Raw genomic sequence first — 57,671 nt, 5'->3', positions numbered from 1 at the left:
TATTCCACCGCAACATAAAGGGGGCAGAACCAAAGCAACGCCGCAAGCAGAGGACGGACAGCGAGCGGGCGCCAGAGCGAACAAATTGGCATGAAAAGAGGGCGGCATAGACCTTCTGGTCATGCCGCCCTCTTTGAATGACAAGTTGTCGCTCTGGCGCCCGCGCAGCGTCGACTGGTCCGCCGTTCGGTAGAACGGCGGAACCGCCTAACCGCCCAGGTAAGCCTTGCGGACGTTGTCGTCGTGCAGGAGCTCTTGGCCCGTGCCGGTCATGGTGATCTTGCCGGTCTCGAGCACGTAGCCGCGTGTGGCGATCGAGAGCGCCATCTGCGCGTTTTGCTCGACCAGAAGCACCGTGGTGCCGGCCTTGTGCAGGTCCTCGACAATCTGGAAGATCTGCTCGATCAAAATCGGCGCCAAACCCATGGAAGGCTCATCGAGCATGAGCAGCTTGGGGTTACTCATAAGGGCACGGCCCATAACGAGCATCTGCTGCTCGCCTCCCGAAAGGGTACCGGCGACTTGGCGACGGCGCTCCTTAAGGCGAGGGAACTGCTCGTAGACGCGCTCAAGGCCCGGAGCAACCGTGGACTTGGGCTGCGTGTAGGCGCCCATCTCCAGGTTCTCCTCGACCGTCATCTGCAAAAAGGCGCGACGGCCCTCAGGCACCTGGGCCAGGCCCTTGCCCACCAGCTTGTCGGCAGGCGTGTGGGTAATATCCTCGCCCATAAACTTGATGGAGCCGGTCTTGGAACGCAGCAGGCCCGAGACGGTTTTAAGCGTTGTAGACTTGCCGGCACCGTTCGCGCCGATCAAGGCCACGATCTCGCCCTCGTTGACGTTAAAGGAGATGTCCTTGATGGCGTGGATGGCGCCGTACCAGACGTTGATGTTGTAGACGGAAAGCATCGGCTCTGCCATTTAGTTCTCCCCCTTATCCTGCTTGCCCAGATACGCCTCGATAACGGCTTCGTTGTTCTGGATTTCCTCGGCCGTGCCCTTGGCGATGACCTTACCGAAGTTAAGCACGCAGATGCCCTCGCAGATGTTCATGACGAGCGACATGTCGTGCTCGATCAGCATGATGGCAATGCCAAAGGTGTCGCGGATCTTTACGATGTTCGCCATGAGCTCCGCGGTCTCGGACGGATTCATGCCGGCGGCAGGCTCGTCGAGCAGCAACAGCTTGGGGTTGGTGGCAAGCGCGCGGACAATCTCCAGGCGACGCTGGGCGCCGTAAGGCAGCGATCCGGCCTGCTCGTTTGCCAGATGCTCCATATCAAAGATGGACAGCAGCTCCATGGCGCGCTCGTGGGCGGCCTTCTCGTGCTTCCAATACGTCGGCAGGCGCAGCACGCCCTCAAAACCGGAGTAGCGCTCCTGGTTGTGCAGACCGACCTTTACGTTATCTTCCACCGTCATGGTGTTAAACAGGCGAATGTTTTGGAAGGTACGGGCAATGCCCATACGGTTGACCTGATAGACGGACTTGCCCGAGGTGTCCTCGCCGTCGAGCAGGATGGTGCCGTGTGTGGGCTGGTACACCTTGGTAAGCAGGTTGAAAACCGTGGTCTTACCGGCGCCGTTGGGGCCGATCAGACCGGCGATTTCGGTCTTGCCGATGGTCAGGCTAAAGTCGTCGACCGCCTTGAGGCCGCCAAACTCAATGCCCAGGTGGATGCACTCGAGCGCCGGGCGCTGGCCCAGGTCGCGATCGGGAACAATGGCGCCAGAAGGATACGGGACCATCTTGCCCTTGTTGAACTCAAACTTACTGGGCATCGGCTGCCACCTCCTTCTTGGGAACAAGGCGATCCTTGACGCGACCGAAAAACGCCTTGAGCTGCGGGTTGTTGGTAAAGATCATGACCAGGATCAGCACGATGGCGTAGATGAGCATGCGGTAGTCCGAGAACTGACGGAGCAGCTCGGGGAGCACCGTGAGCAGCGCGGCCGCAATGACGGAGCCGCGCATGTTGCCCAGGCCGCCCAGGACCACGAACACCAGGATGAGGATGGACGTGTTGAAGTCGAACTTGGTGGCGGAGAGCTGCGAGAAGTTACCGCCGAAGAGAGCTCCGGCAGCACCGGCGAGGGCAGCGGAAACCACGAAGGCGATCATGCGGTACTCGGTGACGGAGATGCCTACGGACTCGGCTGCAATCTTGTTATCGCGCACGGCCATGATGGCACGGCCGGTACGGCTGCGAACCAGGTTGAGCACAATCACGAGTGCGACCATGACCAGGATGGCACCGGCGAGGAAGGTCGAGTACGTCGACACGCCCGAGGCGCCCTGGGCGCCCTTGATGATGGCGGTGCCGTCCTCGAGCAGGTGCAGGTCGTCGATCGTAGAGTTGCCCGTGATGTTAAAGATCACGTGCAGGCCGCGCGAGTCGACACCCACGATAAGGCAAGTGACGATCTCTTTGATGATCTCGCCAAAGGCCAGCGTCACGATAGCCAGGTAATCGCCGCTCAGGCGAAGGACCGGGATGCCGATCAAGAAGCCCAGGATAGCGGCAGCGATGGCGCCGACCACGATGCTGATGACAAGACGTATTGGATCGGAGGGGACGGCGCTCTCGAGGGCAACCGCGGTAACGATGCCCGTATAGGCGCCGACGCTCATAAAGCCCGCGTGGCCCAGCGACAAGTCGCCCGCGATGCCGACAACGAGGTTGAGCGAGATGGCCATAACGATGTAGGCCGTAATGGGGACCAACTGGCCGGCGATCATGCGCGGGATCATATGGTTGGACTGCATAAAGAACACGATGGCGAATGCCACGATGCACATGGCATACGTAACAAAGTCGTGACGCGTCTGCTTTTCTTTAAGAAACTTCATAACGCTCACCTACACCTTCTCGGGGACGTACTTGCCCAAGAGGCCAGCAGGCTTGACGAGCAGGACGATGATCAAAACACCAAAGACGATGGAGTTGGCAAGGCTCGTGGAAATATAAGCCTGTGCCATCGCCTCGATGATACCGATGAGAATGCCACCGACAAAGGCGCCGGGGATGGAGCCGATGCCACCGAAGACAGCGGCATCGAAGGCCTTGATGCCAGGCATGGCACCCGTCGTGGGCTGCAGCACCGGCGAGTAGGAGCACAGCAGCACGCCGGCGATGGCGGCAAGGGCGGAGCCGATGGCAAACGTCATCGAAATGGTGCGGTTGACGTTGATGCCCATGAGCTGAGCGGCGGCCTTGTCCTCGGACACGGCGCGCATGGCTTTGCCCATCTTGGTCTTACCTGTAAAGAACATCAGACCGGCCATGATAACCAGGCAGGCGACGATGGTGACGAGCGAGACGGCGCTTACGTTGAACTTGGCCAAGAACTCCGGCACCTGGAAGGTGACGAGCGAAGTGAAGTTCTTGGGCGTGGCGCCCCACAGAAGCTGCGCGGCGTTCTGCAGGAAGTAAGACACGCCGATGGCCGTGATCAGAACGGCCAGAGGGCCCGCCTGGCGCAGCGGCTTGTATGCCAGACCCTCGATGAGAACACCGAGAACCGTGCAGACCACACAAGAGAGAACTACAGATGCCCAGCCCGGGAGGCCGAGATACGACGTGGCACAGAACGAGACATAGGCACCGACCATGATGACGTCGCCGTGAGCGAAGTTGAGCATCTTGGCGATACCGTAGACCATGGTGTAGCCCAACGCGATGATGGCGTAGACGCTGCCCATGGACAGGCCGTTGACCAGGTATTGGATAAAGACCGTCATGTTCCACATCCCCCTTTCGAATAGGTTTCCAGTTGATGTATGAAACAGGGACGTTACATCGTCCCTAGATACCAAGCAAGCAGGGAAGGCCAAAACCTCCCCTGCTTGGGATCAAAACCGCTCTATGTAAGGCGGCCTATTAGGCCTGTACGTACTTGCCGTCGGTAATGACGTACGCCGTCGGGTCCTTCTGGACCTGACCCTTGTCGTTCCAGGAGAGCTTGCCAGTCAGGCCGTCAACGGTAATGTTGCGCATGGCCTCGGGAAGCTTCTCGGCAACCTCGGTGGGGTCGGCGTCGACGCCCAGGCCGGCCTCCTTGAGAGCCTCGACCACAGCATGCACGCCGTCGTAGGCGTCGGCGGCAAACTGGTCGGGGGTATCGCCGTACTTATCCTTGTAAGCGTTGACGAAGTCGGCGTTCTTCTCGTCGTCGGCGGAGAACGGGGTCATGAGCAGCAGACCCTCGGCCAGAGAGGTGTCGAAGCCCTCAACGCCCAGGATGCCGTCCATGCCGTCGCAGCCCATCATCTTGACGTCGTAGCCCATGTCCTTGGCGTTCTTGAGCAGGACGGACGCCGGCGTGTAGTAGATCGGCGCAAAGATCATGGTGGCGCCGGCCTGCTTGGCCTTGGTCAGCTGGTTGGTAAAGCTCGTGGCGGAGTCGTCCTTAAAGGTCTCCTCGTCGACAATCTCAAGCTTAGACTTAGCGGCCTGGGCCTTAAAGGAATCTGCGATGCCCGAAGAATAGGCGTCGCCGGAGTTATAGAACAGCACGAACTTCTCGTTCGCATACTTCTCTGCCAGGAACTTGGCAGCGTTGACACCTTGGTTGGGGTCGGTAAAGCAAACCTGGAAGACGCAATCCTTGCCCTTGGTAACGTCCTCGGAGGACGCGGACGGGGTGATCATGAACGTCTCGGGGTCGTTGCCGCACTCGGCGGCAACGGCGACCGACGCACCCGTGGTGGTCGGACCGACGAGGGCCTGCATGCCCCAGTCGAGCAGGGTGTTGAAGGCGTTGACGGCCTTCTCGCCGTCAGCCTGGTCGTCCTCGGCCTTGCTGACAAGCGGCAGCTCCTTAGTCGAGAAATCCTTGCAGCCAAGCTCGACAGCCTGTGTAACGGACTTGCCGTAGGACGCGTTGGCGCCGGTCAGCGGGCCGATGGTGCCGATCTTAAACGAAGCGTCGCCCGACGCGGAACCGCTGTCGCCGCCGTTGGAGGAGCAGCCAGCTAGAATGGACATCGCCCCCAGACCTGCTGCGCTCGCGATAACGCTCCTGCGATTCATAACAGGGTTCAATGACTTACCGGTGAGGCTCGACATGCGGCTCTCCTCTCAAATCTCGTCGGGTTTCGGTTACCCGACAGGCCATCCTGCGCCGTGTTCGGCGTTCGCAAAATAGTAGACGCTTTAGTTAGGAAAAGTGGCGATTATTTCAACTTTTCTTTTGTTTTGTCCATTTATCCATATTCATGCGTATTTCTGTGGGTTTATGCAGTTTAGACACTTTATTGTGTGAAAGTATTGTTTCCGTTCTGTTACAAGCGCCCCTGCCCTGATTTAAACAGCTTCACCGGTCGCGTTTTGTGCGCACCTAGGCGGCGATGTACTTGCCGTCCTGAATCACATAGGCCGTAGCGGGCTTTTCGACCTGGCCCTCGTCGTTCCACGTCAGCTCGCCCGTCAGGCCCTCGATCTTGATCTTGCGCATGGCGCGGGCAAGATCGCCGGCAATGTCGGCACCGTCGGCCGTAATGTCGATGTCTGCCTTATCGATTGCCTCGACAATCGCGTGGACGCAGTCATAGGCGTCGGCGGCAAACTGGTTGGGCGTCTCGTTGTAGGCGTCCTTATATGCCTTGACGAAGTCGGCATTCTTCTCATCGTCAGCAGAGAACGGGGTCATGAGCAGCACGCCCTCGGCAAGAGAGGTATCGAAGCCCTCAACGGAGAGCAGGCCGTCCATGCCATCGGTACCCATGAGCGTCATGTCGTAGCCCATGTCCTTGGCGTTCTTGAGCAGGACGGACGCCGGCGTGTAGTAGATCGGCGCAAAGATGAGCGTAGCGCCGGCCTCCTTGGCCTTGGTCAGCTGGTTGGTAAAGCTCGTGGCGGAATCGTCCTTAAAGGTCTCGGTATCGACGATGTCGAGCTTGGATGCCTTGGCCTGCTCGGCAAAGGCATCGGCAACGCCCGAGCTATACGTATCGCCGGAGTTGTAGAACAGGGCAATCTTGGCATCTGCGTACTTCTCGGCCAAAAACTTGGCAGCGCTGGCGCCCATGGTGGGGTCGGTAAAACAAACCTGGAAGACGGTGGTCTTATCCTTGGTAACGTCGAGCGACGAGGCCGAAGGCGTAACCATGAGCATATCGTCGGCAATCTCGCCTGAGACGGCGACGGCGGCACCAGTCGTGACGGGGCCGACGAGCGCCTGCATGCCCCAATCGCACAGGGTATTGAAGGCGTTGATAGCCTTCTCGCCGTCGGCGACGTCATCCTCGGACTTAATCGAGAGCTTGAGGTCCTTGGTCGAGAAATCCTTGGCGGCAAGCTTGGCGCCCTTCTCGGCCGAGACGCCATAGGTTGCCGCGGCGCCGGTCAGAGGGCCGATGACACCAATCTTGAAGGTCTTGCCGTCATCGGCGGAGCCGCCGTCCGAGCCACCCGACGAGCAACCAGCGAGTGCGGCGGTGTTGCCGAGCGCTGCAGCGCCGGCGAGAAAGTTCCTACGGCTGAGTGTGCTGTTGATGTTGAACATGGTGTCCCCCTTTTTTCGCTGGCCGCAGTGCGGCCGTCTTGCGGTACGGGGCAAACCTTATGGCGCAAACGTTGACAGTTTGTTACGGAGTTCCGTTTGTAGCGAGCATGTTTCCAATGTTTCCGCAGCGTTTCGAGGGTAGCGTTTTGTGCAGCTCCCGCTGCCTGACAAGCACGCGCCCGCACTTCACGCTAGAATGCACTCAACCTTTAAGCGGTTAATCCATCCATAAGATGCACGAAGGAGCTATCTATGAGCGAACCCCTGCGCACCGTGAACGTCGGTCTGATCGGTCTGGGAACCGTCGGCGGCGGCGTGGCCCGTCTGATCAAGAGCCACCACGATGAGTACCTGGCAGCCTACGGCATCGACCTTAAGCTGACCCGCGCCTGCGCGCTTGCTTGGGAGCAGGCCGAGGCGGCAGGCATTGAGCGCGAGGCCTTTACGAGTGACTGGCATGACGTCGTCACCGACCCTGCCGTCGATATCGTCGTCGAGCTCATCGGCGGCGAGCATCCCGCAACCGAGATCTTCACCACCGCCTTCGAGAACGGCAAGCACGTCGTCTCTGCCAACAAGGCCCTGCTGGGCCGTCATGTCGAGACGCTCGCCGAGAAGGCGCGCGCGTGCGGCGTGCAGATTAAGTGCGAGGCCAGCTGCGGCGGTGGCATCCCCATTGTGAGCACGCTTGAGCACGACCTGGTGGGCAACAAGATCCTGACCATCGCCGGCATCCTCAACGGCACCACCAACTACATCCTGTCGCGCATGGACGCCGAGGGCGCCGATTACGCCGATGTGCTTGCCGACGCGCAGGCCAAGGGCTATGCCGAGGCCGACCCGTCCGCCGACGTCGACGGTTTCGATGCCGCCAGCAAGACGGCGATCCTCGCCTCCATCGGCTTTGGCACCCGCGTGACCACCGACGACGTATACCAGCAGGGCATCCGCACCATCGGTGCCGAGGACATCGCCCAGGCCCGCGAGCTCGGCTACACCATCAAGCTGTTGGGCATCGCCCGCAACACCGACGCCGGCGTCGACGTCCGCGTGCACCCCACGCTCATCCCGGCAGACCATATGCTCGCCAAGGTCAACGGCGCCATGAACGCTGTCTACGTGGTAGGCGACGCCGTGGGCGAGACCATGTTCTACGGCGCGGGCGCAGGCTCCTTCCCCACCGCGAGTGCCGTCGTGGGCGATATCCTGTCGCTCTCCGAGCAGATCAGCCGCGGCGTGGCTCCGCTGCCCGAGATTGAGCCCTATGGCCACAACCTCGCCTTTAAGCCCATGGACGAGCTCCAGACCAAGTACTATGTGCGCCTGAAGGTCGCCGACCGCGTGGGCGCCCTGTCCGAGACGGTCGATATCTTTGCCAAGCACAACATCTCGATCTCGCTCATCAACCAGGTCGAGGACGGCAAGTCGGGCGTCAGCGATGCCTGCTCGGTCATCTTCCTGACGCACCGCGCGCTCGAGAAGGACGTCCAGGCTGCCGCCGCCGAGCTTGCCAGCGTCGACTGCGTGGCCGAGGTCGCCAACGTCCTGCGCATCGAGGACGTCGAGGCTTGGACCGAAGGCGTCATGGCGAACTAACCCAACGCTCGCCAAGCAATACGCGCTTTGAGGGCTCCCGTCCGATGTGGGACGGGAGCCCTTTTGTCTCCTGCCCTAAGCACAACGGCAGAGCACGTTTGCGCGAGCCGCTCATCGGTAACGCGGGTTACCGTTCACCGATATGCAAACGCGGCCGATTCCGGCTACCGCTACGCTGTGCTGCGTACGTCCACCCCCGAAGAATGGAGGCACCATGTTGCTCAAGGGCAAGAAAGCAATCATCACCGGAGGCACGCGCGGAATCGGCTATGCCATCGCCTGCCGTTTTATCGAGGAAGGCGCCGCCGTCACGGTCTTTGGCTCGCGCCAGGAGACTGCCGACGCAGCCGTTGAGAAGCTGGCAGCCGCCTATCCCGAGGCCAAGGTTTGGGGCCGCTCCTGCGACCTCACCTCGCTCGAGGCCGTAACTGAGGCCTTTACCCAGGCTGCCGCCGATATGGGCGGCTTGGACACGGTCGTCAACAATGCCGGCATCTCCCAGCGCTCGCCCCTTTTGGATTACACGGCCGAGGAGTTTGCAAAGGTCATGGACCTCAATGTCGTCGCCGTCTTTAATGGTCACCAGGCTGCTGCCAAAATCATGACCGAGGCCGGCCACGGCGGCACCATCACCACCACGAGCTCAATGGTCGCCAAGTATGGCCAGCCCTCCGGCGTCGGCTATCCCACGTCCAAGTTCGCCGTCAACGGCATGGTCCAGTCGCTCTCGCGCGAGCTCGCCCCCATGGGCATTCGCGTCAATGCCGTCGCACCCGGCGTGACCAAGACCGATATGGTCGCCAACCTGCCCGAAGAGGTCATCAAGCCCATCATCGCCACCATTCCGCTGGGTCGCATGGGCGAGCCCGAGGATGTCGCCAACGCCTTTGTTTTCCTGGCGAGCGACATGTCCTCCTATGTCACGGGCGCCGTACTCCCCGTCGACGGAGCCGCCCGCTCCTAGGGGGCCACAAGCCTCAGCTCCCAGCCTCAACATTGCTCAACTAAAAGGCGCGCTTCCTGCATCAACTGCAGGCGGCGCGCCTTTGTTCTGTTTGTATGGGAAACTGCGTCCCGGTATTTCAGCTCAGAACGGGGCGAAACTTCCCTCAGGGCCTTTTTCGGAAACTATGTCCCATTCTGGGCGCGGATTCTGGGACACGCTTTCCGCAACGGGCCTCTCGCGGAAAGCACGTCCCACTCTGGACGCCAATTCCGGGACGCATTTTCCGCGGCGGCGTTGGCTACCTGCCGTCGTCGTCCTGGGCCTCTTCGTGTGCGTAAAGCTCCAGCATGCGGCGGCGGTATTCGCGCACGGCGAGCTTGGCGCGCTCCAGGCGGCGGCGCTCACGCGGGGTGAGCTTGCCGGGGTCGATCTCGTCGCCGTAAGTCTTTTCGGCCAGTAAATGGGCGGCGTCCACGATACGGGCATCGATGTGCCCGCTTGCCGCCTCGGCCGAGAGGCGGTCGGCAATGGAATCAAGGGTAGGTATGCCGTCGAGCGTGCGACCGTGACCATGCGAGGTCAGCAGCTCGTGCTCGCGTGCGAGCAGGCTCGCCAAATCGTGATGGGCGCGCAGGATGTCGAGCGCATCGGATGGATGCTCGGCAACTTCTGCCACGGCGGCGACCGGCGCAGCATCCACCACGCGGTAGAAGAGCTGCGCGAGCAGCGGCATCAAGAACACCGTGATGGCGCCGGCGGCAACCATAACCGACGCGATGTCTTGCGACAACGCGCCCGCGTTGACGGCAACGCTTGTCACGGCAACGATGATCGGCAGGGCCGTGGTGCAGTACAGGGCCACGGTAATGCGGCCATACGCCGACACATCGCGCGTCGCAGGACAAATGCTCATAGAAATAAGAATGGGCACGGCACGAATAATCAGCAACGCCACGATAAAGCCCGCAAGCAAGCCCGGGCGCGACACCACGGCCGTCAGGTCGATCTTTGCGCCCGATACGGTAAAGAACACCGGAATCAAAAAGCCGTAGGCCAGGCCATCGAGCTTGGTCTCGAGCGTATGGTTGCCCTCGGGGATGATATAGCGCAGGACAAAGCCGGCGGCAAAAGAACCCAACACGATGTCGAGATCAAAGACAGCTGAGAACGCCACGAGCGTGACCAGGATGAGCACCGTCAGGCGCACGAAGGTCTGCGACGTGGTATCGGCGCGCTCCTCAACAAACGCAAAGAAGCGGCTGCCGACGCGCTTGGAGCGGCTCGGGACCACGGCCAGCAACACGCAAACCACCGCAAACAAGCCAAGGATTACGAGCGTTTGGATGCCAGTGCGGGCAGACAGCAGCACCGACATGGCGAGCACAGGGCCGAGCTCGCCCCAGGTGCCATACGCGAGAATCGAGTCGCCCACGCGTGTGCCGGTGAGCGAGCGCTCACGCATAATGGGCACGAGCGTGCCGAGCGCCGTAGAAGTGAGGGCAAGCGTCACGGCGATACCGTCGAAATGACTGACCGAGAACCACGGGGTAAAGCGCACGGCAAGCCAGGCGATACCAAACGTGACGACCCACGTCGCCAAGCCGTAGCGCCCCTCGACGCCCGTGATGCTCTTGGGGTCGATCTCAAAGCCGGCAAGCAGGAACAAGAAGGCCAGACCGAGCTCGGACACAAGCGAGACCTCGGCATCTACATGGATGACGCCGAGCATATGGGGTCCCAGCACCGCACCGAGCACGAGCAAAAAGACCGTCTCGGGAACGGGTTTTCCAGGAATCGCCGAGGCGATAAAAGGACTCGCAAAGGCCACGAGTGCGATGATGGCGAGCGAAACGAATGCCATGTGATGCCTTTCTCTTGATTGCGCATCACTGTAGCACCCTCGCCGTCCTCAACGCGCCACGAGCTGTCGTATCATAGTGAGGTTTACAAACATGTGGCTCAAGGCGACCGCGAGGCTTGCCCCGTAAACCGACCGCTGCCGCATACCGTACCGTACGCCCAACCGATCAGGAAGGCAGGAACCAATGGTCTCTCGTATCTACGTGGAGAAGAAACCCGGGTTCGACGTCGAGGCTCAGCAGCTCAAGGGCGAGCTGACCGAAATTCTCGGCATCAAGGGCATCGAGGCCCTGAGGATTATCAACCGCTACGACGTCGAGGGCATCGACGAGGAGCTTTTCCGCTCCTGCGTGCCGACCGTCTTTAGCGAGCCCCAGGTCGATGTGACCTACGACGAGCTCCCCGCAAGCGATGGCGCCGTCTTTGCCGTCGAATTCCTGCCTGGCCAGTTTGACCAGCGCGCCGACTCCGCCAGCGAGTGCGTGCAGCTCATCAGCCAGGGCGAGCGCCCCGCCGTGCGCTCCGCCAAGGTCTATATGATCTCGGGCGCTCTGGACGAGGCCGCCATCGATGCCATCAAGCACTACGTGGTGAACCCCGTCGAGGCGCGCATCGCCTCGCTCGACCTGCCCGAGACGCTGTACATAGAGACCCCCGAGCCCCAGCCCGTCGAGGTGCTCGACGGTTTCCGTGAGCTCGACGAGGCCGGCCTTGCCGCCTTTATTTCCGAGCGCGGTCTCGCCATGGACGAAGCGGACATCGCCTTCTGCCAGCAGTACTTCCGCGATGAGGACCGCGACCCCACCATCACCGAGATCCGTGTGATCGACACCTACTGGTCCGACCACTGCCGCCACACCACCTTCGGCACCGTCCTGGACGACGTGACGATCGACGACGCCGTGGTGCAGCAGGCCTTCGACCGCTACATGGAGATGCGCCACGAACTCGGCCGCGACGCTAAGCCCGTCTGCCTCATGGACATGGGCACCATCGGCGCCAAGTACCTCAAGAAGACCGGCGTCATGACCGATGTCGACGAATCCGAGGAGATCAACGCCTGCACCGTCAAGGTAAAGGTCGATGTCGATGGCGAGGACCAGGACTGGCTGTTCCTCTTTAAGAACGAGACCCACAACCACCCGACCGAGATTGAGCCCTTCGGCGGTGCCGCCACCTGCGTGGGCGGCGCCATCCGCGACCCGCTCTCGGGCCGCAGCTACGTGTACCAGGCCATGCGTGTCACCGGCGCCGGCGACCCCACCGTCCCCGTGTCCGAGACGCTCGAGGGCAAGCTGCCGCAGCGCAAGCTCGTAACCACCGCTGCCGCCGGCTACTCCAGCTACGGCAACCAGATCGGCCTTGCCACCGGCCAGGTCAACGAGCTCTATCACCCCGGCTACGTGGCCAAGCGCATGGAGGTCGGCGCCGTCGTGGGCGCTACCCCGGCAAACCACGTGCGCCGCGAGTGCCCCGCCCCCACCGACAAGATCATCCTGCTGGGTGGCCGCACCGGCCGTGACGGCATCGGCGGTGCCACCGGCTCCTCCAAGACCCAGAACACCGAGTCCATCGAGACCTCGGGTGCCGAGGTCCAGAAGGGCAACGCCCCGGTCGAGCGCAAGCTGCAGCGACTGTTCCGCCGCGGTGATGCCTGCCGTCTGATCAAGCGCTGCAACGACTTTGGCGCCGGCGGTGTCTCGGTCGCCGTGGGCGAGCTTGCCGACGGCCTGTATGTCGACCTTGATACCGTGACCAAGAAGTACGACGGCCTGGACGGCACCGAGCTCGCCATTTCCGAGTCCCAGGAGCGCATGGCCTGCGCCGTCGCCGACGGTGACGTCGAGGAGTTCATGGGTTACGCCGCCGAGGAGAACCTCGAGGCGACCGTTATCGCCGAGGTTACCGCCGAGCCGCGCATGCGCATGGCCTGGAACGGCGTCGCCATCGTCGACCTGTCCCGTGAGTTCCTCAACTCCAACGGTGCACCCAAGCACCAGGTCGCCCACGTCTGCGCCCGTAGCGTGTGGCAGCCCAGCTGGGCCGGCACCACGCTTGCCGAGCGCATGACCTCGCTTGTCACCGACCTCAACGTCGCCTCCAACAAGGGCCTTTCCGAGCGCTTTGACTCCACCATCGGTGCCGCGACCGTGCTCATGCCCTTTGGCGGCAAGACGCAGCTCACCCCCAGCTCGGCCATGGTCGCCAAGTTCCCCGTGGACGGCGAGACCACCACGGCGAGCGCTATGGCATGGGGCTTCAACCCCTACCTGATGGAGGCCGACCAGTTTGCGGGCGCCTACCTGTCCGTAGTCGAGTCCATCGCCAAGCTCGTTGCCGCCGGCTTTGAGCACAAGCGCGCCTACCTCTCCTTCCAGGAGTACTTCGAGCGCCTGCGCACCGAGGCCGAGCGTTGGGGCAAGCCCATGGCAGCCGTCCTGGGTGCCCTTATGGCCCAGGTCGATCTGGGTGCCGGCGCCATCGGCGGCAAGGACTCCATGAGCGGCTCCTTTGAGGACGAGGCCGGCGAGCTCAACGTTCCGCCGACCCTCATCAGCTTCGCCGTGGCCGTGGGCAAGGCCACCCGCGCCGTCTCGCCCGAGTTCAAGGGCCTGACGCACCGCGTCGTCCGCATCGCCCCCGCCACCTACGGCGAGGACTACCGCCCCGACGCTCAGCAGCTGCTCGCCGTGTTTGACGCCGTCGAGGCGCTCACTGCTACCGGCGACGCCCTGGCCGTCTCCACGCCCGGCTACGGCTGCGGCGCTGAGAGCCTCTTTAAGATGTGCGTCGGTAACCAGATCGGCATCGAGCTTGCCGAGGACGTGGACGTGGAGAGCCTCTTCACCCCGCTCTACGGCAGCTTTATCGTCGAGCTCGCCGATGACGCCGAGCTGCCCGAGGTCGCCAACGGCGTTGTCGTCGAGCCCCTGGGTACCACCGTCGAGGGCTATGTCATCGACACCGGCTCCGAGGTCATCGAGCTCTCCGAGCTCCAAGAGGCCTGGGAGAGCGGCATCGAGGGTGTCTTTGCCTACCGCAGCACCGGCGAGCAGCCCGAGGTCGAGACCATCGACTATCGCACCAAGGATATCCACGTGTACGGCGGCGCCAAGATTGCCCGCCCGCGCGTGATTATCCCGGTGTTCCCCGGCAACAACTGCGAGTACGACAGCGCCCGCGCCTTCCGCGCCGCCGGCGCCGAGGCCGACACCTTCGTGATCAACAACCTCACGCCCGAGGCTGTTGCCGAAAGCACCCACGAGCTTGCCCGCCGCATCCGTGCAAGCCAGATCGTCATGATCCCCGGCGGCTTCTCGGGCGGTGACGAGCCCGACGGCTCCGCCAAGTTCATCACGGCGTTCTTCCGCGCTCCCGAGGTCACCGAGGCAGTCCGCGACCTGCTCAAGGCCCGCGACGGCCTGATGCTGGGCATCTGCAACGGCTTCCAGGCCCTGGTCAAGCTCGGCCTGGTGCCCTACGGCGATATCGTCGACGCCACGCCCGATGCGCCCACGCTGACGTTCAACACCATCGGTCGCCATCAGAGCCGCCTGGTGCGCACCCGCATCTCGTCCAACCTGTCCCCGTGGCTGTCGCAGTGCAGCCTCGACGACCCCTACACCGTCGCCATCAGCCACGGCGAGGGCCGCTTTGTCGCCAATGACGAGGCGCTCGCCCAGCTGATCGCCAACGGCCAGGTCGCTACGCAGTACGTGGGCGAGGACGGCAAGCCGAGCATGGACCTTTCCATCAACCCCAACGGCTCCGCACTTGCCATCGAGGGCATCACGAGCCCCGACGGCCGCGTCCTGGGCAAGATGGGCCATGCCGAGCGTCGCGGCGACAACCTGTACCGCAACGTGCCCGAGCATGTCCCCGGCGACAAGTTCATGCCGATCTTTGAGAGCGGCGTAGCCTACTTCGCTTAAAGCTTTCCCATCGGGTACAATCCCCTCGGGTAACAACACCCGCCACCGACACATCCGGTGGCGGGTTCTTTTTTGCTTCGCGCATGTAGGAAGGACATCATGGAAAGCCGCAAGCCGTATCTCGCCACCCTGCCCGGACTCATCCTGGGCTGTCTCGTTTGCTGCGCGCTCTGGGGCTCCGCCTTCCCCTGCATCAAGATCGGCTACGCGCTCTTTGGCATTCCCGCGCACGACAGCGCCTCGCAGCTGCTCTTCGCGGGTCTGCGCTTCACCCTTGCCGGCATGCTGGTCGTTGTTGGCATGAGCGTGGCCCAGCGCCGTCTGCTCGTCCCACAGGCACGCGATATCAAGCCCATCTTTGTCTTGTCACTCTTCCAGACGATCGGGCAGTACTTCTTTTTCTACCTGGGACTCTCGCGCGCCAGCGCCATGTCGAGCTCCATCATCGAGGCCAGCGCCAACTTCCTAGCCATCCTCTTTGCCGCCCTGGCGTTTCGCACCGAAAAGCTCGATGCGGCCAAGGTACTAGGCTGTGTGCTGGGCTTTGCCGGCGTCGCGCTCGTCAACCTTTCGGGCGCGAACGGTACCTTTGGCTTTACGCTCGACGGCGAGGGCTTTATCCTGGCCTCCACCATCGCGGGTGCCCTTTCGACCTGCCTCATTGGCATCTTCTCGCGCGAGCATGACGGCGTCTTGCTTGCCGGGTGGCAGTTCTTGGTCGGCGGCCTGGTCCTTACCGTCATCGGGTTTTGATGGGCGGCACGCTCTCCCCCACCGCGATCATCCCCGCCATCGCGCTCATTATCTATATGGCACTCATCTCCGCCGTCGCGTACTCGCTATGGTCGCGCCTGCTTGCCGTCAACCCCGTCAGCCGCGTCTCGGTCTTTGGGTTTATGAACCCCGTCTTTGGTGTGCTGCTGAGCGCGCTGCTGCTCGGCGAGGGCGCCGGCACGAGCCCCGTTACCGTCATCGTTGCCCTGCTGTTGGTCTGCGGCGGCATCATCATCGTCAACAGGCCTAAAAAGGCCTAGCGAGCTCACCTTTTTAGGAATGGCGTTCGCACACTTTAGTTTAATGGAGTACATCGGTAAGCTGAGGGCCGCCACGCACGCAAGCGTGCGCCCCTTTTTCTAGCGTATCTGGACGCCGGCTTTCTTTTTCTCGGCCTTGACGCGGTAGAGCTCCGTATCGGCAGCGCGAAGTAAGTCTTGCCAGGTATCGACACCATCACCGACCCGCGCATAGCCGATGGACATCCGCAACAGATACGGCACCTCGGCACGAGCGAGCTCGTCGTTAATCGCCAAACACAGGTCTATGATGTCCTGTTCCGCTGCTGCCTTCTGGAGCACCACGAACTCATCGCCGCCATAACGCGCGATAAAGCCACCAGACGCCGAGCAGACCTCTTTGAGCGTAGCAGATATGACCTGGAGGGCATGATCGCCCTCAACATGTCCATGCCGGTCGTTAATCTGCTTAAAGCCGTCAGCGTCCATCATAAGCAGATACATACCATCGCCCTGGTCAGTACCCGAGAACAGCGACAGCATATAGGTCTCAAAACGGTTGCGATTGTTAAGGCCAGTCAACGGGTCGGTCGAGATCAGCTGCTCCTGGCAGATGATATAGAGCAGCTGGATGCTCAGCGTTATACCGACGCAAAGGCCCGGTACCGAAAACAAAACCTGGAAGGTACCGCCCACCAGAGCGGGAATCGCAAAAAAGGCTAGGGTGTGATAAATGGCCTTCTTTTGCAGGCTTTCGACTTTTTGAGCCTGAATAAAGGCATGCAAGGACGTATATATAACGTAGCAGTAGCTCACGATGGGCTGGATCATATAAGCAAAGCCGCGACGATATACGCCCTGTGCATCGATATAGAACATAGCGTGCGTCCAGTAGCTGGTAAATGCCAGCACGACCACCAATGCGGTTGGCAACGTTAAAAGTACCACCCTGTAGGGCGTGGTCAGGAGCCGTGAGCCCTGCATCGTCTCGGAATAGAAAAACCAAATGAGGCACGCGATGGCGAACAGCGAAAACGAGACCGCGTTGGAAATCCAGTTGGCCGTGATGCCTACAGGAGTGTTCACGCCGTCCGAGAGCGTCCAGATCATATCGAAGAAAATGTAGGCAGCAGACGTGTAGCCCAGCATGCTAAACAAAAGCTGCTGGGTGCTCGAGAACAGGGAGCGACGGCTTCGTACGGCAAGCCCGATAAGAATAATCATGCACAGCAGGAATATCTCGATCTTGAGTGCCTTAATCACTAGACGCCCTCCCTTCAATATCCAAGTGGCCAGAATCGCCCGAGTCGCGCCTAGGCGCCAAACACCCCTTTCTCCGCAGGGGTAAAGGGAATCATAGCAGAGCGCCCGAACGTCACTGCAGAACAGCCACCGTTCGGGCGCCCATACGGCGCGAATTGCACACGCCGGCTTGATTGACTCGCGTCGACGATTACTCGCCGTCAATGTCGGTCGCGACGGCCTCCTCAATAGCCTCGACGCCTTCGACCGACAGATCCTCTTTGCCGTGGCAGAACTTCTTATCGACCCAGCCAGTCAGAATCGGGGCCATGATTGCCGTGATGATGACGGCAGTGGCGATCTGCGCATACGCGGTGGGCGCAAGCTCGGCATAGCGCGGAGCGACCTCGGCGAGGGCGACCGGCGTGGTCATGGCCGTGCCGGCAATGGTGGAGCAGGCAACGGCCGCCTTGCCGTTGCCGCCACACAGGCGCTCGAAGGCAAAGGTAATGGGACCGACGATAAAGAGCGTGATGAGGCCCAGCAAGATGCCGGAAATACCGCCGGTGATAAAGCTCGACAGGCTCATGGACGCACCGAGCTGAAATCCGATGACGGCAATCGCGGGATTGGCACCGGGAACCAGCAGGTTCTTGATAAACGGGAACAGGTTGCCCAAAACCATGCCAATAACGAGTGGCAAGATGGAGCCGATAATGGTGCCAATGGGAATGTTGGCGAGGCCGGAAACACCGAGGATGATCATCGTGACGGCAGGGCCGGCCGTAAAGAACAGGATACCGACGGCGCCCTGCTCGGACTCATCGCCGAACTCGCCCATGATGCCCGTATAGAGCGCCATGTTGCAAAACGTGATGCCGCCGATGATAGACACGGAGCTCAGACCCAGGAAGTTGTCGTTAAAGAAATATGCCACGCCCAGGCCGAGAGCCGCTGCGACGACCAGCTTGGGGATCAGCACGACGATGCCGGTCTTGATGGCGCCCGGCGTGGACTTAAAGCTGATGCCGGCGCCCACAAACAGCAGGATCGCGGCGACGATGGTATTGGACCCACCGCGGCAGGCAGCCGTAAAGAAGCCGCCGATCTCAAAAACCTGCGGGCAGAAAGTGTTGAGCAAAAGACCGACGATCATGGGATAGATCATGATGTCGCCCGGGATGCGCGGGACCTTGAATTTCTTTTGCTCGTTGGCGGTTGCTTCCTGTGCCATGAAACCCCCATTTCCGCTGACGGGGTACAAAAGCCCACGTCACGCTTTGCTACAGTAAAGTTTGACCATGGTACCAGAAGAAATAGACCAGCTCGGTGAAAAATTCTACAAGTTGGGATGGAACGAGATTCGGCGCCCGCGACGCCAGCCCTATATAAGGCTCAAGACAATATAGAGTACGATGCCCGAGACGCAGCACCACAGCATCGATTTTGTCTTGACCGCCACGACCACGACGCCGGCGGCCGCAATCCAGGGAACCAAGGCAGGCCAGAGTCCCGCGTCGAACGCGCTGGGACTCACCAAGTCGTTGGCGACCAGCGCGGCAAAGGCAGCGGGCGGGATATAGCCCAGGGCCTCGGTAATGCGGGGCGACAGGGTCCGCCCGCGCAAGGCGAACGCCGGCGCGGTGCGAAAGAACGCGATAGCAGCCCACGACGACAGCCACAGAACCAAGAACTCGTTAACGGGCATCGCGGGCACCTCTTCCGTCAAATACAGCATCGCACGCCAGCGCAATGGCAATACCGGCCACGACGCTTGCCGGCACGGCAATATTCGCGAGGCCCAAGAACTTGCATACGGCGACGAACACCGCGCCCGAAACCGCCGCGACAACGTTGCCGCGCGACAGCCGCTGCGAAAAGAGCAGGCAGATAAAGAGCGAGGTGCAGACAAAGGCTGCAATGGCGGTGGGAACATCGACAACGGCGCCGACGATGGCGCCCATCGTACACGAAACGCCCCATGTTGCGATGAGGATCACGTTGAGCACAAAGGACTCGCGCGGGCCCCAATCCTCCCCTTCAACCAACTTGGCAAGCGAGATGCCATATGCCTCCTCGGTAAGTGTCGCGGCAACAGCCAGCGTCTGACGCTTCGAGGCACCCGTCAGATGCGGCGCGATCGATGCCGAGTAAAGCGCAAAACGCGAGGAGATGGCGGCAACGCTCGCGATAATCGAAGGTGTCGGTACGCCCGCCAGCCAAAGATTGCAGATCATAAACTGACCGCTGCCCGTCACAAACGTGCTGCTCAGGGCAAAGACCATCCAGGGCTCCATTCCCGTCTGCCCCATGATCATTCCGCACGGCGCGCCTATTGCAACATAGGTAAGCATCACTGGCCAGACGGTTCTAACGATTTTGAGCACCATACGCTTCTCATCCTTACAAGGTCTCCGAGCCGCATGTAGCGACACGGCAGAATCATCATCCGACAGCAACCGAGTTCACCTACAATTGCCACCGGATCGAAAGACACAACTTTTTAGGAAGTCATTATGACAGCTATCGATCGAGACCGGGCGCGCGCGGCCTTCAAAAGCTACACCGATGCCTACGACGCCACCAACCCACGCATCGCGCTCAAAATCGAGCATACGTACCACGTGGCCGAGGCATGCGATGCCGTAGCGCGCGAGCAGGGCTGGTCGTCAGAAGATATTGACCTGGCATGGCTTTGCGGCCTGCTACACGATATGGGCCGCTTTGAGCAGCTGCGACGCTGGGACACCTTTAAGGACGCCGAGAGCATGAGCCATGCGGCGCTGGGCATCGAGGTCCTCTTTGGCGAGAATCCCGCCGATGCACCCGCCGTAACGAGCATCCGCGACTTTATCGATGACCCGGCAGAAGATGAGCTCATCCGAGCGAGCATTGCCTATCACAGCGATTTCCGTCTACCCGCGCAGCTCGACGTGCGCACGCGAAGCTTCTGCGATATCGTGCGCGATGGTGACAAGATCGACATTATGCGCACCATCGCCAACAGCACCGTCGACACCATCCTCAAGGTGGACGAGAAGACGTTTCTCGGCAGCCGTTTCTCGTCGCCGACACTCGCCGCCTTTGACGAGCACCGCTGCGTCGCACGCGATGAACGCAACGAGCCCGCAGACTACCTGGTGGGACTCATCTGCTTTATGTTTGAGCTCGTCTATCCGGCAAGCCGTGCGCTGGCGCGCGAGCAGGGCGATATCTACCGACTGCTCGACGCACCCTTTGGCATTGTGCGCCCCTTTACCGATCCCGCCACGCAGGCGACCTGGGAGCGCCTAAAGGACGAGATGCGCGACTGGCTGGCGCGCGCCTAGCGCTCAAGCTGGGCCAGCAGCTCCTCGACGACCTCGACGGCGTCCCCAACAACCTTGTACTGGGCAGCACCAAAAATGGGGGCATCCGGGTCCTCGTTGATGGCGATAATGCACTCCGCCCCACCGATGCCGGCAAGATGCTGGATGGCGCCCGAAACACCGATACTCACGAGAAGCTTGGGCGAAACCGATACGCCGGTCTGGCCAATCTGATGGCGATACTCCAACCAGCCGGCCTCCACGACAGGTCGCGTGCAGCCAAGCTCGGCTCCCAGAGCCTCGGCGAGCCTTCGCATCAGCGGCAGGTTTTTCTTGGAACCAATGCCGCGACCCACCACGACCAGGCGCTCGGCATCGGCGATCGAGGCCTGCTGCCCCCACTCCTCGGCGGGAATCGAGATCTCGACACGGGCCTTAGCATCATCCGCAAGCGATATCTGGGTGATCGTGCCGGAGCGGCCGTAGTCAAAGTCGGGTGCCTTAAAGATGCCGGGACGAACCGTTGCCATCTGGGGACGATGATTGGGGCAGACGATGGTGGCCATCAGGTTGCCGCCAAACGCCGGACGCGTCTGTTGCAGCAGTCCCGTCTCCGTATCCATCGAAAGTACGGTGCAGTCAGCCGTAAGGCCCGTCTGCAAGCGCACGGCAACGCCGGGTGCCAGTTCGCGGCCAAAAGCGGTCGCACCGTATAGGATGGCCTCGGGTTTGCGTTCGGCTACCAAATCGCAGATCAAGCGGGCGTAGACCTCCGCATCGTTCTGACGCAAACGCTTGTCGCGACAGGCCAGGACTTCGTCGGCGCCTGCGCAAACCAGATGCTCCAGGTCACCGAGAGAACCCTCGGGGGCCATACCGACCAGTGCCACCAGACGGCAGCCGCGAGCATCGGCAAGCTCGCGGCCTTTGCCCATAAGCTCATAGGCAACGGGAGTCACCGTATCGTGCTCGTCGGTCTGCGCGAACACCCAAATGTCTCGATATGCATCAAGGTCCACCGCACCAGCGGCCTCGTCACGCTCGATCGAGATAGCGTTGACGGGGCAGGCGTCGACGCACCCGCCGCATAGGATGCAGCCGTCGGTTACGCGTGCGCAACGGTTGGGCCGCTCGCCTTCCACTACGATACCGCCCGAGGCGCAGGCGCGAACGCAGCGACCGCAGCCGATACAGGCTTCGCTATCGATAATCAGTCCGCTCATCTACGCCATCCCCTCGATAATCTTGGCAAGTTTTGCCGCCTGCTCGGACGCCGTTCCGTCAACGGCCTCGCACGTTTGGTCACGGTCGGGCACAAACGAGCGCACGACCTGCGTCGGCGACCCGGCAAGACCGCAGCGCGCGGGGTCGGCGTCTACGTCGGCAGCGTTGACCACGCGCACGTCCGCCTCCTCGGCCGCACGAATACCGGCAATACTCGGCATGCGCAGCTGGCCAATCTCCTTGGCAGTCGTCATCGCGCACGGCATCTCCAGGTACACCGTCTCCTCGCCGGCATCGCAGCCGTGAACAAGCGCCAGCGAGCCGCACGTCGTAAAGCCCGCGCTTTGCACGCAGCTCACGTCGGTCACGCAGGGAATCTCAAAGGCACCGGCAAGCTCGGGACCAATCTGAGCCGTATCGCCATCCACCGCCATCTTGCCGCAGATGAGCAGGTCGAAGTCCTCGTCGAGCGCCTCGATGCCGCACTTGAGGGCATAGGTGGTTGCCAGGGTATCGGCACCTGCAAAGGCGCGATCGGTTAGCAGCAGCGCGTCGTCGGCGCCTCGAGCGATGCAGTCGCGCAGCAGCGACTCGGTCGCGGGGATGCCCATCGACACCACCGTCACGCGCACATCCATGCCAAAGCCGATAAAGTCGTCCTTCAGCGCCAGCGCGCATTCCAAAGCGCTCGCATCAAAGGGATTAATGACCGCCTGCTTGCCATCGCGCACGATGGTATTGGTCTTGGGGTCCATCTTGACCTCGGTGCTGCCCGGCACGGCCTTGACGCACACCACCATATGGAAATCGCTCATCTTCACGCGCCCCCTTTCTGGACGAGCTCATCCAAGAGCTTCTCCGAGAACAGGTTGCCGCGACCCAGCTGCCCGTCGGGATCGAGCTGGAGCTTGAGCCGCGCCGACTCGACCATGGCCTCGTGACCGTACATTGTCTCTAAGAAGCCCGCTTTGATCTTGCCGACGCCGTGCTCGGCAGAAACGGCACCGCCCATAGCCGTTACCTCCGCAGCCCACTGGGCAAACAGCTCGCCACCGCGACGGTAGTCCTGCGCATCGCGCGGCAGGATGTTCACATGCAGATGGTTGTTACCGATGTGCCCCCAGGCAGCAGATTCAAGCCCGCTTTCGACCAGTGTGCGGCGATAGAGGGCCACGACATCGGCAAGGCGTGCATTGGGCACCGACATGTCCGAACCCAGTTTGGTGATGGTGGGATCCGTGCGGCGGCGCTCGTCGATAAGCATATTGACGCTCTCGGGGACCGCATGGCGGAAGAACCGCTGGCACTCGCGATCGACCTCGGTGCGCGCGACCCATGTCGCATCGTCGCTGCCGCCCGCAAACTCGAGCACCCATCCCAGGTGGTACAGTTCCTCGGTCGCCTGGGCCTCGTCATCGCAGTCGAGCTCCACGTAGACACAGACCTTCGCCTCTTTGTCGAGCGCCGGCAGCGAGGCAAACGCCGTCGACTGCTCGCGCTGGCGACGTAGAATATCCAGGGCGCCCGCATCGAAATATTCGATGGCAGCCGCGTGGGACAGGACGGGGCGCACGGAATCAGTAAAGGACACGGCCTTGTCTTCGCTATCGAAAAAGCAGCTCACACCCCAAACGACCGCAGGCGCCGTCTGCAGGGCAATCTCGAGCTCGGTGATAACGCCGAGCGTGCCGCAAGCACCGATAAAGAGGTCGATGGCGTCCATTTCGTCCGCAACGAAATAGCCTGAGGCATTTTTTGTCTTGGGCATGGTGTAGTCAGGAAGATCGAGCTCGAGTGCACGGCCCGCTGCCGTCACGAGCGACAGGTGGCGGCCCTGGGCAAAAGCCTCGCCGCGCTGAAGCTCAAGCAAATCGCCATCAGCCAGCGCGACGTGGAGTCCCGTGATATGCGGGCGCATGGGGCCGTAAGCGTAGCTGCGGGCGCCGGAGGCGTTGCATGCCGCCATGCCGCCCAGACAGGCAGACGCCTCGGTGGGATCGGTGGGAAAGAACTGCTCGGGGGCCTCTTGGAACTCCTCGTAGGCCTCAAACGATGCCTGGTCCCAACCAGCAGTCGGCAGCACCTTCTTGCTCAGCTGCTTGCGCAGCTCCGAGAGCACAACGCCCGGCTCCACGCGCAGCAGAAATTGGCCTTGTTCATCGCGGCGAAGGCCCAAGTAGCGATTCATACGGGAAGTATTGAGGATATGCCCGCCGTGGGGCACGGCACCGGCGGCAAGGCCGGTTCGGGCGCCCTGAACCGTTACCGGGACACGCTCGGCATGGAGCTTTTCCAAAATGGCACGGACCTCGTCTTCCGTTGTCGGAAACGAGATGCTCGAGGCCTCGCCCGATGCGCGAGACTCATCGCGACCATACTCTTCGAACTCGTCGGTGAAGGGTTTGATGGTTGCAGACACGCGAACTCCCCCTTTAGCTAACTACAGTGTTTGCAGGGAGATGTTACCGCATCGTTTCGTCGACGTGTTCGAGACCGTCTCCATAATTGGCGATTTTTACGTTCGTGCAATTCGGCGAGCGGCTTGATTTCCTCGGCAGACGATGCTTTTGACACATATGGCCCGCCGTCGCCGACCGCGCGATTGTCACTCGAAAAAAGTTGGAGTATTTTTTGCCGCCTTTTACCTGCGGAGACACCAATCCGTCAAGCATTTGGTCAGAAATTGGTCAAGTAGCGGCTGATACGGTCGGCATCGACAGCCAAAACCGATAGAAGTTTTGGCCCAGAAGCAGGGAGGTTCCCATGGCATATTACTGGCCCCAGTACGGCATCGCCATCGAAGTCGACGACGATCCCCATCTCCTGCCTTTCGACGAAGAGGCATTCCCCGATACGACGGTCTACCACGTTACCACCGATGTGATCTGCGACCCCGAGTCGTTCTCGGCGCTCGCCCACCACATCGCGCATATCCACGACATCGAGCTCCCTCCCGACTTCGACGAGCTCGTCTACTCGCGCCGTCTGATGCTTCACATGCTCTTTGGAGCGGACCCGTCAACCTTTGCGCGCATCTATACCGCCAAGGATGCCGCATGAGCGCGAAGAGGCCACCCCACTTTGCAGGCCTGGGGCGTCGCAAGAAGCTCATCGCTGCCTGTCTGGCCATCGTCTGTGCCCTTGTCGCCGTAGGACTATACGCTTGGCAGTCGCAGCCCGTACCCGAGGCGGGCGCTTCGGTCACGACGGCCGAGGGCAAAACGCGTCAGGAAATCCAAGATGAGCTCGACGCCATCGTCCGCGACAACATGATGACGATTTCGGTCGCGCCGGTCGCTCAGCTGCAGGAGGACGGCAAGCTGCGCGTCAACGTGCAAAACGTCCAAGACAATAAATTTCCCCAGCGATTCCGCGTCATCCAAAACGACGAGACCATGTACGAATCCGGTGTGGTCGAGACCGGCAAGACAATCGAGACGTGCCCCGCCGGCGACATCAAAGAAGGCGAGGCGTACATCGAGATCCAAGCACTCGATGCCAAGACCCTCGACAGCCACGGCAATCCGACACGTGTCAAGGTACGGGTTGAGCAAGCCGAGAACTAGCCTTCCGGCCGACGCGGCACCGCATGCAATTCACCAGCATTCGTCCAATCATCGCGGGGACGGCCCGCGGCGAATAGAAAGGAACGACCATGGACATCACCAGGAACATGAACGGAGTCAGAGCGCTCGTCGTGGGCACAGGGCTCGCGCTCGCGCTCGCAATGGGCGCCGCCCCGACGCCAGCTATGGCAGCCGGGCGCGTTGGAACCACGAAGGTAATGGTCAGGACCGAGATCGACAACGTTGAGTTCAAAGTTCCGACGGTTATTCCCTTCGTCGCCAAGGCCGACGGCACGCTTCAGGGCCCCTCAGAAGACGCGACCACCATCGACAATCATTCGGCCTACGGCATCCATGTCACCAACGTGAAGATCGACGCCATGAACACCTGGACCATTGCCGCCGACGCCAAGGCCGGAACCGCGCAGAACTCCATCGACTTTAAGGTCGGCCCCGACGGCGCGCTCCAGAACGCCAGCGCCGCAATGCAGGGGACGGGCCTCGATCTTTCCAAGAATGCAGCCTTCGACATGGGCTACCAGGGCATTGCCGGCGGCACGGACAAAATCAAGCTCAAGACAAGCGGAAACGTCGCCCGCGTCACGCGCGACATCTTCCGCGTAACCGGCGAAGGCGATCAGGTTGCGACGATCACCTGGACGGTCGAGCCCGGTGCGCACACGGTATAAGGCCGTCGCCCTGGCCGCCGCCGTCAGCATCCTAGCGTTTGGGCCAGCCATGGCCTTTGCCCAGCAAGAACAGGCGCAGGCCGCCACGCAAGTGACGGTCGACCTCTCGGAGCTCGACCGCGGCGACCGCGAGGAACCGTTGGCGCAGACAGGCGACAGACGATGGCTCTTGGCAGCAGGCGCCACAGCAGCAGGCGCAGGAACCGCCGGCCTCGGTCTGCACATCAAACGCAGCCAGAAACAAAACATGGACAGGCCGCACTAAATTAGCTAAGGAGACCCCATGGCATCGAAGAACCTTTTGCCCGTCGTCGCACTCTGCGGCGCGCTCGCAACCGGAACGCCTGTCGCCGCTTGGGCGACTCCCGTCATGGCAGACTCCTTATCAGCAGCCCTAATCTCCGCACCAAATCCGTCGAGCGCCATTGCGTGCAAGCGTTTTTCGATCGCACAGGCCGCAATCTCAACCTCGGGATGCCTTCGTCGTAATACGGACGGCTCGATAGTCGTGGATATCAATCGTTCGAACAAGGCAAACGGCTCCCAGGCGGGGTGCGCCGTCTGCACGTGGCGCTCGGTTGTGCTCGATGCAGATGGCGATCCATGCAATTTAGAGCTGCGCATCGACATCGCTTCGGTCGATGACTCGGCGAACGGAGCGAAGGTCGTCTTCGACGGTGCGTTTTTCGAGAAAGGAGGCGGTATATGTCTGGGCTGCGCCGCCGCGAATGCAGACGACACGCAGCCCACCCTCTCATTCACGGCATCGTTGCAGCTGACCAAAGCCGGCACCGATGCCGTCGCGGCGGGAGAAGCGTCCCTGCTGTTCTACGCCGTCAGCACCAAAGACACAGACGCTCATTTCGAGAAGTCAGACGGATCACTCAGCCTTACACGAGGGATAGAGGCAGGCCCTATTGAAATCGATGCCCACGCGCAAAGCAGGCAACGCATTCTTGCCGACCCGGCGCTTCTCGAAATGGAGTGGAACGGATCCGGAGCCATCGGAATTCTCCCCTCCGCGCTTGACGCCAAGACGCTCCCCTCAAACGACGAACCCATCAACGCAACCACACAAGAAGAGAGCGCGGACAAAGAAGCAGGTGCGGGCGACACGCCGTCGCCGACAAACAGCGTCCCAGCTTCTTTCGAAGCACCGAATGAGCCCGCTACCGATCCAAGCGATCCCGAGCTCGCGGACAGTCTGAGGTTTGCTGATCCTCAAGAGATCGATGAAGGCAACTGCTGCGTGCTTGCCGCGCTCGACCACACGGAGGTCATCGACGCTGCGAACATCGAAGTTGCCGCCGCCAATCAGCCCGTCCGCAAGTCGGCCATCATCGCATTTCCCGAATCCATCGAAGTCGTCTTTTTGCCATCGGGCGAGGTCGTGGCCCCAACACTGCTCACCCTGTTGGGCGCCAAGAATACTCGAAACGAAATTAAAAAGGTCACGGTTGTCGACCCTGCAACCACCGCTAAACTGCGTCTATACGCCGTTGCTCCAGACGGAGGCAAGACCCTGGAATTCGATGGCGACACACTCCTAGCCTGGCGACGTCTGGACATTATGCAAGACGTCTCGTATCAGATCGAACTCGAAGGGTTTGATCGTGCCCGTGATGCCAATATCATCGCTGCGGCTATTGAATCCCCACAGCGGCTTATGACACTGCGCTTTGACTACTATCCCTATGTCCCGACAACCACCTGAGACTTAAATGCTGCGCATCATTCCTAATACCACTTATATAACGTATTAGATGAGTCGCGATGTGCCTCGCATTTCGTTCTGCTACGATTGCCACGTTGGCATCAATACAGGAGGGCTCATGCCGGGCTTGGGAACAATCATCAACGTTGTGCTTTTAGTTGCGGGCGGTCTTTTGGGATTAGCGGGCGGCCGCTTCATTACACCGCGCATCCAAGACACGCTCATGAAAGCATCGGGGCTGTGCGTCCTGTTTATCGGCCTGGGCGGCACCATGCAAAAGATGCTCGTCATCGATGGAAAGGCGCTGTCGACCACCGGTACCACCATGCTCATCGTCTCATTTGCGCTCGGTTCGCTCATCGGCGAGGCCGTCAACTTGGAAGCCGCCATCGAGAACCTTGGCGAATGGCTCAAGCGCAAGACTGGCAGTGAGGGCGATAACGAGTTCACCAACGCTTTTGTCTCGACATCGCTGACCGTCTGCATCGGTGCCATGGCTATCGTGGGATCAATCCAAGACGGTCTGCTCGGCGACTGGTCCACACTCGCCCTCAAGGGTGCGCTAGACTGCATCATCGTCTGCACCATGACGGCCTCGCTTGGCCGCGGCTGCATCTTCTCCGCCCTGCCCGTCGCCGTGTTCCAGGGGACGATCACACTGTTTGCCGGCGCACTCTCCCCCATCATGACCACGGCAGCCCTCGACAGCCTTTCGCTCGTAGGCTCCATGCTCATCTTCTGCGTCGGCGTCAACCTCATCCGTCCTCAGACCTTCCGCACGGCCAATATGCTCCCCTCCGTCGTCATCGCCGTCATCTACGCCCTCCTGTTCTAAATCTATCTACGCAGCAGTATCTCGAACACCTGTTTGATGCTGTGCTATGATATGAGGTCACCGAAGCTGCGTTAGGAGAGGAGAAGCGGTGGCCGACCAGGACATCAAGATGCTCATCGAGCGCATTATGGCCGAGGCCCGGACCCATCAGTCCGCCCGCTTCTCTAACGAAATCTACGCAGACGAGCCGATTCTCAAAACCGGCCGACAGATGCAGAATTTCCTCCCCGACCAGTACCGCAAAATGCGCGAGATATCGCGCTGGCAGGATGACCCCAAGGGCGGCGCGGGTCGTTGGCTTTCGGAAGCCGAGCTTTTCTACCGCCAAGGCCTGCTGATGGCCGACTTTGAGGACGACTGCCCCTACAACGGCACCTTTAAGTCGTACTTTCCCACCTACAATGCCATGAGCGATCGACAGTTGCGCGGCTACTTTACCTGGCGTACCCAAGTGCGCCGCGGAACCGTCGAGGAAACGTCTACGTCCTTTGCCTTTCTGTATCTCTATGAGCTGATTTGCGGCATTGGCGTAGATAATCCGCTCGATGGTTTTAACAAGATCAAGGCCTTTTGGGATGTCTATCGCGCCTTCGAGCCCGGCATCGACCGGTTTGCGCGCGTGTGGCTGCAGGATTACGCCGTGTTCCACGGGCTCGACCCCAAGCTGCTTCGCGACTCTAAAACCGTCATGTTCGATAACGCCCTTATCGAGCTGCGGCGCGCGGCACGAGACCTTGTACCAGCACCGGCACCGTCCGGCCAGACCCCTAAGCGTCGCAAAATCTCCGAGCCCACGCTCCCCCTTCCGCCCGATGAGGTGCGCGAGGAACGACTCATGGCCGCCATCAACGCCCTCTCCACGTACAACCTAAGTAACTCGCGGCTCGACCGCAGCCACCACTGCGATCTGCGCCACGTGGCATGCGCCGTGTATGTCCGTATGGCGCGCTACTATGACACGCACCGAAAGACCGGCATCGTGGCGAGTTTATTTGGGGAGGAGACGGCCATGCCCTACACCATGTTTGCCTCGGCCGTATTCTTTGCGCCCGAGCGCCACGAGGACTGCGAATACCGCCTGAATCCTATCCATATCTACCGTTGCCAAAACGGCTTTTGGGAATGCATGCGTATCCACGGCAGCAGGCAAAAGAGCAGCAAGCTCGGTGAAATGATGCGCGCCTGCGACCAACGCCTACGCCTGGCGCTGGACCCCGCCCATCCCCTTAAGGAAGAAAAGGTCCCCAAATATCTGGCCAAGATTATCGATGACGAGATTGTGGCATGGCTTTCGTGGGACGCCGCACACCAGCCCGTCAAGATCGATATCGATCTGAGTCAGCTGGGGCACATTCGGAACGCCGCTGCGCAAACGCGCGAAGCGCTTTTGATCGATGAGGAACGCGAGGACGGCACGCTTGCGGATGCCGAGGTGACAGTTGCCGAACGACGGGAAGCCAAGCCCGTGGCCGGCACGATCGCCGAACCAGTCGCGACGACCATGCAGCAGGACGAGGCTAGCGAGCCGACCATCTCCACCGAGCAGTTTGGCGTCGTGGCCCCGCTCCTCGCACCAGCACCCACGTCCGCTGACACCGCGTCCGCACTCGATCCCGCCGCAGACGCCTATCTTCGAGCACTACTCGAGCAAAACGCAGTGCAGACGGCATCGGCGGTGGCGCAGTCGGGCAAGAGTGAGGACATGCTTGTCGATACCATCAACGAGGCGCTCTTTGACCTGATGGGAGACACCGTTATCGAATTCGGCGCGGCAGGGCCGCAGATTATCGAGGACTACGAAGCAGACGTGAGAGGATACCTAAACCATGAGTGATACCGCATCCGCAGCACCCCGCGTGCCCAAGCGCGTCGCTGCCGTCATTCTCAACTCGCTCAAGGGCGGCGTGGTCCCGCGCATCGGCCTTCCTTACATCACCGTAGGGCGCGAGGTCGAGATCCGCGCCCTGCTCACCGACCTGAGTCTCATCGCCGACGGTGGCGCGAGCTTCCGCTTTCTGGTCGGTCGTTACGGCGCCGGCAAGAGCTTTTTGCTCCAGACCATCCGCACGCACGCCATGGGCGAGGGATTCGTCGTCGCTGATGCCGACCTGTCGCCCGAGCGCCGCCTGCAGGGCGGTCAGGGACAGGGCCTTGCCACCTACCGCGAGCTCATCCGCAATATATCGACCAAGACGCGCCCCGAGGGCGGTGCGCTCAACCTTATCCTGGATCGCTGGGTCGCCTCGTGTGCCGATGCCGACGAGCCTGCCGTCAATGCCCAACTGGCGCCGCTCGAGGAAATGGTCCACGGCTTTGACTTCACCCGCATGCTCCGCCGCTACCGCGCGGCCGTATCCGAGGGCGACGAAGAAGCTATGAGCCGCGTGACCAAATGGATCCGCGGCGAATACCGCACCAAGAGCGAGGCTCGCGCCGAACTGGGGTCCTCAACCATCATCAGCGACGATGACTGGTACGACTACGTCAAACTCATTGCGCGCTTTTTGGTCTGCAGCGGCTACAAGGGCATGCTGGTGCTCATCGACGAGCTCGTGAATCTGTATAAGATTCCCAACGCCATCACACGCCAATACAACTACGAGAAGATCCTGACCATGTACAACGACACGCTCCAGGGCAAGGCGCAGTACCTGGGCATGATCATGGGCGGCACGCCAACCTCCATCGAAGACCGCCGCCGTGGCGTGTTCTCCTACGAGGCCCTGCGCAGCCGACTCGCTCAAGGCCGCTTTGCACGCGAGGATCTTAAGGACATGCTCGCGCCCATCATCCGCCTGCAGCCACTCACCTACGAGGAGTTGCTGGTGCTGATCGAAAAACTCATGCAGATCCATGCTGGCTACTTTGGCTGGACGCCCACGCTTACCGAGAACGACTTGGTAGACTTCCTCAAGATCGAGTTCGGTCGTGTGGGAGCAGACACGCATCTGACGCCGCGTGAGGTCATCCGTGACTTTATCGAGCTGCTCGATATCCTGTGCCAGAATCCCGATGCAAACGTGGCTGAGTTGCTGCAAAGCGTCGGCGGCGTCACGCTGGCGCCGCCAGCTGCAACAGGCGACACCGGCACCGCAGACGGCAACCGCAACTTCGCCGAATTCACCATCTAACCTGCCAAAAAGGGACAGGTTTATTTTGGCAGGTTTTATCTGGGCGAACGTTGAAGCAGTAATGCAGCAAGCCACTGCTCGCCGCGTTGAGAGATTCGCTTTTGAAAGGAGGCCTCATGAACGCCTTTGACCGCTACGCCCCGTTTATCCAAGACTTCATCTACTCCCACGATTGGGAGAGCCTGCGCTCCATTCAGGTTGCGGCGGCAGATGCCATCTTTAACACACAAGACAATGTACTCCTGACGGCATCCACAGCTTCCGGCAAAACCGAAGCAGCCTTCTTTCCCATCCTGACCGAGTTTTGGGAGAACCCGCCCGCAAGCGTGGGCGCCCTCTACATTGGCCCCCTCAAGGCGCTCATCAACGACCAATTCGTCCGCCTCAATGACCTGTGCGAAGAAGCCGACATCCCCGTCTGGCACTGGCATGGCGACGTCTCGCAATCGCACAAGGCCAAACTCATCAAAAAGCCGAGCGGCATCTTGCAGATTACACCCGAGTCGCTCGAGGCGCTCTTGATCCATAAGCACATGGCGATCCCGCGCATGTTCTGCGACCTGCGCTACGTGGTTATCGACGAGGTCCATTCGCTCATGCGCGGCGACCGTGGCGGGCAAACGCTCTGCCTTATCGAGCGACTCTCGCGCATGGCCGGCGTGCAGCCTCGCCGCATTGGCCTTTCGGCCACCATCGGCGACCCCGAGCGCACGGGTGCCTTTCTCTCGCAGGGAACGGGACGCGACTGCGTTATCCCCCGTTTTGAGGAACCGCGTCGCGTGTGGCGCATCTCCATGGAGCACTTCTACAACTCGGGTCCCCAGGCACAGCAGCGGGGATTCGAGAGCACGGGTCCTCAAGAGGCCGAAGTGCTTGCGTGCGAGCGCATCGAGGCGGCGGCATCCGCGGCACTGCCCGCCGGCGCCCAAGACATGCGTCACAGCGGACAACTCACACAAGAGGAGCGCCGTCAACGTCGCGAGCAGGCGCGGGGCAAGGCCGCTCCCAAAGACCGTCGCACTTCCTCGGCCCCCGAGGGCGAAGTCGACATCCCACGAGCGGCCGAGCAGGCGCTTCTCAACCCCACCGACACGGCACCCGACAACGCCGACCCCGGTATGGGCTACATCTTTGAGCATACGCGCGGCCGCAAGTGCCTGGTCTTTGCCAACTCGCGCGAGGAGGCAGAGGCCGTGTGCTCCATGCTGCGCAGCTACTGCGAAAGTCGACACGAGCCCGACCGCTTTCTCATCCACCACGGCAACCTTTCGGCATCGCTGCGCGAGACGGCCGAGGAGCTCATGCGCGACGAGGAGCAGGCGCAGACAACCGTCACCACCTCTACGCTGGAGCTCGGTATCGATATCGGCCGCCTGGAGCGCGCCTTCCAGATTGACGCGCCGTTTACCGTCAGCTCCTTTTTGCAGCGTATGGGCCGCACAGGCCGTCGCGACCTTCCGCCCGAGATGTGGTTTGTCATGCGCGAGGAAGAACCCGAGCCGCGCACGATGATGCCCGAGACCATTCCTTGGAAGCTCCTGCAGGGCATCGCGCTTGTACAACTCTATCGCGAGGAAAAGTGGGTCGAACCGCCCGAGCTCGATCGACTCCCCTACAGTCTGCTCTATCACCAGACCATGTCGACCCTCGCCAGCACCGGAGAGCTCACGCCGGCCGAACTTGCCCAGCGCGTGCTCACACTGAGCTATTTCCATCGCATCTCGGCCGATGACTATCGCGTGCTGCTGCGTCACCTCATTAAGATCGACCATATCCAGGTCACCGAGGGCGGCGGGCTCATCGTGGGTCTCGCGGGCGAGCGCATCATCAACAACTTTAAGTTCTATGCCGTGTTCCAGGAAAACGAGGAGTTCACTGTTCGCAGCGAGTCGGCCGAGTTGGGCACGATCGTCAATCCCCCACCGCCCGGTGAGCGCATCGCCATTGCAGGCCATTGCTGGATTGTCGAGGAAGTGGACTGGAAGCGTCATACCGTCTTTGCCACGCAGGTCAAGGGCCGTGTGCCGGCCTACTTTGGCGACTGCCCCGGTGACATCAATACACACGTACTCGAGCGCATGCGCAAGGCGCTCAACGAGCATGCGGCATATCCGTATCTCATGGGCAACGCACGGGCACGTCTTGCACAGGCTCGTCATACCGCCGAGATTTCGGGTGCGGGAACTAAGCCGCTCATCAACCTGGGTGGCGACACCTGGGTGCTCTTCCCCTGGTTGGGCAGCTACGCCTTCCTAGCACTTGAGCGCATGCTTAAAATCAAATGCGCTGCTGAGTTAGGCCTTCGCGGACTCGACCCGTCACGCCCGTACTTTATGCAGTTTAAGATGAAGGCCGACGAGGAGACGTTCTTTGAAGTGCTCGCCGCCGAGGCCGAGAAGGACTTCGATCCCATCGAGCTCGTCTATCCCGGCGAGGTGCCTTACTTTGATCGTTACGATGAGTTCGTTCCCGAAGAGCTCGTGCGCAAGGGCTTTGCCGAAGGCGTGCTCGACATCGAAGACATGAAGCAGCGCGTTCTCGGCTGGCGCGACCACGCCTAAGACCAGTCTTTTTGGGACGGGGAGACTTATTTGTCGTGAAGGACGGTGCCGAGGAAGTCGGTGTCGAAGGGCACGGCTTCGGCAAAGGCGTAGTTGCCGTCGCTGGCGATGAGCAGGTAGTTTTCCTCGCCGCCGAACTCCGCATCGCCACATGGGACCACCCAGGCGTGGGCGAATACCTCGAGTGCCGTGGCAGCGCAATCACGCAGGAACGTCACATCGCCTCCCTCGTTTGCGCTCACGATATTGGCAACGTAGATACCCCCGGGGTTCAAGCTACCCCGCACCAAACGCAGCGCCTCAACGGTCGCCAGCTCGCGCACGGGCTCGGCACCGCCAAAGCAATCGCTCACGATCACGTCGTAGCGACGATGCCCCACGCTCGTCACGCCCAGGTACGAACGCGCCTCGGCAGTAATCACCCGTAGGCGATCGCCCGCCGTGCGCTCCAGCTCGTCTAGGTAGAACCAGCGGCGGGCCAGACGCGTAATCTCTCCGTCATACTCGATGACGTCCATGCGCAAACCCTCGTGCGACATCAGTGCAAACTTGGGATAGGCAAACCCGCCGCCACCCAGCATGAGCATACGGCTGATACCGTGACCATAAACGTCGCGCATCGCATCCTCGGCCTCAAACACGTCGTCAAACGCACGATAGTACGCAAAGGCGGGCTCAGCCCAACGCTCGCCAACGTAACTCGCGCTTTGGTAGACGCCGCCTTGCACCAATACGCGGACTTCGTCGCCGCCCTCGTCGTGCACGCGCTTCACACGCGCCAACCCATTGCAGGTTCGCGCAACCTGCAGACAGGCAGCACGAACAGCGACAGCGGCCGCACCAAGCGCCGCGGCTCCCAGAGCAACGCCGGCAACGACGCCGGCAGAAACACTCGGCTTGTTCATCTAGAGCTCCTTTTGCAGATAAAGGCCATGGTCATAAAAACCAAGATGGCGATAGTACTCGCGCGTACCGATCGCGCTGATCACGTTGATGCGCGCATAGCCGGCATCCCGGGCAATCTCGCACGCACGCTCTACGAGCAAACGCCCCAACCCGTGATGCTGCGCCGCCTGGCCCTGATCGCCCACGCGCGCCGCCATGCCATACACGTGCACCTCGCGAATCATTGCCTCCTCCGGCATCGTCGGCAACTCGTCCGCGTGCGCGGCAACAAACGCGCGGTCGGGCAGGGACAGGCGCAAAAAGCCCGCGATTTTGCCCTGCGGTGTCACCCACTGCAAAAAGCGCTCGTGCGTCACCGGCGTCTCGTACGCCACCCCCTCGTCAAGGGTCAGCTCATCCAGGTCGGCACCCGCCGTACTGATCTCGCGATAGCGAATCTCACGCACCGTCGTGCCTTCCCCACGAGCCGCCAAGCGGTTTTCGACGAGCTGACGCAGGTTGGGCTTCTTGTTGCCCACCATGATGTCGTCGGAGCTAAAGTCGCGGATCATGCGACTGATGCGGCAGAACGCCGGCGTCACCACGATGTCATCGGCCAACACATCAAGCAGCTCTTCCTCGGTATAGGGGCGCCACTCGCCACGCTCATAGCAGCCCACCAGACGCGAGCCCTCGATGAGCGCGCACGGGTAGACCTTGACCTCGTCGGGCATAAAGGCCCCTTCGGTCATAAAGCGTTCGTAGTCGCGCTTGTCCCCCTCGGGCGTGGCGCCCAGCAAGTTAAGCATAAAATGCGCGTGGATCTTAAAGCCAAACAGGCGCGCAAGCGAAAACGCCCGCTCGATCTGCGCCACCGAAATGCGACGCTCGTTGATATCGAGCAGGTGCTGGTCGAGGCTCTGGATACCCATCTGGATCTTGGTGCAGCCCAGGCGGCGGATGAGCGTAAGCGCCTGCGGCGTTACAGCATCGGGGCGCGTCTCGATAACGAGTCCCACCACGCGATGCTTCGCCGTCTCGTTGATGCGCTGCTGACGCTCGAGCTCCTCCATCGTTGCCGTCTGCCACTCAGTGACCTCGCCCCACGGCGTACCGGGACCGTACAGACGACACACCGCACGGTTATAGCCGCCCACGGCAGCATCCACACGCCCCTGCTCGTCGGCAACGCCGGCAGCAAGCTCGACCTCGTCTGTCGCAATGCCGGCGGCCCGATAGCGCTCGCGGCGCTCTGCTACCACAGGCGGCAGGGCATCGGCGGGAGCGTCATCGAGCAGACGCCCTGCCTCGGCACGGCTGACGCCCGGACGCGCCAACATGGGGTTTGCCGCCACGCCGGCGACGGCATCGTCATTGAGCGCACGGAATAGCTCCGACATAAACCACGTTTGATACCCTTGCGGATAGTCGCTCCAGGTACCGCCGAGCACAATGAGCTCGATCTTATCGATCGCATGCCCCATTTGCGAAAGCGCCGTCAAACGGGCACTCACCTGCAGATACGGGTCAAAGCAATTTTGCTCCGCACGGGCGCACGCCGGCTCGGCATGCAGATAGCTTTTGGGCATGCGCAGATCGTTGGGACAAAATAGGCAATCGCCCGAGCATGGCCAGGGCTTGGTGATGACGGTAATGGTCGCCACGCCCGAAGCCGTGCGGCGCGGCTTCATGCGCAGCACCTGCAGCAGTTGGCGTTCCAGATCGGAATCGACATTCCACGCAGCCCACCGAGCCGGCTCCTCACGTTTAACCCGCTGGTAGAACGGCAGCAGACGGCGCTTGGCCAAATCGCGTTTGTCGGCACCCTCACGGCGCGCCTCGGCATGTATCAGTTTGACGAGCGCCTTGTCGTCCACGGTCTCGCCGCGACGCAGAGCCTCGAGTATGTTCAAGATAATCTGTTCCATGTCCCCATTGTAAAGGCAAAGGCGCCGGAGCCAGTCACGGCCCCGGCGCCTCCATCAAAGAGCATGCCTATATGTACCGATCTCCGAAAACCACATGTCACTCCGGATCAAACGACATGTCACCCGAACCGACCTTAAAACGATACGTGGCAGACTTATCACCGTTGTCGAATTCAAGATTCAATATGGTCTCGCCATCGTAGCCAAGCGGAAGGAAATCGCTCTCGAAGTCACCGCTGCCCACGGTGAGACTCGCCGTAAAGCCCGTAGAGTTCGGAACCGTTATCTCCACATCGCCCGAGCCCACGCTTACGTCCATCGACTTCGCGGGAGCCTGGTAGAGCTCGAACGTCGCATCGCCCGAACCGACCTCAGCACTGAGCGCATCAGTCACGCTGCCCGTAAACTCTACATCTCCCGCACCCAGGAAAAGGTCAAAACCATCACAGATGACACCGGCAATCTGCAGATCACCCGAGCCCACGTGCGCGTTGACTCCCTTCAGATGTTCGGCAACACGGCGCGGCAGCTCAACCGTAACTGAGCGATCGATTGCCTTACCGTCATCACTTCCAAACTGGGAAACCTTGAGCGTCGAGTCCTCGACGAATGCGATGTTTTGCGTCGCGGCCTTGGAGGCATCCATACCCTTGGCAACGCGCCCCCGCTCGATAACGCGAGCCTTGTTGCCATCGACAACCTTGACGTCCACCGAAGCCGCATTGATATCGAAATCGAGGTAGCGGAACTCATCGGCATCAAAGGTCGCACTCGAAAGCTGCTGAGGCTGAGCGGAATATTTACCGCCATCGTTCAAAACATCGTCGTCAACAACATCGTCCATACCAGACAAGCCGGATACAACATCGTCGAGATCCCACGGACCATCAAAATGAATCAAAGTCCGCGAAATGCCAAAGACAAGCCCGATGATGAGCACAAACGCTCCGATGCCGACGCCCAGGCGCAGCTTGGATTCATGCGAAAGCTTCATCATTCGTCACCCTCTTTGGCACATGGCTCAGCGGTGGCCGCAGTAGCTACGTCAGCATCAGGTTCCGCAGAAGCATCCTTCTCCTGAGCCTTAACCGCCACCGGCGCCGGACCAATCTGAATATCCCCGCGCGCCCAATCGCCATCGAGCGCACGCGCCACCCAGTGATAGATGGGAATCGTGAAGAAGATTAGCGCGGCAAAGGGGCCGGCACCAAACAGGAACATCAGCAAAAAGAACAGCAGCCAGCACACGGCCCAATACGGAAACGACTGGAACGGCCCCTTCACCGGAGTCGAGCCAACCGCGCCGCCACTCGTCACCTGCGCCGTAGCAGCATTGGCGGCCTGCGCGCTCCAGCTTGCAGCCTGCGCCGCCTTAGCCGCGGCATCACTCGCCTGCGTTGCGGCCTCGGTAGCGCGTGCCGCCGCCTCGTGGGTACGGGCTCGCTCCGCCGCCTCGGCCTCGCGCTGGCGGGCGCGGTCCTCATTCTCAAACTCGATATCGTCCTCGATCTCGTCGCTCGGATTGAGCAGCTCGTCCAGACTCACACCATAGAGCTTGGCGAGCGAGATCAGGTTCTCGGTATCGGGCGAGCTCTCCGCGCGCTCCCATTTACTGACCGCCTGGCGCGACAGTCCCAGCTTTCGCGCCAATCCCTCTTGGCTAAAGCCCTTGCTGCGGCGAAGGTCGGCGAGCCGCTGCGCAGTTTCTACATTCATGGTTCCTCCTATGTGATGCCAGCCGTGCCGCCGGACCGTTTTTGTTCTTAAGGCGCCTTGCACAGTTAAAAATCTATCCGCCACCGCCAAAAGCATGCCACCTATTCTAGTGAGATTTTTGACAACCGGAGGTTGCGGGCGCATATGAGCTGCGGAAATGTGTCCAAACAAAGCAATGACCCGCAGCTCGGTTGTCCCCGTTGCGGCGTTAACGGTAGTATGGTCGTACTGTTTATTCCGCACCGCCAACGGAGGGAGTTCCGCGCCGTGAACCGCGATTTCGCATCATCGCTCATCCAGCTCAACAATACGTTCTATCGCGAGCACTCCGCTTCCTTTTCCGATACGCGCCAGGCCCCGTGGCCCGGCTGGGTGCGCACCATGGACATCGCGCTTGATCAGCTCGATGTGGCCACGATCGAGCATCCCGTCCGCGTCTTCGACCTTGCCTGCGGCAATATGCGATTCGAGAACTTTGCCGCCGGCGGGGCACTTGCCGCCAAGGGCGTCGACGGCGCAAACCCCTCGGCAGATGCCAGCTGCCCGTTTGAGTTCTATGGTGTCGACTCGTGCCAAGATCTGGCAATAGACGCCCACGGCCACGCCCTGCGCATTCCCAACCTGCACTTCCAGGAACTCGACGTGCTCGACGCCCTCATGAAGCTCAACCCCGCCGAGACACCCGACGTGCTTTTCGACGCCCCGCTCGCCGACATCTCGGTCTGCTTTGGCTTTATGCACCACGTGCCGTCATGCGAGTACCGCGTACGCGTGCTCGACGCCCTGGTGCGCCAGACGCACCCGGGCGGCATCATCGCCATCAGCTTTTGGGAGTTTATGAATGACGAGCGCATGGCGCGCAAGGCCGTTCGAGCCGAAGCCCGCGCCGAGCTCACCCCGCCGTTTGAGGGTTACGATTCCGCGCAGTTTGAAGCCGGCGACCACCTCATTGGCTGGCAAAACGACCGCCACGCCTACCGCTATTGCCATCACTTTGACGATCAGCAGATCACCGACTTGGTGCGCGGCGTCCGTACGTTCTACAAGAGCGGCGAGGTTCCCGTACGCGAGCTCGAGCGTTTCCACGCCGACGGTCGCAGCGGCGAGCTCAACCGCTATGTGATTCTCAAGCGTCTGTAGGCACCGACGACTCGCCGCCGAGCCGCACCGCAGCGTTCGGGCAAATCGCCCCCTTCTAACCCATCGCCGGAACGCGCAGCCATGCGTTCCATACTTATGACCAAGGAGCCTCATGGGAGCCGTCCACGCTCGCACCCCTAAGAACTTTGTGCTCGAGGAGCGCTTGGAGCGCTATGCCGATGCGATTGAGACGAACCCCGAGGCCTATGCCGGAGATTGGCGCAAGGCCTGTGCGCCCGCAGGCAGCAAGCCTTTCGAACACCTTCACCTGGACCTTGGCTGTGGCAAGGGAACGTACCTTGTAGAGCGCGCGGCCCACGAGCCCGACACGCTCTTTATCGGTATGGACCAGGAGCCCATCTGCATCGCCTATGCCGCACAGAAAATCTGCGAGCAGGGGCTGTCCAACGCACTCGTCCTGCCCCGAGGTGCCGCATCGCTGTCGCAGCTATTTGCCGCAGGCGAGCTCGATGCCATCACCATCAACTTTCCCACGCCGCAGCCCAAGGCCAAGTACGCCAAAAAGCGACTCGTCCATGTCGACCACCTAATGCTGTACCGTCCGCTCTTTTCAGCCGGTGCCACCGTCACACTGCGAACCGACAGTAAGCCATTGCGCGACTACGCCTTGGGGCAGTTTGCTGCGGCAGGCTACGACACGCTTTGGGTAAGCGACGACGTCCGCCGCGACCATCCCGAGCACCCCGAGACCGAATACGAGCGCCGCACGCGCGAGATGGGTGCCGTCGTCTATGGCATTTGCGCCACACCCGGCGCACATCCCAGTGACGATGTGCTCACGGCGGGTCACATGCAGGAGCAAAGTCTTGCCTGCTACCTGCCCGATAACCTCGATGAGCTCACCTATGTGCCTCTGGGCATGGAAGAAGCCGTCGAGAACTTTAGAAACCGCGCCCGCAAGGGCAAGAAGCGCTTACCGCAGGAGTCCTAGGGGCTTCTGATGGTCGCGGCATCGGCAAACAAGCGCAAATAAGCGCCAGCGAACGGTCCTCAAACCTAAGTGAGTAGACTATTTAGCAATAGCAAAGCACAACCCGCATAGCGAAAACTAAAACCGCAGGTAGAGCCCTTGCGCAAAAGCCATGTGCTCGCGATATCGCAAAAAGTCTACTCACTTAGCTGGCTACTGCACCAAACGGCTGGGCAGAACGCCCATTTCCTGCATTTTCTCGCGCGCTGGCACCCCGCGCCGCCGCTACGCCATAATAGTTGGCGGACAATCGCGAGAGAAAGCAACCACACATGGCACAGACCACGACAGATACCGCCGCCAGCACCGTCTCGGGCGCCGGCGCCGCCAGCTCATTCTCGGGCGGCACGGGAACCGAGGCCGAGTTCGGCTCGCTCGGCGCGCTCTCCCCCACCTGGTGGGAGCCCGAAGACGGCAGTGAGCCCGAACCGTGGCTCACGGCCGATCAGGCCTTCGAACGCTTCTTTGAATGGACGAGCGACCGCGGCATCGAGCTGTGGGATCACCAAGAAGAGGCCCTCATGGACCTGGCTGCCGGCGATCACGTCATTTTGGGCACACCGACCGGATCGGGCAAATCGCTCGTCGCGCTGGGCATGCTCTTTATGGGCATGGCGCAGGGCAAGCGCTGCTATTACACGGCCCCCATCAAAGCCTTGGTCAGCGAAAAGTTCTTCGACCTGGTACAGGTGCTCGGCCGCGATAACGTCGGTATGATCACCGGCGACACGCATATCAATACTAAAGCGCCCGTCATCTGCTGCACGGCAGAGATCCTTGCTAACGACGCACTGCGCGAGGGCGAAGATGCCGATGTGGGCTGCGTCGCCATGGACGAGTTCCACTACTTTGCCGACCCCGATCGCGGTTGGGCCTGGCAGGTACCGCTGCTCACCCTGCCTCACACACAATTCATGCTCATGAGCGCCACGCTCGGCGATGTCACCGCGATCGCCGCCTCACTCGAGGAGCACACCGGCGCCGCGTGCGATCTGGTCGTCGATGCCCCACGCCCCGTGCCGCTGAGCTACGACTACGTGACGACCTCCCTCGAGGGCACGGTCGAGCTCGCAATGCGCCGCGGCGAGGCCCCGCTCTACATCGTGCACTTTAGCCAGGACGCCGCACTTGCGACGGCGCAATCCCTCGCCAACTTTGGTATTGCCAGCAAGGAGCAGCGTGGGGCCATCAAGGAGGCGGCCAAGGGCACGAGCTTCTCGACGGCCTTTGGCAAGATTCTTAAGCGCTTGCTCGGATGCGGCGTCGGCGTGCACCATGCTGGCATGTTGCCGCGCTATCGTCTGCTGGTCGAGCGCTTGGCACAACAGGGCCTGTTGCCCGTCATCTGCGGCACCGATACGCTCGGCGTCGGTATCAACGTGCCCATCCATACCGTGGTGCTCACCGCGCTCACCAAGTTCGACGGCTACAAGATGCGTCGTCTGCGCGCCCGCGAGTTTCATCAGATTGCCGGTCGCGCCGGCCGCTCGGGCTTCGATACCGAGGGCATGGTGATTGCCGAGGCACCCGAGCACGAGATCGAGAACGCCAAGCTCATGGCCAAGGCGGGCGACGACCCCAAGAAGCTCCGCAAGATTAAAAAGAAGAAGGCCCCCGAGGGCTTTGTCACCTGGAACAAGCAGACCTTTGAGCGCCTGATCGAGACGCAGCCCGAAACGCTCAAGCCGCGCCTTCGCATCACACACTCCATGGTGATTAGCGTGGTCGAGCAGGGCGGCGACGCCCGCGCCCGCGTACACGACCTCATCGAGACGAGCCTGCAGACTCCCGAAGAAAAGGCTAAGCTCGAGGTTCGCGCCGACGAAATCTTCGCCACGCTCATCGACTCCGGCGTCGTCGTGCGCACCGAGGTACCGCCCGCACCCGACGCTCCGGCTGATGCCGCGCCGGACATCGACTACGCGCTGACGGTCGACCTGCCCGAGGACTTTGCGCTCGACCAGCCGCTCTCACCGTTTTTGCTTGCCGCGCTGGAGCTGCTCGATCCCGAGAGCGAGACCTATACCATGGATCTGATCTCGATGGTCGAGGCCACGCTCGAGGACCCCAAACAGGTGCTGCGCGCACAGGAGCGTGCCGCGCGCGATCGCGCTATGGCCGAGATGAAGGCCGACGGCATCGAGTATGAGGAGCGCCTGGAGCGTATTCAGGACGTCACGTACGAAAAGCCGCTTGAGGACCTGCTCGACGCCGCCTTTGACAAGTACTGCCAGGAAGTACCCTGGGCAAACGACTACCAACTCTCTCCCAAGAGCGTTCTGCGCGATATGCTGGAGAGCGCGAGCGATTTTAAGGGCTACATTCAAAAGCTCGGCATCGCCCGCTCCGAGGGCATTTTGCTGCGCTACCTGGCAGAGGCTTACCGTTCGCTCGACCGCACCGTACCCATCGAGAAGCGCGACGAGCGCCTGCGCGACATTATCTCGTGGCTGGGCTTTGTGGTGCGCTCGGTCGACTCGAGCTTGGTAGACGAGTGGGAGAACGCTGGCAACCCGGCAGCCCTCGACGCCACGCCGCCGCAGGGCATCGACGAGGTCGTGGCGGACCGTCGCGGCTGCACGCTGTTGGTGCGCAACGCGCTCTTCCGCCGCGTGACTCTTGCCGCCCGCGAGCATGTGCGCGACCTGGGCGAACTCGACGACGACTGGGGCATGAGCGAGATCCGCTGGCAAAAAGCACTCGACGCTTACCACGAGCAGCACGAGGAGATTCTCACCGACGGCGACGCGCGCTCCTCTGCTATGTTCTCGATCGACGAGTCCGACGAGAAGGCGCTCCACGTGTGGCACGTGCACCAGATTTTTGCCGACGAGGACGGCGACCACGACTTTGGCATCATGGGCGATGTCGATCTGGACGCCACGCAAGACGGTGGCGAGGTCATCTTCAAGAACTACCGCGTCGGTTTTATCGAGGATTTGCTCGAGGATTAGCCAAGCATATTGGGACGAAACGAAGCGGGGCTGTTGGCAACATCGCCAGCAGCCCCGCTTTTTCACTATCCGCTATGCCTTACTCGGCATCCTCGACCTCATACGAATCCGCCTCGGCTGGCTCCTCGTTTGTCTCTGGCGCAGCCTCGCGCGCCTCGTCAAACGCTGCCTTCATGGTCTTGTTGCCCCATGTGAGCTTGCGAATGGTAAGCTCATCGGCCTTGTTGTGGGCCAAGCGTAGGTTCTCGGTGCTGCGGCGCAAGTCGTCCTTGGTCTTCTCGAGCTGCTTAATGGCGGCATCGATCTCCTTGATTGCCGACTCGAATTGCTTGCTCGCCAGGTTGTAGTTGCGCGAGAAGCCATCCTTGAACTTCTCCATCTTGGCTTCGAAGTTCGTGACATCGATATTCTGCTGTTTGTACTCCGCCAGTTCCTGCTTATAGCGAAGCGAACCCATAGCGGCGTTGCGAAGGAGCGTAATCATGGGGATGAAGAACTGCGGGCGGATCACGTACATCTTCTCATAGCGGTAACTCACGTCGACGATACCCGCGTTATAGAGGTCACTCTCGGGCTCCAGCAGGGTGCAGAGCACCGCATACTCGCAGCCTTTCTGGCGGCGATCGTGATCGAGTTTCTTAAAGAAATCCTCGTTCTTGTGTTTGGTCGCGGTCTCGTCGTTCTCGTTTTTCATCTCGAACATGATCGAAATGATCTCGTTGCCGCTCGCGTCGCACTCGCGGAAGATAAAGTCGCCCTTGGTGCCCTCGGACGCATCGTTATCTTTCTCGAAGTACGCGTTGGGAAACGCCGTCATGCGCAGACGATTAAACTCGGTCTCGCAGTGCTGCTCGAGCGACTCGCCCACCATCTTGGTGGACAGGCGGACCTTCATGTCCTTAAGGCGCTCAATCTCTTCATCCTTGTAGCGAATCAGTTCCTCGTTCGCGCGCTTGGTCTGCGCAAGTTCGAGCTCGTGTGCCGCCTTGGCCTGCTCCTCGCGTGAATCGCGCACCGCCAGCTCACTCGTGAGCTTGGCGCGGGCCTCGTCACGCTCACGCTCCGCCGCGGCGACCGCCTCCGATAGGTTCATCTTGGCCGTCAGTTCCTGTTCGCGCAGCTGAGCACGCAGACCCTCGGCCTCCTGCTCGGACTGAGCCTTTGCGACGGAAAACTTCTCCTGAACCTTCGCGCGATAGTCAGCAAGCGTACGTTCGGCCTCGCTGCGAGCGGCCTCGAGCTCACGCTGCGATTCGGCCGCAGCAGCAGCAAGCGCCATCTCCTGGGCCTTGTCCGCCGCGGCGAGCCTGGCTTGCAGCTCGGCAATCTGGGCATCACGTGCGGACAGGTCGTTTTGAGCAGCATTGCGTGCCGCTGCCTCGGCAAGCTTGGCTTCATCATCTTTGCGCCCCAACTGCGCACGCAGGTTGTCGATCTCGCGCTGCAGTTCGGCATTCTCCTTTTGAGCATCGGCGCGGGCCTCAACCGCCGCGCGCTGGCTTGCACTCTCGCGCTCTGCAGTAGCGCCTTCGAGCTTGGCGCGCAGCTCGGCAAGCTCGGCATCGCGCTTGGCGACTTCTTGCGCCAGCTGTTGAGCCGCAGCGTTCTTCTGCTCTACGAGCTCAGCGTCGCGCTGAGACTCTGCCTTTTGCAAGGCAGCCGTCGAACGCGAACGCTCAAGCTCCAGCGCCTGCTCGCCCTCGCGCTGGACCGCCTTCACACGCTCATCAAGATCGCGCGAGAACTCGGCATCGCGCACCTGTTTGACGATATCTGCATAGCCGGACGCATCGCCCTTAAACACTTCGCCGCAATGCGGGCACTTGATCTCGTTCATGGCAGCTCCTCGATGGACGCAAATTTCAACCGCCTACACTCTACCGCGCCGCACGGACAAAAAAGACGCCGCCGCCATAATGGCAACGGCGCCAGAACCACCACAAAGGCGACTGTCCCCTTTGTGGTGACTTGGGTCCTTACAGGTCGCGGTAGTCGATCAGGCGAAGATCAGGTTGAGACTCAAGCCAAGTGCGAAGCTCGGGGTCGATCAGCGCATCGACTTCCTTGGTGCGGTCGGTCGTGAGCGAGCTGTTCTCCAGGATAAAACGATCGAGATAGCCCGGATGGCACACAAAGACGACCGTCTCGCCGTCCACCATCTCGCGAACCGTCTGCATGATTGCCTCTTTGGGCTCGTAGCCCGGCTCCATCGAGCGCATCACCATGCGCAGATCAGTATCTCCGCAATGCACCACAGCCGCGGGGTCGAAGCTCGCCTTTTGCTCCTTAAGGCCCAGCTCCTGAGCAACCGCCGAGATCGCTCGGTTAAGGTTTTTGCTCATGACGGCATGGGCCTCAAAGTAATCGGGCTCGCGGCCCACGATCTCGACAAAGCGGTCATGCTGCGCGCGGATCTCGATGCAGGCCTCGTCGAAGTCTATCAACTCCTCGCCGCGCTTAAAATGATCGCGGAAGGTACGGCTGCTATGGAACTCGCCGTTCTCGTTGAGCATGCTCGGAATGAGCGCCGGGTCGGCACACGGCTTGCCCAGGCACACGTTGGTGTGCTGACCCACCGCAATGCCGACATCCGCCACGAGCGACCAGCCACGCTCGGCCTCGGGCATATTGGGCATAAGTCCCGCCGAGCGCACCAGGCCCTCATTGATACTGCGGGCAATCCCCAGGTTAACGGCATACGAATAACCGATATCGTCGGCACGAATGAGCAATTGCTTCATATTGACCCCCATCTACGGAAAGGGACACTTGAAGCGCAGCCAAGTGCCCCAGATAATTGTCCTACCGAACGGATGCTTTAGGCTTTGGCGGCAGCAGCGTCTTCGTCGAGCTGCTCCTTGGTAAAGCCAAAGAAGTAGGCGATGGCAGCGGCGGCAACAAATGCAGTGCCCGATGCAACGCAGCCCCATACGAGATTAGCAGTTCCGCCTGCAACATAACCTGTAATACCAAGGATATTAGTTGCGCCCAAAACATACGTGGTCACATTAGTGAGAGCCGCGATCAGGCCGCCGATAGCGCCGCCCGCGACCATGGCACCCAGGCAGCGAGTATACTTAAAGCCGCAGCCATACAGCGCGGGCTCCGTCACGCCACCGACAATGCCGGAGAGCGAGAAACCAAGCATAGCGCCCTTTTCGTCGACCTCCTTAAGGCGCAGGAAGGCACCGAAGGCCATGCCCCACGTGGCGAACTGAGCGATAGCACCCGCGACCATAACGCAGGAGTCAGACCCTGAGGTGAGCACCTGCACAATGCCGAGGGCAATCAGAACCTGGTGCATACCGGTCATAACCAGGAACTCCCAAAGCGCAGCAATGGCGACGAGGGAGAGGATCGTGACGATGCCGCCAGCGTTTCCGAGGCCGAACATAAAGTTGCCGACCAGGTCGCCCAGAATGGAACCAATCGGAGCTAGGGCGCACAGGGAAACGGGGGTCATCACAGCCATGGTGCACACGGGCACAAACACCGTGGAGAGCATGTCGGGGATGATCTTCTTCATGAACTTCTCGACGACCATCAGCACCGGCATAGACAGCAGCATGGGGAGCACGGTCGCAGAATAGTTGTTCAGCTGAGCCGGGAGCGCGCCGTAAACCATCGTGGTCGTAGCACCCGAATCCGCCGCAGCGTTGACCAGCGTCATGAACTCAGGGGCAATGAGCACGCCGCCGAGCATCATGCCGAGCGGCTGGCTGCAGCCGAGCTGCTTTGCGGCAGCCCAACCCAGATAAACAGGGAGGAAATAATAGCCTGCGTTGTAAATCCAGTTGTAGAAGAAGTTGTAGATGTCGGAATCAGCAGACCAGATACCGAGCATGCCGTCGCCGCAAAGTACGGCAAGTGTGCGGAACATGGCGGCGCCCATGATAATGGGGATCGTCATGCACATTGTCTTGGACAGGTAGTTAAGGGCCTTCTTGCCCGCAGTCTTGACCGTCAGTGGCTCCTTGGTGCCGTCATCGAGGCTCTCGTCAATGGAGCCTTCGCCCTTGACGCCCAGCGCAATGGCGGCGTCATAGACCTTCGGCACGTTCTGGCCAATGATGACCTGATACTGGCCGCCAGACCACTGTGCGCCCAGCACACCCTTGATCTTCTTAACTTCATTATCATTGGGAATGGACTGATCTTTGAGGTTCAGACGCAAGCGGGTCATGCAGTGCGTCGCGTTCGTCACATTGGAGGCGCCGCCGACGGCAGCGAGCACGTCCTCGGCAATCTTCTTGTTATCGACAGCCATGTCGAATCCCTTCTCTTCCAACTAAAGGCCGTGGGACTTCACGGCGCCAAGACGCACGATTCCGCTCGCGCCTGCGCAGCGCGCGATATCAGTTGGCAAGAGATTGATTTGCATGTGATTCCCGGGTGGATCGACATGAAAAAAGCCCCGCGCACAACCGACAGAGACCCAATTATGGTCTCGGCAGAATCGGTAGTGCCTCTCGGAGCTGCGCCGTGAGTAACACCCAACACACGGCGAGTATATGCGGCAGATGCGTTCGTTGCGGCTCAGATTACCGACGAACGGTAGCAAACGACCCGCGAACGGTCGCCATGACGGAAAGGAAATACCAGAGAGCCTATTTATCCGAGTGGACAGAAGCCACGCGATTCACATGCATGATCAGATAGACGAGCTCCTCTTGGGCCAATGGCTCGCCAAAGGTCTCTTGAATCAGATCGTCGACACGGTGAGCGCAACGCGATGCCGCCGGATACTGCTCCACGAGCACGTCGTAAAGACCGGAGTTCTCGGTATCGATCGGCTCTTTCTTTGCCACGCGGTCGAGCAGATAGCGCACATGAGTGGCAAAGCGGGCAAAGGCGAACGACGAGCGATCGACCGTCACACCCAACTCTTCTTGAATAATCGCGACCGTCATATCGAGCAGTCGCTCCTCGTGCTGCTCGGCAAGCACGCGCCGCTCGCTCGGCTTAACCGATGCGTTGACAATCGACATGGCAATGCCCGCGGCCTCGCTTCGGGGCATACGCACACGGAAGCTTTTCTGGATGCCGCGAACAGCCAGCTCGCCCAAGCGGTATTCGATGGGATGCAGCTGCTCCAGATCGCGCTCGAGCGGCAACGACACCACCATGTGTTCGCGGGCGCGCTTAATGGCAAACTGGATATGGTCCGCCAGTGTAATGGGGAGGTTAGGGCTCAATTCGTACGAAAGCTGTCCGGTTGCGATATCAGCCAGCTGAGCAGAAAACTCCAGCACCTCGGGGTCGACCTCATCAATAAACGCCAGGTACTTTGAATCAATGCCGTAAAAGGTACGCGTGATGACATCCAGGTCGACCTCATGCGGCATATCGCCAAAGCCGATACCACGACCCAGCGCGATAAGCTGACGCCCCGCGCCGTCTTCGCAGATGGCAGCGTTATGGTTAATGCGCTGGATAGCCCTCATGGATTCATCGCTCCTACTGAAACGCGCCGCACAGACCATCCGCGCGGCGCGTTCATTCTACCTGCACTTACAGCTACAGTCCAAAGAAGCCTAGGATTTGGTCACGGCTTACGGGCTTGTACTCGTTGGCATCGAGGCCGACATCATAGCGAAAGATGGGGCGCTCGCGATCGCGGTTGCGCGCGTTGGTGCGGTCTCCCCTGCTGTGGATATGCCCGTGCAACATGATGGCGCCACGCGCCTTGCCGTTCCAGCTGAGCATGGGGTAATGGCTCATTACCAGGCGATGGCCCTTCGCGTAACCGGGGGCGACCTCCAGATAATCGCGCACCTCATCCCAAATGTGCGGCGCGTCTGGATCTTCCCAGTCGCCGTCATGGTTACCGCAGATGAGCGTTACGTTCTGACATTCGATGCGCTCGCGCAGGCGCACCGCCTCCGCCAGGGGCAAACGATAGGTAAAGTCTCCCAAGATATAGAGGCGGTCGTCCACAGCCACGCACTCATTGATGGCATCGATGACCTTGCGGTTCATCTCCTCGACCGAATCAAACGGTCGATCCATGTCGTGCAAGATATTCGTATCGCCCAGGTGCAGGTCGGCGGTAAACCACATCATCGTCTCTGTCCTCATTTCGCAACGCGTATAAGACCTGTTTAGTATACAGACGCGGCGATGAGACAGTCACCCAAAGAGCCCGCCGAACAGACCTCGGCGACGCTTGTCCTGCTTTTTCGAAGCGTCATCCCGCGTCTTCTTGCCCTGCCGCTTCTTACGGTCCTGCTCCAACTCATCGTCATCGAGTAGCATATCCCACTCAAACGGATCGTCTGTCAGATCGAACAGGTCATCGTCATCAAACACGTGCGCCTCCATTACCGATTAGCGAGCATCCACAACGTAGTTGAGAAGTCTACGGGCCCGTGCGGACACAAATTCATCCTGTCTGCGTCTTTCAATCGTTTGCCGCAACGCTTGCGCAACGGAACGCTTGCAGATAAGATAGGAACACGGATGGCACCCGTGGCAGCGGGTCTTGCCAACTCCGATACACGTTTTCATCGTGAGAAATGGTCGTCTTCGCTTACGCGGGGGCGGCCACTTTGTTTATCCCTATGTCATCTGATTCTAATGCACAAACATGCGCACGAACTTGTGCTTCCAGCTTGCGTAAGGGGCATAGCGGAACGGCACGTCCAGCCACGTTGCCTTGTTCACGATGCTCTTCTTGTGGCTAAACGTATCGAAGCTCTCGCGTCCATGGTACTGTCCCATACCGCTCGCCCCCATGCCGCCAAAGCCCATATGGCTCGTGGCCAAATGCATAATGGTGTCATTAACACAGCCACCACCAAAGGGCACGTAACGCACAAAGCGCTGCTGAACCTCACGGTCTTGGCTAAAGATATACAGGGCCAGCGGCGTCGGACGATCCGTAATAAACGTCTCGGCCTCGTCTAGGCTCTCAAACGACAGCACCGGCAAGATGGGGCCGAAAATCTCCTCCTGCATTACGGCGTCCTCAGGCGCCACGCCGTCCAAAATCGTCGGCTCAATCTTGAGCGACGACTCGCGCGCGGTACCTCCCAGCACAACCTTGTCGGGGTCGATCAGCCCGCGTACGCGCGCGAAATGCTTGGCGTTGACAATATGACCGTAATTCTCATTGTCGAGCGGATGCTCGCCAAACATGCGGCGGGCCTCCTCCTTGATGAGGTCCAGCAGCTCGTCGTGCACGCGCGCATCGACCAGCAGGTAGTCGGGCGCCACGCAGGTCTGCCCCACGTTGAGCCATTTACCAAAGGCGATACGGCGTGCCGCGACCTTCAAGTTAGCCGTCGCATCCACGATGCAGGGACTCTTTCCGCCCAGCTCAAGCGTCACGGGTGTGAGGTTTTTACTTGCACGCTCCATGACGAGCTTGCCGACCGGAACGCTACCGGTAAAGAAGATCTTGTCCCAGCACTCATCGAGCAACGCTTCGTTTTCGGCACGCCCGCCTTCGACGACCGTCACCAAGCGCGGATCAAATGCCTCTTCACAGATTTGCTTGAGCACCGCGCTCGATGCCGGAGCATAGGCGCTCGGCTTGATGACCACGGTATTGCCCGCGGCAAGGGCGCCGGCGAGTGGCTCGAGCGTCAGTAAAAACGGGTAGTTCCACGGAGCCATGATGAGTGTGACGCCATAGGGCACGGACTGCGTCTTGCACACACTCACGGCGTTGGCGAGGTCACACGGACGCAGGCGCGAGCGACTCCATCGAGCCACATGCGCAATCTGATAACGAATCTCGGAAAGCGAGGTGCCGATCTCGCACATATACGCCTCGTCATGCGACTTTCCCAAATCGGTCTTGAGCGCATGGGCAATATCGGCCTCGTGGGCCCGCACCGCATCGCGTAAACTCACGAGCGCACGACGTCGAGCATCGACATCAAACGTGGCGTGTGTCTTAAAGTAGGCGCGCTGATCGCCGACGATGCGCGCAATTTCCTCGGTGTTCATGGACCCTCCTAATTCTCGCCCTCAAACATACCACCCGCGACGACCTCGTACATACGCTCGAGCTCCAAACGGTCCATTAGAAGCGGAACGGGGTATAGCGGATTGGCCTCGGCATCGGCATGGGCCGCCATTTGTGGAATATCGGAGCGGCGAATGCCCGTCACATATTTGGGTATGCCCAAGGCGGCGTTCATGCGGTCGACCCAATCGATAAAGGCCTCAGCAGCCACGTTGTCCAGCGCATTAGCCGGCGCAATGCCGGCCATGCGGGCGAGATCGGCGAGCTTGGGAGCAGCAGCTTCGCCATAGGCGCGAAGCATGTGCGGCAGGATGATGGCGTTGGCCAAGCCGTGGGGAATCCCGTAACGCCCGCCCAGGCTGTGCGCGATGGCATGGACGTATCCAACATAAGAGCGCGTAAAGGCAACGCCCGCTTTATACGCCGCCGAAAGCATATTGCGGCGCGCACACATGTTGCCACCGCACTCATAGGCCTCGAGCAAATTGTCGTGGATGAGCTGCACCGCCTGGCGCGCCATCTTGCGCGTATAGGGCGTGGTGCTGCGCCCGATAAAGGCCTCGACGGCATGCGTCAGGGCGTCCATGCCCGTTTGCCCTGTAATGGAGGCGGGCAGGCCGCGCGTAAACTCGGGGTCGTGCACCGCAAAGCGCGGGATCAGCACAAAGTCGTTAATGGGATACTTGTAGTGCATCTCGTCGTCGGTAATTACCGCTGCAAGCGTGACCTCGCTTCCCGTGCCCGCCGTGGTGGGAACGGCGATGAGCAGCGGCAGGCGACGATGGATACGCAACAGGCCGCGCATCTTGTTGATGGGCTTCTTTGGCTGCGCGATGCGCGCGCCCACGCCCTTGGCGCAGTCCATGGCCGAACCGCCGCCAAAGCCGATAATGGCCTGGCAGGCGCTCTCTCGATACAGAGATGCCGCTTCCTCCACGTTTGAGACCGTGGGGTTCGCACGTGTTTCGGCATAGACCGCAGCGCTAATTCCCTTGGACGCGAGCGCTGTCTCGAGCGGTGCCGTGAGCCCCAGACGGGCAATGCCGGGATCTGTCACGATAAGAACATGGTGTATTGAACGCTTTTGAAGCACTGCGGGCACTTCCTCAGCGTGCTCTAAAATGCGTGGCTCGGTATAGGGCAGCACCGGCAATGCGATGCGAAAAACCGTTTGATACGTTCGGCACCAGGCGCGGCGGGCTAGATGCATAAAGGAAGCTCCTTCATTTGTTGATTGGTCAACATTTGCTCGACCGATTGTACTCATCGGAGGTCGCACGAGGTCTAGCAATCGTTAATCAATCAACATCTACACATGCTTAAATTGTTTTATTAAAAATCATTCCTAATAGGCTTCACATTCGGTCTCATTTATGGATAATAGAACTCGTCAAGACGCACGTCCGGAGAGGGCCCTTACGGGACCGGACGAGCGCACCATCGCCATCGATCGAAAGGATCGAATCATGAAGTTTGTTTGCCCCGTTTGCGGTTATGTGGAAGAGTTCGACGGCGACCAGCTGCCCGAGGATTTCAAGTGCCCCCAGTGCGGCGTTCCTGGCTCTCGCTTCCTGAAGCAGGAGGAGGGCCAGCTCGAGTGGGCTGCCGAGCACGTCGTGGGCGTCGCCAAGATGGAGGGCGTCTCCGAGGACATCGTTGCCGATCTGCGCGCCAACTTTGAGGGCGAGTGCTCCGAGGTCGGTATGTACCTGGCCATGGCTCGCGTTGCTCATCGCGAGGGTTATCCCGAGATCGGCCTGTACTGGGAGAAGGCTGCCCACGAGGAGGCCGAGCATGCCGCCAAGTTCGCCGAGCTCCTGGGCGAGGTCGTGACCGATTCCACCAAGAAGAACCTCGAGATGCGCGTTGAGGCCGAGAATGGCGCCACCGCCGGCAAGACCGATCTTGCCAAGCGCGCCAAGGCCGCCGGTCTCGATGCTATCCACGACACCGTGCACGAGATGGCCCGCGACGAGGCTCGCCACGGCAAGGCTTTCGCTGGCCTGCTCAAGCGCTACTTTGGCTAAGCCAACTGCCTGAGACATAACCTCTAGCTCGAAGAAGGCCCGGACCGTATTGGTTCGGGCCTTTTCGTTGGCTTATTGCAGTTGCTCCTGAAGAACACTGAGCGACTGAGAGCTCAGGTCGTCGTATTGTATGAGGACGCGAGATGGAGCGTTCTTAGTCGATGCCCGATCACCCGTCCACAGGCAATCGGCGATGTTGACATAGGAAATACGAGCGTCAGCGAGAGCCTTCGCGAAACTCTCCCCTGCCTTGTCCTCGGCCAGGGCAACAGTGCAGTAAAGGCCCGCGTCTGCATGCTCGATCGAGACCTCCCCTGCCGGAAACGCTTTCCGTACAAGCGCTGCCAGGCCATCGCGTGCCTCGCGAGCACGCACGCGCACGCGGTTCACATGCCGCTCGTAATCACCCGATTCCAGCAAGCGCGCTAAAGCGACCTGGTCAACAGAACTTACCGACGAGGCGTAGAAACCAAGGTTGCGTTTAAACCTCTCCATTAGTTCATCGGGCAGCACCATGTACGCCAAACGTAACGCCGATGAAAGGCTCTTCGAAAACGTGTTGGTGTAGATGACCGATTGGGCGGCATCGATCGACGCGAGCGCGGGAATCGGCTTGCCGGCAAGGCGAAACTCACAATCAAAGTCATCTTCGATGAGATACCGGTCCGGCTGCTCGGCGGCCCAGCTCAGCAGGGCATAGCGACGCGCAATGCTCGTCACAAGGCCGGTCGGATATTGGTGAGACGGCATCAGGTGAAGGACATCCGCCCCAGTTTTCTGCAGAGCGCTCAAGTCCACGCCCTCACCGTCCAACGGGATATGCCGCACTTCGCAACCCATGGCCTGATAGATGCGCGTCAGGCGCAGATAGCCCGGATCCTCAACGGCATACACCTTGTCGGCTCCAAGCAACTGAACCAACATGGTATCGAGCAACTGGGCGCCCGCACCGATAACGATGTTGTCGGGGTCGACATTCATGCCCCTTGTCCCACGCAAATGGTGAGCGATAGCGCGTCGTAGCCGAGCGGTGCCCTGTGCCGGCGCGGTCGAAAAGATTTCACGTTCATCTTCGGATGTCAGCGTCGCCCGTAGCGCGCTTTGCCAAAGCCGCGCCGCCTCCAAGGCGGAAGGAGAAAGTGCGTCGAATCGCTCGACTTGTCCGTTGACATCATGCGCGCTGGGGCCCACGGAGGCGTCATCTCGGTCGATGCCCTCCGCAGCCGAAGCCAAAACCGGTGCATCGGGAAGCTCGCACGCGTAGTAACCACGGCGCGGCTTTGAGCAAATATAGCCCTCGGCAAGCAACTGGCTATATGCATTTTCGATTGTAATGACACTAATTCCCAGATGACTGGCAAAGGCTCGCTTAGACGGCAGATGTTCCCCCGCCGCAATGCGTCCAGCTACGATATCATCTCGAATTTGCTGGTAAACATACTCATAGAGCGATGCTTCGCCGCGTTTTTCCAAATTGTAGTCAAGCACGAGCCTATCACCTGACCTTATCGAATCATTCAATCTGGTATTAGTCTGGTCTTGTTATTATCTCGAAAACTGAGTATTTCGCCATACCCAGCTCCCCGATAGGATGTTCCGTCAAGCAATGCACATGCCAACCAAGGGAGCAACAATGGCAGAACAGACCAGCAAGGCCGATCGCGTCAAACTCAATCGCGAGCTCGCGCAGATGCTCAAGGGCGGCGTCATCATGGACGTCACCACGCCCGAGCAGGCACGTATCGCCGAGGAGGCAGGCGCCTGCGCCGTCATGGCTCTCGAGCGCATCCCGGCCGACATCCGCGCCGCCGGCGGCGTGTCGCGCATGAGTGACCCCAAGATGATCAAGGGCATTCAAGAGGCCGTCTCCATCCCCGTCATGGCCAAGTGCCGCATCGGTCACATCGTCGAGGCGCAGGTCCTTCAGGCCATCGAGATCGACTACATCGATGAGTCCGAGGTTCTCTCCCCCGCCGACGATGTCTACCACATCGATAAGACCCAGTTTGACGTCCCGTTTGTCTGCGGTGCCCGCGATCTGGGCGAAGCGTTGCGCCGTGTTGCCGAGGGCGCCACAATGATTCGCACCAAGGGCGAGCCGGGCACGGGCGACGTCGTCCAAGCCGTGCGCCACATGCGCAAGATTCAAAAGCAAATCCGCGACGTTGCTGCTCTGCGCGATGACGAGCTCTTTGAGGCAGCTAAGCAACTGCAAGTTCCAGTCGAGCTTGTGCGCGAGGTCCATGCCACGGGCAAGCTTCCCGTGGTGAACTTTGCCGCCGGCGGTGTAGCAACCCCCGCGGACGCCGCGCTGATGATGCAGCTGGGTGCCGAGGGCGTCTTTGTCGGCTCGGGCATCTTTAAGAGCGGCAACCCCGCCAAACGCGCCGCCGCCATCGTTAAGGCTGTGGCAAACTTCACCGACGCCAAGCTCATTGCCGAGCTTTCTGAGGACCTGGGCGAGGCCATGGTCGGTATCAACGCTGACGAGATCGAGATCATCATGGAGGAGCGCGGACGCTAGTCCAGCAGAAAGGATCGCACATGAGCGATTATGCAGGCCAGACGGTCGCCGTGCTGGCGGTCCAAGGCGCTTTTGCCGAGCACGAGACAAGACTATCCGAGCTGGGCGCACGTTGTATTGAGCTGAGGCAGGCGGCTGATTTGATGCAGGACTTTGACCGTCTGGTACTTCCCGGCGGCGAGTCCACCGTTCAAGGGAAGCTGCTTGATGAGCTGGGCATGCTCGAGGAGCTTCGCGCCCGTATCGCTGAAGGCATGCCCGTCCTGGGCACCTGCGCCGGCTTGATTCTACTGGCTCACGACCTTGCCGCCCATGACGATAAAGGCACGCCGCGTTTGGCAACCATGGATGTACTTGTCGAGCGCAATGCCTACGGCAGGCAGCTCGGCAGCTTTCGAACCAAGGGGCAAGTAGCCGGCATCGACGGCGAAGCGCCGCTGACGTTTATCCGCGCGCCCCGCATCGTCGAGGTCCACGGCGACGCCAAGGCCCTGGCCGAAGTCGATGGCCGCATCGTCGCTGCCCGCCAAGACAATCAGCTCGGCGTAACCTTCCACCCCGAACTCGACGAAGACACCCGCCTCCACGAACTGTTCCTACAAATGTAGGCGGAATCGAAACGAGTGCGGATTTTCGGACACTTAATAGACGAGAGTGGATAATCTCCCACTTTGAGCTCGAATACAGGCCCAAACCGGGAAATTATCCACTCTCACGTTATGCAGTCGTTGGGGACGTCCTTAAACGACTAGTTATTTAAGAACGTCCATTACAGTCGAAATTGTCAGCCCGGGCCCGTCTCGGGCTACGATTGAGGCGCGCCCAGAACGGGCCGCCGACCGGGCGCCCGCGCACGGCCGAACGTCCCTGCCCCCGAGAGGGCCTGTTGGGTGCTGCCGGCGCGGGACGCGCCGCCCCCGACGGCTGATAGGAAAGTGCCGGGCAGAGGCCGCGGCTGGTAATGTGAGTGCCGAGGGGGAGGCCATCCGGTCGAACGACTACCGGAAGGATACCACCGTGAAAGCGCCATCGACCAGACCAGGGGCCGTGCTCGGCCTGGACGTCGGCAAGTCCTCCCACTGGGCCTGCCTGATCGACCGCGGCGGGGAGGTGCTGGCCAGCGCCCCCGTCCGCAACCGGGAGGGCGCTCTCGACGCGCTGTTCTCCTCCGCGCCCGCCGGCACGCTCGTCGTGGTCGACCAGTTCCGCAACATAGGGTCCCTCGCCGTGAGGCGGGCCCGCGCCGCGGGGCTGGCGGTCGCCCACCTGCCCGGCCTCGCCGCCAGCCGCGCCGCCGGGCTGTTCGCCGGCGAGGCCAAGACCGACGAGCGCGACGCCGAGGTGATCGCGCGGACCGCCCTGGGCGTGCCGGACTCCCTGTCGGGGGTCCCGGGCCGCGGCGAGGCCCTC

General features: G+C 60.8%; 49 protein-coding genes. 22 read left to right on the top strand and 27 right to left on the bottom strand.

Features of this window, described 5'->3' with window-relative positions; translation table 11 throughout:
• Window positions 1-207: 207 nt before the first annotated feature.
• The 6 genes from DW892_RS04500 to DW892_RS04475 all read right to left on the bottom strand — a co-directional run bounded on the left by DW892_RS04500 (window position 208) and on the right by DW892_RS04475 (window position 6,507).
• Window positions 208-909 carry an ABC transporter ATP-binding protein gene (locus tag DW892_RS04500; RefSeq protein ID WP_035137222.1) on the bottom strand — a complete coding sequence of 234 codons (702 nt, stop codon included), beginning with the start codon at window positions 907-909 and terminating at the stop codon, window positions 208-210.
• A 12-nt stretch (window positions 910-921) separates the two neighbouring features.
• Window positions 922-1,782 carry an ABC transporter ATP-binding protein gene (locus tag DW892_RS04495; protein WP_117766008.1) on the bottom strand — a complete coding sequence of 287 codons (861 nt, stop codon included), beginning with the start codon at window positions 1,780-1,782 and terminating at the stop codon, window positions 922-924.
• The gene (locus DW892_RS04490; protein ID WP_117766006.1) at window positions 1,772-2,851 is read right to left on the bottom strand and encodes a branched-chain amino acid ABC transporter permease; all 1,080 of its coding nucleotides are present in this window, start codon (window positions 2,849-2,851) and stop codon (window positions 1,772-1,774) included. Before DW892_RS04490 ends, DW892_RS04495 begins: the two co-directional genes overlap by 11 nt.
• Before the next feature lie 9 nt (window positions 2,852-2,860).
• Window positions 2,861-3,742 (bottom strand): branched-chain amino acid ABC transporter permease, encoded by an 882-nt coding sequence (locus DW892_RS04485; RefSeq protein WP_099432746.1) that lies wholly within the window; start codon window positions 3,740-3,742, stop codon window positions 2,861-2,863.
• Window positions 3,743-3,881: 139 nt separating this feature from the next.
• Complete coding sequence (locus DW892_RS04480; protein WP_117766004.1) at window positions 3,882-5,069, bottom strand: ABC transporter substrate-binding protein; 1,188 nt, start codon at window positions 5,067-5,069, stop codon at window positions 3,882-3,884.
• A gap of 271 nt (window positions 5,070-5,340) precedes the next feature.
• Window positions 5,341-6,507 (bottom strand): ABC transporter substrate-binding protein, encoded by a 1,167-nt coding sequence (locus DW892_RS04475; protein WP_117766002.1) that lies wholly within the window; start codon window positions 6,505-6,507, stop codon window positions 5,341-5,343.
• A 252-nt stretch (window positions 6,508-6,759) separates the two neighbouring features.
• Here DW892_RS04475 and DW892_RS04470 point away from each other — a divergent pair, with 252 nt between their 5' ends.
• On the top strand, window positions 6,760-8,103 hold the full coding sequence (locus DW892_RS04470; protein WP_117655181.1) for a homoserine dehydrogenase: 1,344 nt from the start codon (window positions 6,760-6,762) through the stop codon (window positions 8,101-8,103).
• Between the two features lie 214 nt (window positions 8,104-8,317).
• On the top strand, window positions 8,318-9,067 hold the full coding sequence (locus DW892_RS04465) for an SDR family NAD(P)-dependent oxidoreductase (RefSeq protein WP_187364982.1): 750 nt from the start codon (window positions 8,318-8,320) through the stop codon (window positions 9,065-9,067).
• 280 nt (window positions 9,068-9,347) lie between these two features.
• Here the strand turns inward: DW892_RS04465 and DW892_RS04460 are convergent, their stop codons facing one another.
• Window positions 9,348-10,910 carry a cation:proton antiporter gene (locus DW892_RS04460; protein WP_117766000.1) on the bottom strand — a complete coding sequence of 521 codons (1,563 nt, stop codon included), beginning with the start codon at window positions 10,908-10,910 and terminating at the stop codon, window positions 9,348-9,350.
• A 184-nt stretch (window positions 10,911-11,094) separates the two neighbouring features.
• Here DW892_RS04460 and DW892_RS04455 point away from each other — a divergent pair, with 184 nt between their 5' ends.
• From DW892_RS04455 to DW892_RS10565, 3 genes are all read left to right on the top strand, one after another.
• Window positions 11,095-14,841, top strand: a complete 3,747-nt coding sequence (locus tag DW892_RS04455) for a phosphoribosylformylglycinamidine synthase (RefSeq protein WP_117765998.1) — start codon at window positions 11,095-11,097, stop codon at window positions 14,839-14,841.
• A gap of 99 nt (window positions 14,842-14,940) precedes the next feature.
• Window positions 14,941-15,594: a DMT family transporter gene (locus DW892_RS04450; RefSeq protein WP_233546829.1), complete on the top strand. Its 654-nt coding sequence runs from the start codon at window positions 14,941-14,943 to the stop codon at window positions 15,592-15,594.
• Window positions 15,594-15,875 (top strand): EamA family transporter, encoded by a 282-nt coding sequence (locus DW892_RS10565; protein ID WP_233546825.1) that lies wholly within the window; start codon window positions 15,594-15,596, stop codon window positions 15,873-15,875. The genes DW892_RS04450 and DW892_RS10565 overlap by 1 nt, the downstream gene beginning before the upstream one ends.
• A 99-nt stretch (window positions 15,876-15,974) precedes the next feature.
• On the opposite strand, the gene DW892_RS04445 is transcribed toward DW892_RS10565, so the two are convergent.
• From DW892_RS04445 to DW892_RS04430, 4 genes are all read right to left on the bottom strand, one after another.
• A complete protein-coding gene (locus tag DW892_RS04445; RefSeq protein WP_117765996.1) occupies window positions 15,975-17,117 on the bottom strand; it encodes a diguanylate cyclase in 1,143 nt (380 codons plus the stop codon).
• 190 nt (window positions 17,118-17,307) lie between these two features.
• Window positions 17,308-18,330 (bottom strand): 2-keto-3-deoxygluconate permease, encoded by a 1,023-nt coding sequence (locus tag DW892_RS04440; protein WP_117765994.1) that lies wholly within the window; start codon window positions 18,328-18,330, stop codon window positions 17,308-17,310.
• Window positions 18,331-18,480: 150 nt separating this feature from the next.
• Window positions 18,481-18,804 carry an AzlD domain-containing protein gene (locus DW892_RS04435; RefSeq protein ID WP_117765992.1) on the bottom strand — a complete coding sequence of 108 codons (324 nt, stop codon included), beginning with the start codon at window positions 18,802-18,804 and terminating at the stop codon, window positions 18,481-18,483.
• Window positions 18,794-19,450 (bottom strand): AzlC family ABC transporter permease, encoded by a 657-nt coding sequence (locus DW892_RS04430; RefSeq protein WP_255415167.1) that lies wholly within the window; start codon window positions 19,448-19,450, stop codon window positions 18,794-18,796. Before DW892_RS04430 ends, DW892_RS04435 begins: the two co-directional genes overlap by 11 nt.
• Before the next feature lie 162 nt (window positions 19,451-19,612).
• Here DW892_RS04430 and DW892_RS04425 point away from each other — a divergent pair, with 162 nt between their 5' ends.
• Window positions 19,613-20,425, top strand: a complete 813-nt coding sequence (locus DW892_RS04425; RefSeq protein WP_117765988.1) for an HD domain-containing protein — start codon at window positions 19,613-19,615, stop codon at window positions 20,423-20,425.
• Here the strand turns inward: DW892_RS04425 and DW892_RS04420 are convergent.
• The 3 genes from DW892_RS04420 to DW892_RS04410 are packed head-to-tail and all read right to left on the bottom strand — an operon-like array spanning window position 20,422 to window position 24,047.
• Window positions 20,422-21,627 (bottom strand): electron transfer flavoprotein subunit alpha, encoded by a 1,206-nt coding sequence (locus DW892_RS04420; RefSeq protein ID WP_117765986.1) that lies wholly within the window; start codon window positions 21,625-21,627, stop codon window positions 20,422-20,424. The genes DW892_RS04425 and DW892_RS04420 overlap by 4 nt on opposite strands.
• A complete protein-coding gene (locus tag DW892_RS04415; protein ID WP_117765984.1) occupies window positions 21,628-22,443 on the bottom strand; it encodes an electron transfer flavoprotein subunit beta/FixA family protein in 816 nt (271 codons plus the stop codon). It lies immediately after the preceding gene.
• A 2-nt stretch (window positions 22,444-22,445) separates the two neighbouring features.
• Window positions 22,446-24,047, bottom strand: a complete 1,602-nt coding sequence (locus DW892_RS04410) for an FAD-binding oxidoreductase (protein ID WP_117765982.1) — start codon at window positions 24,045-24,047, stop codon at window positions 22,446-22,448.
• 344 nt (window positions 24,048-24,391) lie between these two features.
• Between DW892_RS04410 and DW892_RS04405 the strand changes: the two genes are divergently transcribed.
• The 9 genes from DW892_RS04405 to DW892_RS04365 all read left to right on the top strand — a co-directional run bounded on the left by DW892_RS04405 (window position 24,392) and on the right by DW892_RS04365 (window position 34,124).
• Window positions 24,392-24,688 carry a hypothetical protein gene (locus tag DW892_RS04405; protein WP_055287150.1) on the top strand — a complete coding sequence of 99 codons (297 nt, stop codon included), beginning with the start codon at window positions 24,392-24,394 and terminating at the stop codon, window positions 24,686-24,688.
• Window positions 24,685-25,194 carry a hypothetical protein gene (locus DW892_RS04400; protein ID WP_117765980.1) on the top strand — a complete coding sequence of 170 codons (510 nt, stop codon included), beginning with the start codon at window positions 24,685-24,687 and terminating at the stop codon, window positions 25,192-25,194. The genes DW892_RS04405 and DW892_RS04400 overlap by 4 nt, the downstream gene beginning before the upstream one ends.
• Window positions 25,195-25,283: 89 nt before the next feature.
• The gene (locus DW892_RS04395) at window positions 25,284-25,883 is read left to right on the top strand and encodes a hypothetical protein (protein ID WP_117765978.1); all 600 of its coding nucleotides are present in this window, start codon (window positions 25,284-25,286) and stop codon (window positions 25,881-25,883) included.
• Window positions 25,867-26,148, top strand: coding sequence for a hypothetical protein (locus DW892_RS04390; RefSeq protein ID WP_117765976.1), 282 nt, complete (start codon window positions 25,867-25,869; stop codon window positions 26,146-26,148). Before DW892_RS04395 ends, DW892_RS04390 begins: the two co-directional genes overlap by 17 nt.
• An 18-nt stretch (window positions 26,149-26,166) precedes the next feature.
• On the top strand, window positions 26,167-27,597 hold the full coding sequence (locus DW892_RS04385) for a hypothetical protein (RefSeq protein ID WP_117765974.1): 1,431 nt from the start codon (window positions 26,167-26,169) through the stop codon (window positions 27,595-27,597).
• A gap of 118 nt (window positions 27,598-27,715) precedes the next feature.
• Window positions 27,716-28,432, top strand: a complete 717-nt coding sequence (locus DW892_RS04380) for a DUF554 domain-containing protein (RefSeq protein ID WP_187364981.1) — start codon at window positions 27,716-27,718, stop codon at window positions 28,430-28,432.
• An 88-nt stretch (window positions 28,433-28,520) separates the two neighbouring features.
• The gene (locus DW892_RS04375) at window positions 28,521-30,266 is read left to right on the top strand and encodes a TerB N-terminal domain-containing protein (RefSeq protein WP_233546819.1); all 1,746 of its coding nucleotides are present in this window, start codon (window positions 28,521-28,523) and stop codon (window positions 30,264-30,266) included.
• Window positions 30,259-31,563, top strand: a complete 1,305-nt coding sequence (locus DW892_RS04370) for an ATP-binding protein (RefSeq protein WP_117765972.1) — start codon at window positions 30,259-30,261, stop codon at window positions 31,561-31,563. The genes DW892_RS04375 and DW892_RS04370 overlap by 8 nt, the downstream gene beginning before the upstream one ends.
• A gap of 116 nt (window positions 31,564-31,679) precedes the next feature.
• Entirely contained in the window at window positions 31,680-34,124 is a 2,445-nt protein-coding gene (locus DW892_RS04365) for a DEAD/DEAH box helicase (protein WP_117765970.1), read from the top strand.
• Between the two features lie 26 nt (window positions 34,125-34,150).
• On the opposite strand, the gene DW892_RS04360 is transcribed toward DW892_RS04365, so the two are convergent.
• From DW892_RS04360 to DW892_RS04345, 4 genes are all read right to left on the bottom strand, one after another.
• On the bottom strand, window positions 34,151-35,029 hold the full coding sequence (locus tag DW892_RS04360) for a spermidine synthase (RefSeq protein WP_117765968.1): 879 nt from the start codon (window positions 35,027-35,029) through the stop codon (window positions 34,151-34,153).
• Entirely contained in the window at window positions 35,030-36,937 is a 1,908-nt protein-coding gene (locus DW892_RS04355) for an elongator complex protein 3 (protein WP_117765966.1), read from the bottom strand.
• A 97-nt stretch (window positions 36,938-37,034) separates the two neighbouring features.
• Window positions 37,035-37,934: a DUF4097 family beta strand repeat-containing protein gene (locus DW892_RS04350; protein ID WP_117765964.1), complete on the bottom strand. Its 900-nt coding sequence runs from the start codon at window positions 37,932-37,934 to the stop codon at window positions 37,035-37,037.
• Window positions 37,931-38,653: a helix-turn-helix domain-containing protein gene (locus DW892_RS04345; protein WP_117765962.1), complete on the bottom strand. Its 723-nt coding sequence runs from the start codon at window positions 38,651-38,653 to the stop codon at window positions 37,931-37,933. The genes DW892_RS04350 and DW892_RS04345 overlap by 4 nt, the downstream gene beginning before the upstream one ends.
• A 219-nt stretch (window positions 38,654-38,872) precedes the next feature.
• Between DW892_RS04345 and DW892_RS04340 the strand changes: the two genes are divergently transcribed.
• From DW892_RS04340 to DW892_RS04330, 3 genes are all read left to right on the top strand, one after another.
• Entirely contained in the window at window positions 38,873-39,793 is a 921-nt protein-coding gene (locus DW892_RS04340) for a hypothetical protein (RefSeq protein WP_147349845.1), read from the top strand.
• A gap of 112 nt (window positions 39,794-39,905) precedes the next feature.
• Window positions 39,906-40,745 carry a tRNA (guanosine(46)-N(7))-methyltransferase TrmB gene (locus DW892_RS04335; protein ID WP_117765958.1) on the top strand — a complete coding sequence of 280 codons (840 nt, stop codon included), beginning with the start codon at window positions 39,906-39,908 and terminating at the stop codon, window positions 40,743-40,745.
• Window positions 40,746-41,056: 311 nt separating this feature from the next.
• Window positions 41,057-43,738, top strand: coding sequence for an RNA helicase (locus DW892_RS04330; RefSeq protein ID WP_117765956.1), 2,682 nt, complete (start codon window positions 41,057-41,059; stop codon window positions 43,736-43,738).
• Window positions 43,739-43,817: 79 nt separating this feature from the next.
• On the opposite strand, the gene DW892_RS04325 is transcribed toward DW892_RS04330, so the two are convergent.
• The 8 genes from DW892_RS04325 to DW892_RS04290 form a co-directional block, all read right to left on the bottom strand.
• Entirely contained in the window at window positions 43,818-45,575 is a 1,758-nt protein-coding gene (locus DW892_RS04325) for a DUF2130 domain-containing protein (protein ID WP_117765954.1), read from the bottom strand.
• Between the two features lie 139 nt (window positions 45,576-45,714).
• Window positions 45,715-46,479 carry a ChbG/HpnK family deacetylase gene (locus DW892_RS04320; protein ID WP_117765952.1) on the bottom strand — a complete coding sequence of 255 codons (765 nt, stop codon included), beginning with the start codon at window positions 46,477-46,479 and terminating at the stop codon, window positions 45,715-45,717.
• A gap of 77 nt (window positions 46,480-46,556) precedes the next feature.
• On the bottom strand, window positions 46,557-48,005 hold the full coding sequence (locus tag DW892_RS04315) for a PTS transporter subunit EIIC (RefSeq protein ID WP_117765950.1): 1,449 nt from the start codon (window positions 48,003-48,005) through the stop codon (window positions 46,557-46,559).
• A 340-nt stretch (window positions 48,006-48,345) separates the two neighbouring features.
• The gene (locus DW892_RS04310; protein WP_158548887.1) at window positions 48,346-49,182 is read right to left on the bottom strand and encodes a PRD domain-containing protein; all 837 of its coding nucleotides are present in this window, start codon (window positions 49,180-49,182) and stop codon (window positions 48,346-48,348) included.
• A gap of 73 nt (window positions 49,183-49,255) precedes the next feature.
• Window positions 49,256-49,801, bottom strand: coding sequence for a metallophosphoesterase (locus DW892_RS04305; RefSeq protein ID WP_233546816.1), 546 nt, complete (start codon window positions 49,799-49,801; stop codon window positions 49,256-49,258).
• A 66-nt stretch (window positions 49,802-49,867) separates the two neighbouring features.
• Window positions 49,868-50,047 carry a hypothetical protein gene (locus tag DW892_RS04300; protein ID WP_117563521.1) on the bottom strand — a complete coding sequence of 60 codons (180 nt, stop codon included), beginning with the start codon at window positions 50,045-50,047 and terminating at the stop codon, window positions 49,868-49,870.
• A 264-nt stretch (window positions 50,048-50,311) separates the two neighbouring features.
• A complete protein-coding gene (locus tag DW892_RS04295; protein ID WP_117765946.1) occupies window positions 50,312-51,691 on the bottom strand; it encodes an aldehyde dehydrogenase in 1,380 nt (459 codons plus the stop codon).
• A gap of 8 nt (window positions 51,692-51,699) precedes the next feature.
• Window positions 51,700-52,920, bottom strand: coding sequence for an iron-containing alcohol dehydrogenase (locus DW892_RS04290; RefSeq protein WP_117765944.1), 1,221 nt, complete (start codon window positions 52,918-52,920; stop codon window positions 51,700-51,702).
• 253 nt (window positions 52,921-53,173) lie between these two features.
• Here DW892_RS04290 and DW892_RS04285 point away from each other — a divergent pair, with 253 nt between their 5' ends.
• Window positions 53,174-53,737 (top strand): ferritin family protein, encoded by a 564-nt coding sequence (locus tag DW892_RS04285; protein WP_070097113.1) that lies wholly within the window; start codon window positions 53,174-53,176, stop codon window positions 53,735-53,737.
• 72 nt (window positions 53,738-53,809) lie between these two features.
• On the opposite strand, the gene DW892_RS04280 is transcribed toward DW892_RS04285, so the two are convergent.
• A complete protein-coding gene (locus tag DW892_RS04280) occupies window positions 53,810-55,225 on the bottom strand; it encodes a PLP-dependent aminotransferase family protein (protein ID WP_158567024.1) in 1,416 nt (471 codons plus the stop codon).
• 145 nt (window positions 55,226-55,370) lie between these two features.
• Here DW892_RS04280 and pdxS point away from each other — a divergent pair, with 145 nt between their 5' ends.
• The 3 genes from pdxS to DW892_RS04265 form a co-directional block, all read left to right on the top strand.
• Window positions 55,371-56,261 carry a pyridoxal 5'-phosphate synthase lyase subunit PdxS gene (gene pdxS, locus DW892_RS04275; RefSeq protein WP_117765940.1) on the top strand — a complete coding sequence of 297 codons (891 nt, stop codon included), beginning with the start codon at window positions 55,371-55,373 and terminating at the stop codon, window positions 56,259-56,261.
• Between the two features lie 20 nt (window positions 56,262-56,281).
• Entirely contained in the window at window positions 56,282-56,869 is a 588-nt protein-coding gene (pdxT, locus tag DW892_RS04270; protein ID WP_117765938.1) for a pyridoxal 5'-phosphate synthase glutaminase subunit PdxT, read from the top strand.
• Window positions 56,870-57,224: 355 nt separating this feature from the next.
• Window positions 57,225-57,671 (top strand): transposase (locus DW892_RS04265; RefSeq protein ID WP_199577678.1); only part of this gene is annotated, 447 nt, incomplete at its 3' end.

Origin of the sequence: Collinsella sp. AM40-7AC (assembly GCF_003468125.1) — a bacterium.
GTDB lineage: Bacteria > Actinomycetota > Coriobacteriia > Coriobacteriales > Coriobacteriaceae > Collinsella > Collinsella aerofaciens_O.
Note: the sequence above shows the minus strand (reverse complement) of the source record. Positions and strands in the feature narration are given on the sequence as shown.

What these genes read in the sequence shown, in the direction of transcription:
- DW892_RS04355 (WP_117765966.1), bottom strand. Translation starts at nt 36,937, where the DNA reads ATGGAACAGATTATCTTGAACATACTCGAGGCTCTGCGTCGCGGCGAG.
- DW892_RS04380 (WP_187364981.1), top strand. Translation starts at nt 27,716, where the DNA reads ATGCCGGGCTTGGGAACAATCATCAACGTTGTGCTTTTAGTTGCGGGC.
- DW892_RS04455 (WP_117765998.1), top strand. Translation starts at nt 11,095, where the DNA reads ATGGTCTCTCGTATCTACGTGGAGAAGAAACCCGGGTTCGACGTCGAG.
- DW892_RS04370 (WP_117765972.1), top strand. Translation starts at nt 30,259, where the DNA reads ATGAGTGATACCGCATCCGCAGCACCCCGCGTGCCCAAGCGCGTCGCT.
- DW892_RS04335 (WP_117765958.1), top strand. Translation starts at nt 39,906, where the DNA reads ATGGGAGCCGTCCACGCTCGCACCCCTAAGAACTTTGTGCTCGAGGAG.
- DW892_RS04430 (WP_255415167.1), bottom strand. Translation starts at nt 19,450, where the DNA reads ATGCTTACCTATGTTGCAATAGGCGCGCCGTGCGGAATGATCATGGGG.
- DW892_RS04415 (WP_117765984.1), bottom strand. Translation starts at nt 22,443, where the DNA reads ATGAGCGATTTCCATATGGTGGTGTGCGTCAAGGCCGTGCCGGGCAGC.
- DW892_RS04330 (WP_117765956.1), top strand. Translation starts at nt 41,057, where the DNA reads ATGGCACAGACCACGACAGATACCGCCGCCAGCACCGTCTCGGGCGCC.
- DW892_RS04425 (WP_117765988.1), top strand. Translation starts at nt 19,613, where the DNA reads ATGACAGCTATCGATCGAGACCGGGCGCGCGCGGCCTTCAAAAGCTAC.
- DW892_RS04465 (WP_187364982.1), top strand. Translation starts at nt 8,318, where the DNA reads ATGTTGCTCAAGGGCAAGAAAGCAATCATCACCGGAGGCACGCGCGGA.
- DW892_RS04340 (WP_147349845.1), top strand. Translation starts at nt 38,873, where the DNA reads ATGGTCGTACTGTTTATTCCGCACCGCCAACGGAGGGAGTTCCGCGCC.
- DW892_RS04320 (WP_117765952.1), bottom strand. Translation starts at nt 46,479, where the DNA reads ATGAAGCAATTGCTCATTCGTGCCGACGATATCGGTTATTCGTATGCC.
- DW892_RS04360 (WP_117765968.1), bottom strand. Translation starts at nt 35,029, where the DNA reads ATGAACAAGCCGAGTGTTTCTGCCGGCGTCGTTGCCGGCGTTGCTCTG.
- DW892_RS04310 (WP_158548887.1), bottom strand. Translation starts at nt 49,182, where the DNA reads ATGAGGGCTATCCAGCGCATTAACCATAACGCTGCCATCTGCGAAGAC.
- DW892_RS04460 (WP_117766000.1), bottom strand. Translation starts at nt 10,910, where the DNA reads ATGGCATTCGTTTCGCTCGCCATCATCGCACTCGTGGCCTTTGCGAGT.
- pdxS (WP_117765940.1), top strand. Translation starts at nt 55,371, where the DNA reads ATGGCAGAACAGACCAGCAAGGCCGATCGCGTCAAACTCAATCGCGAG.
- DW892_RS04325 (WP_117765954.1), bottom strand. Translation starts at nt 45,575, where the DNA reads ATGAACGAGATCAAGTGCCCGCATTGCGGCGAAGTGTTTAAGGGCGAT.
- DW892_RS04305 (WP_233546816.1), bottom strand. Translation starts at nt 49,801, where the DNA reads ATGATGTGGTTTACCGCCGACCTGCACCTGGGCGATACGAATATCTTG.
- DW892_RS04495 (WP_117766008.1), bottom strand. Translation starts at nt 1,782, where the DNA reads ATGCCCAGTAAGTTTGAGTTCAACAAGGGCAAGATGGTCCCGTATCCT.
- pdxT (WP_117765938.1), top strand. Translation starts at nt 56,282, where the DNA reads ATGAGCGATTATGCAGGCCAGACGGTCGCCGTGCTGGCGGTCCAAGGC.
- DW892_RS04345 (WP_117765962.1), bottom strand. Translation starts at nt 38,653, where the DNA reads ATGAATGTAGAAACTGCGCAGCGGCTCGCCGACCTTCGCCGCAGCAAG.
- DW892_RS04420 (WP_117765986.1), bottom strand. Translation starts at nt 21,627, where the DNA reads ATGAGCGGACTGATTATCGATAGCGAAGCCTGTATCGGCTGCGGTCGC.
- DW892_RS04470 (WP_117655181.1), top strand. Translation starts at nt 6,760, where the DNA reads ATGAGCGAACCCCTGCGCACCGTGAACGTCGGTCTGATCGGTCTGGGA.
- DW892_RS04315 (WP_117765950.1), bottom strand. Translation starts at nt 48,005, where the DNA reads ATGGCTGTCGATAACAAGAAGATTGCCGAGGACGTGCTCGCTGCCGTC.
- DW892_RS04475 (WP_117766002.1), bottom strand. Translation starts at nt 6,507, where the DNA reads ATGTTCAACATCAACAGCACACTCAGCCGTAGGAACTTTCTCGCCGGC.
- DW892_RS04365 (WP_117765970.1), top strand. Translation starts at nt 31,680, where the DNA reads ATGAACGCCTTTGACCGCTACGCCCCGTTTATCCAAGACTTCATCTAC.
- DW892_RS04405 (WP_055287150.1), top strand. Translation starts at nt 24,392, where the DNA reads ATGGCATATTACTGGCCCCAGTACGGCATCGCCATCGAAGTCGACGAC.
- DW892_RS04400 (WP_117765980.1), top strand. Translation starts at nt 24,685, where the DNA reads ATGAGCGCGAAGAGGCCACCCCACTTTGCAGGCCTGGGGCGTCGCAAG.
- DW892_RS04500 (WP_035137222.1), bottom strand. Translation starts at nt 909, where the DNA reads ATGCTTTCCGTCTACAACATCAACGTCTGGTACGGCGCCATCCACGCC.
- DW892_RS04350 (WP_117765964.1), bottom strand. Translation starts at nt 37,934, where the DNA reads ATGATGAAGCTTTCGCATGAATCCAAGCTGCGCCTGGGCGTCGGCATC.
- DW892_RS04395 (WP_117765978.1), top strand. Translation starts at nt 25,284, where the DNA reads ATGGACATCACCAGGAACATGAACGGAGTCAGAGCGCTCGTCGTGGGC.
- DW892_RS04435 (WP_117765992.1), bottom strand. Translation starts at nt 18,804, where the DNA reads ATGCCCGTTAACGAGTTCTTGGTTCTGTGGCTGTCGTCGTGGGCTGCT.
- DW892_RS04440 (WP_117765994.1), bottom strand. Translation starts at nt 18,330, where the DNA reads ATGGCACAGGAAGCAACCGCCAACGAGCAAAAGAAATTCAAGGTCCCG.
- DW892_RS10565 (WP_233546825.1), top strand. Translation starts at nt 15,594, where the DNA reads ATGGGCGGCACGCTCTCCCCCACCGCGATCATCCCCGCCATCGCGCTC.
- DW892_RS04385 (WP_117765974.1), top strand. Translation starts at nt 26,167, where the DNA reads ATGGCATCGAAGAACCTTTTGCCCGTCGTCGCACTCTGCGGCGCGCTC.
- DW892_RS04485 (WP_099432746.1), bottom strand. Translation starts at nt 3,742, where the DNA reads ATGACGGTCTTTATCCAATACCTGGTCAACGGCCTGTCCATGGGCAGC.
- DW892_RS04480 (WP_117766004.1), bottom strand. Translation starts at nt 5,069, where the DNA reads ATGTCGAGCCTCACCGGTAAGTCATTGAACCCTGTTATGAATCGCAGG.
- DW892_RS04295 (WP_117765946.1), bottom strand. Translation starts at nt 51,691, where the DNA reads ATGAACACCGAGGAAATTGCGCGCATCGTCGGCGATCAGCGCGCCTAC.
- DW892_RS04490 (WP_117766006.1), bottom strand. Translation starts at nt 2,851, where the DNA reads ATGAAGTTTCTTAAAGAAAAGCAGACGCGTCACGACTTTGTTACGTAT.
- DW892_RS04450 (WP_233546829.1), top strand. Translation starts at nt 14,941, where the DNA reads ATGGAAAGCCGCAAGCCGTATCTCGCCACCCTGCCCGGACTCATCCTG.
- DW892_RS04290 (WP_117765944.1), bottom strand. Translation starts at nt 52,920, where the DNA reads ATGCATCTAGCCCGCCGCGCCTGGTGCCGAACGTATCAAACGGTTTTT.